Origin of the sequence: Psychrobacter sp. M9-54-1, assembly GCF_016613355.1 — a bacterium.
GTDB classification, from domain to species: Bacteria; Pseudomonadota; Gammaproteobacteria; order Pseudomonadales; family Moraxellaceae; genus Psychrobacter; species Psychrobacter faecalis.
Genome location: NZ_JADGFW010000004.1, coordinates 1 through 57,671, shown reverse-complemented (window position 1 = coordinate 57,671; position 57,671 = coordinate 1). Strand labels below are relative to the sequence as shown.

Sequence of the window (57,671 nt, the reverse complement as noted above, 5' to 3'; positions counted from 1 at the left end):
ATAGCTTGCGGCTGACTCGGACAAGCGCTTGAGCTTGGGTCTTGCGCCCACAATTGACTGTCATTATCTTGGATTAAGCTTAAATACTGCGAACCATCATTTCCCATCCCAGAGAAGATAATATTGATAAGCTCACTGCCATAAACATCACTGGTATTTTTCAAGATTTGACCGATAGCTGGCTTATAATCGCCTTCCCACGCCTGATCCATTAAGATGATACGACCAGTTGAATCGCAAACAATTTGTTTATCAATGGGTACAATGAGGCATTGCCCGCCGCGCAAACGCTGTGAGGAAGTTATCAGCTGACAGCGCCAGTCATTATGGCGATTGAGTATGCGTGGTAGCGTGCCTATCATCGCTTGGTTAAAATGATGGGCCAGTAAAATACTCACAGGCAAGGTGGGTGACAGATGATCTAAAAACTCTTTGACCGCACTAGGCCCGCCCATCGAAGCACCTAAAAATACCACGTAATGCCAATCGTTAGTCTCATTTTGATAAGCCGTATTCTTATAAGCAAGGCTATCTATTGCATCACTCAATAACGGCAACGCCAGCATTTGCGCAAGCTTACGCTTGAGTTTGCGCTGCCATTTGGCATATTGCTGGGCTTCATTAAGATACGGCGCCTGGCTAAATCCGACTAGAACGGTAGCAGGTTGAGCGGTAGTAGTCGCTACTGCCATATGCTCATCGTAATCACCATCTATGAGCCAAATATCAATCGGCGCTGTATAGCGGCTCAACCTATTTTGTAATTGCGTCCTTGATACGCAGTCAACCAGCTGCAAACCACAACTACGTACGGTGTCAGAAAAAGCCATGCGCTGATGGTGGTCTTCTGCCACCACCAGTACCCTGATATCGTTTTTATGCTTATCCCTTAGTATTAAGGCAGGTACATTATCCTTCATTGACTAAGCTAGCCTCTATACCCAATAAACCTTGGATTTTATTAAGAAGCTGGTTTTCTTGGAAAGGTTTGCCCATGTAGTCATTGACCCCAATCTCAAAAGCGCGCTCGCGATGCTTTTCACCGGTACGTGAGGTAATCATAATAATAGGCAGCTCTTGCAGGCGGCGATTATGACGTACTTGCGACGCGACTTCAAAGCCGTCCATACGCGGCATTTCAATATCAAGTAACATCAAGTCTGGCGTGGTTTCTTGTAAAATCTCAAGCGCATCGATACCATCTTTGGCAAGGACCACATTGAAACCTTGGCGCTCCAAGAAACGTGAGGTCACTTTTCGTACCGTGACTGAATCATCGACAACCAAAATGGTGGTTTTAGATTCTGTACTGCTACGAACACTGATAGCAGGTTTTGCGAATTCTCTGCCTAAAGCGGCATTTCGCATCAGTGCAATAAGATCAAGAATAAGCATGACCGAGCCATCACCCATGATGGTTGCTGCTGAGATACCCGATAGATTTGAGAACTGTTGGCCTAAAGGTTTTACCACGACCTCAATACGAGATCCTGCGATTTGATCAACCTGTAGGGCCATGTTTTGTCCACTGCGGTTTTTGATAATAATTAGTGGCACGCTGGTGTTGGTATTGACGACCAGTTCATTGAGTTTATTACCTGATAAAATCTCATTTAAATAACGCACGCGATAATCGTTATCTTCAAAGTTAAGCGTCGCTGCGCCCGATTGATAATAGTCATAAATTCTTTCTGGACTGATACGTACGACGCGCTCAATCTGCACCAGCGGTATCGCATAATAGCGGTCTGCGGCGCGAACCACCAACGCATCAGACACGGCAACCGTGAGCGGCACACGCATGGTAAAGCGCGAGCCTTTACCAAGCTCTGACACCACTGATACCGAGCCGCCTAACTGACGAATCTCACTAATCACCACGTCCATACCGACACCGCGACCTGATATTTGCGTCACCTGCTTACTGGTACTTAAGCCAGCATTAAAGATGTACTGCATGATATCAAGGTCGCTTAAACTGCTGTCTTCGGCGTCAATTAAACCTTGAGAAATGGCTTTATTGCGTACTGCTTCTACATCAATGCCGCGTCCATCATCAGTTAACTGGATAATGATTTCACTACCTTCACGCAGGACTTCTAAAGTAATTTGTCCATTACGCTCTTTACCAGCTTCTAAGCGCGTTGCAACCGTTTCAATTCCGTGATCGACCGCGTTACGTAACATATGCTCAAGCGGTGAGGTAATGCGCTCCAAAATGGTTCTATCCATTTCGTCATCAGCATTGATAATCTTTAAATCAACCGATTTGTTCAGCTCATTAGCCGTTTGGCGCACGATACGCTCAAGCCTTGGCGTTAGACGGGTAAAGGGTACCATCCGCGAATTCATCAAGCCGTCTTGTAGCTCAGTTTGTGTCCGCGATAATTGTAGCAATAGACTTTCGCTATCACGCATTTTTTCAAGTAAGGTATGATTAATATCAACCAAATCCGAGGCCGACTCGGTCAAGGATTTCGAAAGTTGGTTTAGCGAAGAATACTGGTCCATCTCTAGAGGGTCAAAGCCTTCATGATTGACCAACTCATCATCAATCTGCGATAAAATCTGCGCTTCAAGCTCAATCTCCATCCGGCGCAACTGATCCGCTAGACGTTGTACAGTCGTTCCCATCTCTTCAATACTAGTGGTCAAGCTACTCATGCCCATATCGATACGCGCACGGTTGATCGCTGATTCACCTGATAGATTAATCATATGCTCAATCAGACCACCTGAGATACGAATCATCTCGCTGCTACTGGCGTTCTGTTCTTGCTCAGTCGTATCAGCCACCATCGGCGGCATCTCACTGATATCTTTTTGAATATAGGTAGATTCTTGCTTTTCTTTCGCCAGCAAAATAGCATCGCGCTGCGGTTGCAACGACTCTTTTGGTATGTGTTTTAAGCTATCGGGGTTTTTACTAAATTGCTGCAGCGCCTCAATTAATAAGTCTGGCGTTGGTGGGTTCACCTGTTGCGAGAGAATAAATACCGCATCTGCCAGCCAATCATGACAGGCTACCAATAGCTCCAAGACTTTTTTGGTAGCAGGTCGGCGACGATCAATAAAATCGGTATAAACGGACTCCATTTCATGGGCAAGGTCAGCGATACCACTTGCGGTCACCATACGCGCGCCACCTTTTAGGGTGTGTAAGTCGCGCTGTAGGGCTTGCAATGCAACCGTATCACTAGCATCACTTAAGAACGCTTGGAGATATTCATTGCGGTTGGTCAGCGCCTCTGCTTCTTCTAAAAACACCTCCAAAATATCTGGGTCAGGTAAGCCGTTCGCCCAAGATTGTTTTATAATTCTATCTAAACTTAAGGAGTCTGCAGTTTTATCAATACGATGCGTGTATTCATCGGCGCTGATTTGCGGTTCAGCAGCAGCCTGATGTTGCGGCATTGGTACAATAAGCTCAACGTCTTTTGGTAACGCTGCTGCTTTTTCAAACTGCTGCAGCTGCTCAATCAGTTCAGGCGTAAAAAATGATTGCTGATAGCGGACAATATGCGCCACTTGCAATGACAAAGTATCTTGCACGACTTGCATAATTTCAAGCCACTGCGCCGTTGGCGTACGTCTTGCTTCAACGAACGCCTCATAAATACTCTCCGCCTCATGGGTCAAATCGCCAATACTGCGTATGCCTGCCATACGCGCACCACCTTTAATGGTATGCAAGTGGCGCTGTAAAACTTTTAAGGTATTGATATTGCTGATGTCAGCACGCCATTTACTAAAGCTATCATTAAGCGCATTATCAAGCTCCTGCGCCTCTTCTAAGAAGATTTCTAATAGCTCAATATCGGTATCGATGGTTTCAAGCGCAAGCTCAGGCGCAGCAACACTTTGCACTGTGCCTTTAGCCTCTTCCTCAGCCTCTTTATCAACATCAGTATGCCCTGCAGTACCTTCTTCTACATTGATATTGCTATCGTCACTTTGAGCAATATCTTTTAGCTGCTCAACTACCTGCCCATCAATTTTCAACGAGGTGCTACCCGCTAAAGCATCAAATAAACCGACTAGCTGACAATGACCTGCAAGTAAAGCGACTTGAATATCAGTATCGCGAGATTTTTCAGGGTGATGACTTAAATAAGTATAAGCATTTTCCAATTCGCTAAGAATTAAAGCAAACTTTGGTACCGCTTGTGCTTTGCTAGCTAGATGCTTTATTTGTGAGATTTGCTTTGCTATATAACTTTGAATCTGTTCTTGCTCTGCATTATTAAAGACCACTTCTAGCTGCCATTCTGCATCTAGTAACTCATTAATATCATCATCTAATAATTGGCTTATCGTTGGTCTATCATCGGCTGAGTCTTCATCATCGTTAATAGTGTATTGCTCACCAAGCATGGCTTGTAAAGAAGCAATATCTTGCCGACTTTGCGTTTCTTCTAACGAAATTTCTTGCTCCTGCACATCGCGTTTATAATTAGCTAGGTAGCCTTCAATCAGCGTCACAGACTGGGCAAGCGCTTTTACATGCTGAGCATTCATTGGCGTGTCTTGCTGCTGCAAAAGCTCCAAACTTTGCTCTATCGTCGTGCCAACCTCACTGATTGCCGTCAAAGCACTAGCGCCAGACGCTGCTCTTAAGGTATGAAAAGCGCGAACAATTTCATCACTTACAGCGGCATAAGGCTCGTCTTGGTGATCAAAAACAAAGTCTTTAACGCTTTCTAACAGCTCTTCAGCCTCTTCAACAAAGATATCGAAAAAGATTTGCTCTTCTTCGCTTTGAGGCGTCAACACGATAGGCGCTTCGGCCATTTTTTCATTTACCGAATGAATGGTTTGCAGCGTACTATCAATACTACTGTTACTTTCGGCAATGTCATAAGCAGTGTCATCAGCAAGTTCTTGATCTGTATTTTTAACATCAGAATATTGCGCTGTGCTTATGTCCTGCTGCTGCTCAGAACCATAAAATAGTTGTTTATGTAGCGCGCAATAGCTGAATTCATCACCTAATTGCTTACTAAAAGCCTGAGCACAAGCCACCCATAACGGTACAAGTGCAGGATAATCTTGACTGTCATTTTCAAAGGTAATTAATAGCGTTGGATAAGCAGCTAACACATCACCGATAAGCTGCTGTATGTCTGCAGACGCTACAATTGTATTATCCAAAATACGGTTGAGCATATTTTCTATCGACCAGGCTAGCTCAGCGCTATAATTAGCACCAACCATACGACCCGAGCCTTTTAAAGTATGGAAACCGCGACGAATATCAGTTAACTGGCTTAAGTTATCAGGAGTAAGCTGCCAATGCTCATATAAGGGCACAATTTCTTCTAGAACTTCATTGGCTTCTTCTATAAATATCTCTTTGATATCAGGATCAGCATCGTTAGCATCTGTCGGTAACGACTGCGCCGCTGTCATAAATGGGCTTAATACCTCTGGTATCTCTAAATCCGTTAATGAGGCTAAAAAGTCTGTTTCTACTTCAAAGACTTCGTCAAAGTTGCTAACAGAGCCCTTTATGTCTAGAGTATCAACTTGTTCGGTATTTAAGAGTCTCTCATCTGTCGACTGTAGGCTCTCGTCTAGTACCGCATTATTTTTTTCAACCTCACTTGTAGAGAAATTACCATCAAATGCCTCTAAACCTGTATTGATAGGCTGCTGACTCATTAAGTTATTGCTTTGCAAAATGGTAATGGCTGGATCAAAACTTGGTGGGTTCTGTGCTGCAAAATCCGCCAACATCGCTGGTAGATGCTTAGTGGTTTCTGTGACGAGTACCACGACCTCATCGGTCGCTGGTAGGGTTTTGTCCAACAGACGGTTGAGTAAGCTTTCAATAGACCACGCCATCTCACTGATACTAAAAGCACCAACCATACGTCCTGACCCTTTCAAGGTATGAAAGCCTCTGCGTACTTCAGTTAATGGCGTTAAGTCTTGCACATCTTGCTGCCAAATGGGTAAGAAATCCTCTAAATCAGCAACAACCTCTTCAACCTCTTCGATAAATATCTCGCGAATATCTTCATCCACATCAAAGTTATCAGGCTTAAGCTCACTGCGAACATTTAATAAAGCGGCGCTTTCTTTTTTATCGCTATGGTTTGTGTTATCGGTTAAATCAATGTCTTCATTAGCAACCGTAACAGGCGCAATCTCGCCACTATCATCGTAGCGCAGTACATCATTTGTCACTTGCTTTTGCGTTAAAAAGGTATCATTAACGGTTTCAGGCGCAGCTATATAGCCATTAAGTAGTGTCGCCGCCTTGTCGATATATTCATGAGCTTTGGTCAATAAAAGCTGATCGAAGACCTGCTGCGCAAGATAGTCGAGCAGCAATTCGATAGAGGTTAAACCTTCGGCTAAGGCCTCGGTGACATCCCAGCTCAGTACGGCAACATCATGAGTGGTTAACTGATCAAATATATTTGCTATTTTATCGGTCGCTTGGCGGATAGATGACAGGCTCATACTGTCAAAAGCTTCGCCAATGTTAGAAAAGTCTACAGCGTCTGGTAATAGTGCTAGGTCTTGGCGCTGAATATAATCACTAAAGCCTTGCTTAACGTCTTCAACCGCAATACGCAGCTCGCGCAGCTCTTTATCGTCCGTCTTAATTTGGTGGCTACTTTCTACTTGCACGCTATCCATGTCATCATGAGTAATGACGTCAGCCGCAGGTATAAAAGAAGCCGCGCTTCCTATTTTACTTAAGATAATTTGTTCGGTATTGTAGATAGCATTGTATAATTCTTGGAGGCGCTGCTCAATTTGCCACTGCTGTTGTGATTGCTCTTCTACCACTCCAGTTTGGGCAATTAAGTCACGTTCTATATCTGCTAGGATAGATGTTGCTTGCGAGGCAAACAATGTCCAACCACGACTTTCTAGCTGATTGCTGATTTGTTGTAGTGGTTTAATTAGGGTTTGCGGCTTATCAAGGCTAAAAACAAGCGTATCAATATCACTTAAGATACGCGGTAAAAAGCGTGTTTCGACCTCTTGCGGCGCTACCCTTTGCAGCATAGCTTGCGTGATATCGCCCTGTTTGGCAAGGCTGTTGATTTCGATATAAACATTCGCTATTAGCTCGCTGATAACACTCGGCGATAGCGCTTTTTGATGGGTGTTCGACTCTATTAACGCATCTAATTGACTCAATAGCGCGGCGTAATACTTAGGTCGCGGCGTTTCGTTATGGGCAAGGTCATGTAGCCAAGCTTCAGTCAAATACCAAAGACGCTGCAAATCGGCATCTGCTGCGGTTTGCCATAAGTATTGAGCAACTTTTTCTAAAGACGCCAGTATAGAAGCGTCATTGGTATTAGCGGCAAGTAACGCTTGCGCTTGTTGACGCCAAACCAATAGCAACTGCTGATACTGCGCCTGGTCTAAACTGACCATTGCCGTACTGACGGGTATCGTCATATCAATAATATCGTTAGTGGCAATGCTAGCAAGACTGTCCTCTTTAGAGTCTAAAGAAGCGTCTACAAGGTGATCAGTCGCTATATCATAACGTGCCAAGAATTGGGTAAGCTCAGCTGATGTTTTATTTATTAAAGCGCTATGAAAATTGCTCGTACGTGCGTAGTAAACCAGCTCACGTGTAAGCAGTCGATGCCCTACTTGACCAATACGGCTGGCATCAGCACCGAAATTGTCTATTTCTGCCCCTGCAAGTAAGCTGAGCTTAGTAGCCAAATTTGCCAATATCGGCAAATTAATCATGGTCAAAGCGCCACCAATCTGATGATAGCTTTGTGCCATCTGCTCATAATCAGCGTTTTTTTCACCCAATTGCCAGCCATCAGCTATCTGTGATAATTGCTGATCAAACAGTGGCAGTAACCACTCAAGTGTCACCATGTCGTTGGGCTGGTTTTTCATAGATGTATCCTAACTCGTCTAGGCGCTAATTTAGGCACTGGTTTTTTGCCAGGCGTTAATCTGTGGGTGCGCAATACGGCGCATGTTTGAAGGACGCCAAAATAACGCCTCACCTGGAGCCAATATAATATAACCGCCTACTGCGCACTGCTCTGATAACCGCGCTAATATATCGCGCTGATCAAACTTACGAAAATAAAGCAGCATGTTTTGGCAGACAATGACTTGTTGTAAATGCGGCGTTGGCGGTTTTTTGTCGATAATGTTGTGTAAAGCAAAGCGTACATGCTGTTTTAGCGTTGGCATCACCTGCCAGTGGGTACGAGCGTTTTTCTCTGTATTTTTTTGCATAGACACAGGCATAAAACGTAATTCTTCAACGATACTTGCTGGCCGCAATGGTTGAATAAATTGCTGGCAATCTTGCGGAATCAAAGCCAGTTGCTTATTATCATACTGACCTAAACGTGCTTTTTTTAAAGCTTGCTGACTGACGTCAGTCCCTAATATACGGTAATTGGTCAGCTGCTTTGCGGCCAAACTCATGGCCAGCGACCAAGTTTCTTGCCCACTGGCACAGCCGACGCTCCAGATACGGAGTAAATCATCAGGGTTGCTGGCATCAATACTAGCGCTGCTATCATTAGCATTGCAGCTAGTACTAGCAGCTATTAGCTGCTCTCGTTGCCACCGCAAGGCGTAATCAGTGATAAACTCTATAGAGGGCAAATGGCGAAAAAAGCGACTTTCATGAATGAGCACTTTATCTAACAATTGCTGGCGCAGCTCATGATTAATCGGCAACTGATGCCATAATTGTATGATGCTCAAACCATAGCCCAGTGCCGTTTGGCTGACGGCGTTGACCAACCATTTACGTTGAACATTTGGCAATATAAAACCAATCTCTTGTTCTATATAGCGTTGCCATTGCTCAGTATCAAAAGCAACATCATCCCACAAAGCCTCGGCTACCAAAGCGTCAGCTTTATTTATCATCAGACTGTCTTTTTGAGTATGATTATTCACGTGACCTGCTATTAATAGTGTTGCTCAACAGAAAAAACGAGTAGAGCAACTGCTTGGTTAATATTTCAATATCACAGTCATAAGCTGATAACTAGAAACTACATGCTCGCCGAAACACTTTCATCAACCTCTGAATACTCATCTTCGCTAAGCTCTTGCTCCAACTGCTCGTCATCATTAGAGATCTTAAAGCCTGTGACCGACTCTTGCAGTGCCGCCGCCATTTCGCTCAGCTCACCAATAGAGCGCGCTGTCGCCATCGAACCAGACGAGGTTTGTGAGGTAATGTCTTGAATAATATTCATGGTATGCGAGATATGACCTGCAGACTCGGCCTGTTGTAGCGCGGCGTTAGAGATGTTTTGAATCAGGTCCGCCAAGGTATTAGAAACCGTTTGTACCTCTTCTAGTGCTTCACCCGCATCTTTTGCCAAACGGGCACCACGTACTACTTCAGAAGTTGTTGATTCCATCGACATAACCGCTTCACTGGTATCGGCCTGAATGGTTTTTACCAGCGTTTCAATCTGTTTGGTTGCATTGGCTGAACGCTCAGCGAGACGCTGAACCTCATCAGCAACAACCGCAAAGCCTCGACCTGCTTCCCCTGCCATTGATGCCTGAATCGCGGCGTTCAATGCCAGAACGTTGGTTTGGTCAGCAATATCGTTAATCAGACCAACGATATCACCAATCTCTTGCGAAGACTCGCCCAAGCGTTTGATACGTTTTGAGGTTTCTTGAATCTGATCGCGAATCACGTTCATACCTTCTATCGAGCGCTGTACAACTTCCGCGCCGTTATAAGCAATGGCAACCGAACGCTGTGCAACCGTCGCCGATTCTGAAGCGTTATTTGAAACTTGGTCAATCGAGACCGTCATCTCATTAATAGCCGCTGATACTCCAGCAATTTCTTGTGCTTGGTGCTCTGAGGCTTCAGCAAGCTCAACTGCATTCATCTGCGTTTGCTCTGAGGACTGCGAGACACGCTCAGCAGTACTGTTAATAACCAGTACCAATTGGCGTAATTGGTCAATGGCAAAGTTAACAGAGTCAGCAATTGCACCGGTAAAATCTTCCGATACCGTTGCGTTTACTGTCAAGTCACCATCTGCCAAATCGCCCAACTCATCCAGTAGACGCAAAATTGCAATCTGGTTACGCTCGTTCTCTTCTTGAATTTGGCGCGCGCGCTCCGACTCTGCTTCTGCTTCTTGACGACGGCGTAAGGTTTCTTTTTCAATCAATAAACGTTCGGAGCCGCCACGTTGTTTGAGTAATTGGTATAAAGCAAATAAAATGCCCAGCACACCTATCACAAAAACAATCACTGGTAAGATGACCGATTGATTAAAATTGGTTAAATATTGACTGACCGACGACAATGAATTGACCAGCCAAAACAGACAAGCCACGCTCACTAAAGCACAAAGCCCTAGTAACAGCTTCCATTTACTATTAGCATCTGTCGTTGTTTTATTCGTACCAGCTACAGGGTTGTTTATAACATCACTCATCGTGCCTATTCCTTTCAAACAATCGTCAAAGTCGTATCGTGACTGACTCTGAAATCATATTGTCATCAAAACAACAGTGATTCACAAAGCCTGTATAAATGCTGACATCTCATCAAACCATGTCAGCCTTTGTTCTTTTCTTGCATTAACAAACACCCCGTTTGATAACCGACTTGTTTGTTAAAGTTTAGGTATTTACTAAAAATAGATATTTAGTAAACATCGTTAATCATTAAAAATGTCTAGATGGCAGCATCGGTATATTGCAAATCCTGTGCCAGTAAGCTTGGCATAAACACATACCAATCTTGCTCATCTTTGACAAACTTACCATGATTATAAGGCGCAAACGGCGAGCTAGAGTCAAGCGCTTCTGCCCGATATTGATCTTGCGTAAACTGCTCAATACCCAGCACCTGATCGACCAGTAGCCCTGAAAATACATTATCGTGATCTATCACAATGACCTTACGCTGGCTCATTTGCGTCAATCGGCTAGGTACTTGTAAAAACCGTGACAAATCGGTTAACGGCAACAAGCGCCCGCGGATGTTAGCGATGCCCAGCATCCAAGGCTTTACTAAAGGCAAGCTGGTATATTCTGGCATGGACAATACTTCTGATACTTGACCCATTGGTGCCACCAAACGCTGACCGCCAATTTCAAATACCACGCCTTGCCAATCAAACTCCTTGCCGCCGCGGCGACCACTTTTGCGCGCGCGTGCTAAGTCTGCTATACGCAGCAGCTCAATAAATCCTCTGGATGCCACAAGCTACCCCATTACTTTACGAATTATCTGGACCAAACCACTTTCATCAATCGGTTTGGTGATATATTCTTTAGCGCCTTGACGCTTGCCCCATACTCGATCTGTTTCTTGATTTTTAGTACTGATCATAATAATAGGGATATGAGCAGTCGTTTTACCGCGCGTAATTTTGCGGGTTGCCTGAAAACCATTCATCTCAGGCATCACCACGTCCATCAAAATGACGTCTGGTAGGTGGTCGGCGGCCATCTGACAGCCTTGCTCTCCGTTGCTCGCTTCTAATACTTGAAAGTTATTTTTAGAAAGCATGTCGCGAAATTTCGCCATCTCAGATGGCGAGTCGTCAATGACTAAAACAGTAGTCATAGGTGTTTCCTTTATTTTTGATGATATCCATTAGGATATATTGTTAAAACAAACCGATTAAAAAATAAATCGCATTGATTGAATGCCAATATGATTTACATCAAGATAAAAATTAAGCAGCAAGCACTCACTGTTAACCTAAATAACCGAGCTTATAATCTATTTTTTATAGCAGGTTTTTGACGCGCTACTATTCACGTTACTGATTATTTAACGATACTGGTTAATCGCCTCAAAAAGCTCATCTTTACTAAATGGTTTGGTCAGATACTCATCAGAACCAACAATGCGGCCGCGAGCTTTATCAAACAAACCATCTTTCGATGACAGCATAATCACCGGTTTGCTCGCATAATCTGGATTATTTTTTATCAAGGCACAAGTCTGATAACCATCTAAACGTGGCATCATGATATCTACAAAAATGATATCTGGATTATTATCAACAATCTTCGCTAAAGCATCAAAACCGTCAATGGCGGTGACGACTTCACAACCCGCTTTTTGCAATAAAGTTTCTGCGGTACGGCGAATGGTTTTTGAGTCATCGATTACCATTACTTTTAAACCATCAAAGTTATTTTCCATTATCTCTGTCCTATAAACGACTATTTATTCGGGGTACTATTTATCAATATGAACGATCACACTAAGATACTAAGTCAAGCTGGGTGACGAATACAAGGAAATAAGCCGTCATCTTAATTAGACCATTGGTATATTTCGTATAAAAATAAATAGCTAAGTTTTTACGCTAAGTATCTGCTTGTTCACTAAGCATGGTTAATAGCGCACTATCATCCGTCACTATACGCACTTTGCGGCGAATTATCTTAGCAATTTGCACGGCATTTTAAGTTTTTTGATACTTTATGATAGTAATACTAGCTTGCGCAAACGTACCATCCAGTCATAACTGCAAATGCTTATTTTCCAATTCTTCCGCTTCCCAATTGCCCTTATAATCGTTGTTAAAATGGCGTTAAAAGCAACGTAGAATAATTAAGCAGGAAATAATTCCTTTAAAACAGCACTTTCAATATAAACTCTTTTAAAATAAGCCCTTTTGAGTGGGAACCTGCACAATCGTTAATACGGTTATATTTTGGACATTATATAGAATTAGGGCACACCTTACCGAATAATTTTCTTTTGTCATAAAAATGTATCAATATATTTTATTATGTTCGTTTTAGCACAGTTATGAGCGCTTTTCCAGTCATTTAATAAATTTATGTTCAAATAAATAACTGTAAATTCATCACTCTAGCCAAATTCTCCTCATTAACCATGCTTATCATCAACTATTTATTTTTACGTGTAATCTATCGGGTGATACCTAGTACGCTGAAATTCGTCATTCAAAATCAGTAAATAAGAGTAATCATTTCACCGCCTCATAATTCCCTATATAATAAAAATTCGTTGACAAGGGTAATCGCTATGACAGGTTTTATAGATTTAAGGAGTTTGAAGGCTAAATTTTCAAGCACCATACTTTTAGCTTTTAGCCCATTAAAAAAGAGTGCGTATCTTTTGGGCGCGGCGCTGCTTATCGCCTGCCAGCCCTCCCCGCCTACGTCAGAACCTGTCACAGCTGAAAATAGCGAGGCCTTTGACACGCCCCTGCTCATACGTGCTGATAGCATTACGATGACCCCTGATCATATCCTAAGCGTCAAACCAACCCGTTATCAGCCGAGCCTTGGCTTAGAAGGTGAGATTGAGCCTATCAAACAGGTAAACCTAATTGCTGCCCAAGCACTGACGGTAGAGCAGGTGTTGGTGAAAAAAAATCAACGGGTCGAAAAAGGCGCACCATTATTCACCGTTCGACGGCAAGCAGCGCCTATTGAATCAACAGAGTCATCTGAACAAGCCGATGATGAAGTAGCAACTTCCTTAGAAGTAGAAGATGAAGTAGTAGATAATAAAGGTGCGGCCACTGAACCAAAACCGTCTGCCGTCAACAGTACTCAAGCGGCGCCAAAAGATTCCACTGCTAAGAATTCAGATAACATAAAACCCAGTACAGAAAAAAATGGTGAGGATGTTAAAGGAAATTCTGCTAGTGCTAGCAATAACGACTTAGACAATAACCAAGCTTCTAAGCATACAGAAACGGCGAATAATTTGATAACGGTACGGGCAAGCTTCGCAGGTCATATCGAAAAGCTATACGTCAAAAGCGGCCAACAAGTAGCACCGCGTCAACCTCTTTTAAAGCTTAGCGACGGGACGGAGCTGCATTTTAGCGCAAGCTTACCGATTGAAGCCAAATCACAAATCTCCGTTGGACAAACGGTTAACTTCACGGCGGAAGGCTTGATAGATAAATTTACCGGTCAGGTCAGTAAGCTGACAGTCACTGAGTTACCAAAGCAGCTATTGGTTTATGTCAATGTGGTTGATAATGAAGTCAGTCGCAACCAAATACGACCTGATATGCAGGTGACTGGGCGCGTTGACTACGGACAAATAGAAGTTGGAACCATTGTTCCTAAGCGCGCGCTGCACAATGTTGACCTAACCGTGCTGCACAAACCGCCTTATAAGCCGCTGCGTCCTTTGCATGCTAACGTTTGGATTATCAAACAAGACCAGCGTTTGACGCGCCAGCCCGTCGAAGTTATCGAGTATGACCCCTTGACTAAGCAGTATTTAATTGCCGGTATTACCAATGACAGTTTGATTTGCTTGGCAAACTTACCGGTGGAATCTGAAGGAAAAAAGGCGGTAGTTTCATAAGCGCCAAAGCTCGTAGTTACATTGTGTAGAAACATTAACAAAGCCTATCTTGTTTAATAACATCCTGTTTAGGCAATATAGCGTAAACTAATAGGGATTACGCTTTGAGTGAGAATGAACTAAGAGTTAAGGGCTTTGAAAATTTAGGGCGTGCTTATTTACAAAAACAGTTTTATAAAGACAGCATTTGTAGATAGGCACTTTTAAAGCAGTATTTTTAAACAGCATTTTAAACAAACTATAACAACAACTAGAGGAAAAATTATGAGTAAGCAAATTTTATTAATTGAAGACGATCCAGATTTAGCCGAATTAATCAGCGATTATCTGACCATGAACTATTATGATGTACATCATGCAGGACTAGGTCAAGAAGGTTTGGACTTGTTAGACGCTAAAGAGCGTGACATCGATTTGGTGGTGCTAGATTTGATGCTGCCTGATATGGATGGCATGCAAGTTTGCCAAAAGATACGTGGCAACAAAAACAACATGACCAATAAAGTGCCGATTATTATGCTAACGGCGAAAGGCGATACCACAGACCGTGTATTAGGTTTAGAGATGGGCGCCGATGATTATATTGCCAAACCCTTTGAGCCGCGCGAACTACTCGCGCGTATTCGTGCCGTCATTCGTCGTCATGAGCAGCCAAATCAAGCTGACAGCCAGTCAGATAGTTTAACGTTTGGGCGCCTAAGCGTTTTTCCTGACAGTCATGAAGTCACTATCGATGATCAACCAGTCCGTTTGACGACGCATCAATTTCAGCTGCTGCATTACTTTGCTACCCACTCGGGCAAAGTGTTAAACCGTGAGCAATTATGGCAAGCGATGCCAAACGATGATAGCTCGGATAATATTGATCGCGCCATTGACGTGCATATTTCGCGCTTGCGTGCGTTAATCGAAGACAATCCGCGCCAGCCAAAACGTATCATTACCGTACGCGGTGTGGGTTATCAATTCGCTACCGATCAGGTATAGTTAGCACATGCAATCAAACGCTATTAAACTAAGCCCGTATTGCGATAAACTTATTAAAATAAAATAAATAAAATGGTTATAAGCGTTTGATAATAGAGATGATTTAATGCAACAACTGGGTTTTCGTTCCGTATTTGCCAAACTATTTGCCAGTGTCATGCTGGCACTTATTTTATTTGCGGTAGCGATGGTGTTATTGACCCAGTTGGTACATGACAAAGACGCTGGTATTCGTTCAGAAATCTTAGCCACGCAAATTTTGGGTCAAGTCGACCCATTTTTGCATGAGCTAAATATTGCTGTCAGTAAAGACAACCGTTTACAAGCGCGCTTTATGCTAGCGGTGGTCAAGAAAAGCTTTGATATTTTTGATGAATCACTGCAAGCAAAAATGGGCCTATATGACAATGAAGGTCATTTGCTCATGCAAAGCGACAACAGCGATTTGCCATTAGAATTGCCTGCGCCGCCCTCACTATTGGCGCGCGTCTTTCCCTCATTTGCCGAAACCTCCCCAACCAAGCAAGCCCAAGTTTATAGTAGCACCGGCTATACGCTATTATACGAATCACGCCTGCCGCCTAAAAAACCTGTCCTCTCTGCCGCCTTAAATTTATTTACTGGTACGCTATTGCTGCTGCTTATCATGGCAGGGGTGCTTTGGTGGATTGCGCGTACCATTACTTGGCGTATCAATCAGATGAGCCAACAAATGGCGCAATTGGGCGACGGCGACTTTACGGTGCGAGTCAATGCCCGCGGTAATGATGAGATTGCATCGCTTGCGCGCGGCTTTAACCAAGCAGCACAAAAAATTGAACACCTAATCAATGCCAATAACCTGCTATTGGCGCACGCCTCGCACGAGCTGCGTACGCCCATCACCCGTATTCGCTTACAGATTGAGATGATGGATATGCTGGCGGGTGCATTGCCGAGTGATACCAAAGAAAAATTTGATAAGCGTGCCCAAGCTATCAATCGCGATTTGTCTGGATTAAACGATTTGGTCGAGAGTATTTTGCTGGTCAGTCGTTTAGATGCTGGACACGCGCTACAACAAGTTGAGCATTTGGACTTATATGATTTAGTAAACCAAGAACGCCAGCATTATCCTCAAGCAACCTTGATTGGCGAGCATATCGTCATCGATGGTCAATCATCGATGCTGACCCACTTAATTCGTAACCTATTGACCAATGCTATGCTGCACGGCAAACCACCCGTTACGGTATTACTTTACGGCGTACAAACGCTAGATGAAGCCGACGCTATTCCAGATTATCTTTTGCAAACCATACTGTGTAGCAGCTTTGTCGATTATAACAGCCCAGACTTTGATTATGATGAAGAAGCGCCTGATAGCGACCATGCGCTTGAAACTGATCAAAACGCCCAGCAAAATGCTGATGCCACAATTACTAACGATAATATTGTTCCTAGCGACAATAAAGCCACCTCAACGTCGACAGAAGAGGCATCGACCGCAGCGTTATTACCGGCGCCAGTGATTTATAAAAATGGTGAAAGCATCACGGCCGATACTGAGATTGATGGCAATACGAATAGTGATAACAGCACAGATACTGATAAATCATTGACGGCAAAAACTATTGACTCATCTAATGAGCGAAACAATGACCTAAGTAGCACCACTGAGACCGAAGCCGTTGTTGAACCGTCGTTATTACTTACCTATCAGCGCTTTACCACTGATCTGACAGAAAAAATTAAAAAAGTTATTTGGCGCGCGGTTCCTGCACAACAAGAAACATCCATCGACGACATCGATGACAAGGCTATTAATAAAAATATAGAAGGGGCTGATAAAAGCGTTAGTACTGAGAAGGATGACGCCAAAAGCGCCTCTAAAGACAATAATAAAGAAAACGGTAATAAAGAAAACGGCGACACGGCAAACGCTACCCGCAAAGAAGGCATATTTAGTAAGCATCTCAAAAAACCGAAAGCCGAGCCAACACGCCCGCTACCGAAATTTGCGGTGCTGGCGGTGATTGATGAAGGCGAAGGTATCCCTGAAAATAAACGCGAAGAAGTCTTTAGCCCCTTTGTACGCTTACAGCAAAAAAACAAAGGCTCAGGGCTTGGTTTATCGTTGGTTGCTCAAATAGTAACGGCGCACCAAGGCCGTATCATTACAGATACCATCAATGGTCATACGCGATTTTTAGTGGTATTACCCGTCAAACACGACCCTCATTATCAACATGACAGCCGTCATTAATCTCATCAGCTAACCTCGCTACCGCCAAGATTATCCGTTAATCATGGATGTCCATATCCAAAACGCTGCATAATATGCTATATTAGCGCCCCTTATTATAGGGTTATTGAAGGTTGATTTTAATTTGCGCACAAATACGCAAAAGAGCCTGCAACCGCTTCATAGCCATTAAAAATATTTATTAAATTTTGAGCATTCCATGAGTGACATGATTGTCTTAAACGATGTGACCAAAAGCTTTTTAAGCGACCGGTCTATAAAAGATAAAGACGGCAAGCCACATTGGTTTACTGCGGTTGAGCCGACGTCTTTAACGGTAAAGCAAGGCGAAATCTTTGGTTTAATGGGTTATTCGGGCGCGGGTAAGTCTACTTTATTGCGCCTGATTAATTTACTTGAGCGCCCAGATTCCGGTCAAGTCATCATAGATGGTACCGATTTGACCACCTTATCGGCCAGTGATTTACGTATCGCTCGCCACAATATCGGTATGATTTTTCAGCAGTTTAACCTGATGTCCAACCGTACTGTCTATGATAATGTCGCCTTTAACTTAACGGTGGCAGGTTATCCGCGCGCCGATATTTATAAGCGGGTGATGGACTGCTTAGAAATCGTCGATTTGACCGACCGTGCCGGACACTATCCTGCGCAGCTATCAGGCGGACAAAAACAGCGGGTCGGTATCGCCCGTGCGATCGCGCCTAGCCCAAAAGTATTATTGGCTGATGAGCCGACCAGTGCGCTTGATCCTTCAACCACGCGCAGCTTATTGACTTGTCTGCGTGATATTAATGAGCAGCTTGGCGTCACCATTGTCATCGTCACCCATGAGATGAGTGTCATTCGTAGGCTATGCGACCGCGCCGCATTGTTACATCAAGGGCAGTTGCTCGAGGTTGCCGATATCCGCGACGGTCTGATTCAGGCCACGACCCTGATTGGCAAAGGCTTGGTTCATGAAGATTAAGAGGCAGGAGAATAGACATGTTAACTGGTGCTGAATTATCCGCCTCATTGGACAAGCTGCTTGCGCTACGTAAAGAAATTTTGCAGGCGTTTGTAGATACCTTTATTATGCTAGGTATCTCAACGACGGTCGCCATCGTCATCGGCGGTCTGTTTGGGGTATTCTTGTTTTTATCCAGTGATCGGCAGTTTTTGCAAAATAAAACCTTGTATGGTGTCCTTGGTGCGATCACCAACTTTATGCGCGCCTTCCCGTTTGTGATTTTGATGATTGCCATGAGTCCTTTTACCAAAGCCATCGTTGGTACTGGTATTGGACCGATTGCTGCATCACTAGTACTGGCGATTGCCGGTTCCTTTTACTTTGCGCGTCTGGTCGAGCAAAATCTGCGCGAAGTACCACGCGGCATTATTGAAGCAACGGAATCGATGGGCGCCCGCCCCTTGACCATCATCAAAGTATTGCTCAATGAAGCACGCTCGGGTTTGGTGTTGTCTGTGACCATTTTATGTATCAGCTTACTGTCGTTTTCGGCGGCGGCAGGTATGATTGGTGGTGGGGGTTTGGGCGATTTGGCCATTCGTTATGGTTACTATCGTTATCAAACTGAGGTGATGGTCTTTATCGTCGTGATGCTATCGATTATGGTTATCGGTATTCAGGCGTCTGGTAATTGGATCGCCACCCGTTTGGATAAACGTTAAGACAAAAACTTAGACTTCACCCTCTCTATTATGGTGATTTCACCTTTTATTTTGAGAGGCAAAGACTGTTTAATATGAATAATACTCAAGGTTTAATGCTGATTCATCCTAAGCAAATGCTTGACTTTGTAACTGATTCCCTTTAATTTTGATACTATCTTAACAGCCTTTAACTTAGCAGCATTACTATTCATAATGTTGCTTTTTTAATGCGGATTTTTACTGTTGACATTTAATCCCTATTCCCTCCCCCTTATTAAGGAAGTTTCATGAAATTAACAGATATCAGCCGTCAACTCGCGACCGCATTGGCCACCGTTGGCGTATCAGGCCTTGTATTGGTCGGTTGTAATAACTCATCAGCGCCAGAAGCTAGCAAAGAGCCAGTCACTGAAGGTGCTACTGAATCAACGACGACAGAAACGGCAGCGGGCAACGATATCGATCCTGAACATAGCAAGATTGTGATCGGTACCACTGAAGGCGATTTTGCTGATATGGTTCGTAACCAAGTAAAGGGCTCATTGGAAGCGCAAGGCTATGAAGTCGAGCTGGTCACCTTTACTGATTATGTACGTCCAAACATTGCTTTGGCTGATGGCGATTTAGATATCAATATCTTCCAACATAAGCCTTATCTTGATACCTTTAAAAAAGAGAACAATCTTGATTTGGTGGAAGTCTTCCAAGTGCCAACTGCGCCACTTGGCATCTATACTGGTAAAAAGACCAAGCTTGACGAAGCCTACAAAGGCATGAGCGTTTCTGCGCCTAATGACCCAAGTAACTTCGCCCGCGCGTTGGTCATGATGGATGAGCTTGGCTGGATTACCCTAAAAGACAATATCGATCCTCTGACCGCATCAAAAGCCGATATCGCTGATAATAGCAAATACGACATCAAAATCGTTGAGCTAGAAGCAGCCCAGCTGCCACGTGCGCGTGATGAAGTAGACTTTGCTGTTATCAATGGCAACTACGCAACCGATGCTGGTATCAAGCTGACTGAAGCGCTATTCCAAGAGCCAAGCTTCGCTTATGTCAACTGGTCTGCCATCAAAACGGCAGATAAAGATAAGAAATGGGTTAAAGACGTGACCAACGCTTATAACTCAGACGCCTTTAAAAAGTATGCTCATGATAGCTTCCCAGGCTACAAATACCCGAAAATCTGGGGTGAGAACACTGCTACAGCCCCTGCAACCGCTGCTCCTACAACAGATACTGCACCAGTTACCGAAGCTGCTGCTCAATAGTTAATATTAACCATTGTAAAAACGATTAATTCGAATAAATAAAACGTTTTCACAGTTAAAATTGCCTTAATTTGAAAAAGCCCATTATTTTGAATAGTGGGCTTTTTTGCTCTTAAATTTTATTGAATGGGTACAATCAACGACTCGCAATGACGTTACAGCCTGTTTGTGGTTTGTAGGAAAGCGTCACTTACTCTTTCACTTAGCCTATTTTCTTTTTATAGTGGCTAAGCTTAATAGAGAATGTGCCTTAATATAAGCTTTGATTTAATAGAAATCGACGCTTAATAAAATCTAAGAAATTTATATGTCTGCTCAAATTCTCTATTAATAACGATAAGAACCATTAATAAATCACAAAAAAACAAGGATAATAATATGCGTGCTAAAACTTATAATATTCGCACCGCTGGACAAGCGAACATTCCGGTACTCGGACTGGGTACATGGCAATCAACGGGACAAGACTGTATCGATGTGGTCAGCCAAGGGCTACAAATGGGCTATGAGCATATTGATACTGCCCAAGCTTATGATAATGAAGTCGAGGTAGGAAAAGGCATTAAGCAATCAGGCGTCGCGCGTGATAAGTTCTTTTTAACGACGAAAATATTTCCTGATGACATGAAGTTTGAGCCAGAAAAACTTATCGCTGCAGCCAAGCGTTCGTTAGAAAACTTAGATACTGATTATGTTGATTTACTGCTGCTGCATTGGCCTGATGATCGCGTGCCTTTGTCTGAAACGATGCCAGCGCTTTGCGAGCTACAAAAACAAGGGCTGACTCGTAATATTGGGGTATCTAACTTTAATATCGCCAATATTATCGAGGCTAAAAAATATGCTGATGTGCCTATTTCCGTTAATCAGGTTGAGTTTCACCCCTTTATTAAGCAAAACACCCTGCAAACTTTTTTAAACAATCACCATATTTTATTAGAAGCTTACTCGCCGCTCGCGCGTGGTGATGTGTTTGATAATGAAGTGATTAAGGAAATTGCTGATAAGCACGGGATTACGCCAGCGCAAGTTTCACTAGCGTGGATTTTATCTGATAAGCAGCGTATTGCGATTCCAAAAACGTCCAATCCTGAACACTTACAAGGCAACTTGGATGCTGTCAAGGTGACGCTCAGTGCGGATGAACTCGAGAAAATTGGTAGCTTAGCGCGTAGCGATGGCCGTAAAATCAAGCATCCAGATTATTCACCAGAATGGGATGATTAGTAAGCCATAGTAAAGTAAAAATGAGAGTAAGCACAAAAAAGCCAGTGATAAAGGTCACTGGCTTTCTTATATTGAATACTTTTTATAATAACCATTACTGCTGCAAAGTATCGGTCTTATGGATTTTTTCTGCAGGATTATATTGCTCAGAAGAAGGCACTGCGCCATTGCGATTGTTTTCTTTCATCGATTTAGCAACTTCTGGCGGCATATAGTTTTCATCATGCTTAGCCAATACTTCGGCTGCAACAAAGGTGTCGCCTTGCATTTTACCCGTTGCTACCACGCCTGAGTTTTCAGCGAACAAATCTGGCAAAATACCTTGATAGGTCACGGGTACGGTTGATTCAAAGTCGGTGATCGCAAACTCCACGCTTAACGGGTCGTCTGGCGCACGTTGGACACTACCGGCAACGACCATGCCGCCAGCGCGGATTCGCTTGTCCTGCGGCGCTTCACCTTGCGCAATGGCGGTGGCGTCAAAGTAGTAATCGGTCTGTTGCCCAATGGCGTAAATCACCAATACCACGGCAATCGCCGCCCCTGCAAGCGTAAACATAACCCACATCAGTTTTTTGCGACGAACTGCGTTCATACCACTACCTCATTGATGAGTCGCTGTTTTACAAACTACGCATTTGCAAAACAAAAAATATTAAAGAAATGCTTATTGGACTGACTTAATAATACGCCCGTCCAACCGTACTTTTCTAATACCTATATGGTAGCATTTTTTGCCCAAATCAATAAGCCCCCTAGCAACCGATGCGGTCATATATTTACCAGTAAGGCATTATTATTTGATAGGCTAAAAATTTGATATTAAAAAGAATTTTTTAAGGAGAATTGTTTAGGATGGTTGTTTGGTTTTAGGATTAGGGGTCTTGGCAGCGCGCTGTGCTTGACGCGCTTGCTGAATGGATAGCTGCTTGATAAGCGCTTGGCGTTGACGGCGACTATAAATAATAAAAATCAGCATCACGCCGACCGTAATTGCCCAGCATGACCAGACAAACACACCATGCTCACCCATGGCAATAAACTCAGAGACGCTATAAAAGTAAGGCTGCATTTTATTTCCCTAGCCGTTATTTGCTTGGTTTATGGTTGTATTTTAGGATTATTTATTTTGGCTACGAACGTATTCTTTGACCCATGCTTTGCCTTGGTCGCGATATAAAATCAGGGTATTGGTCCGATAAATGGCCAATGAGGCGACCAGTAAATAACTACCAATAATCATCAGTAGTAAAGGCAGCCACATATCTGCCGACATTTTTGGTGCCGCCGTCAGGGTAAAGGTTGAACCTTGGTGCAAAGTATTCCACCACTGCACCGAGTACTTAATAATAGGCAAGTTTACCGCGCCAACGATAGACAAAATAGCGGCCGCTTTACCGCGATTGGCAGTATGTTCAAAGGCGGCAAACAACGCCATGACGCCAGCGTATAAAAATGCCAAAATGAGCATAGATGTCAAGCGTGCATCCCAAACCCAATACGTCCCCCACGTCGGTTTTGCCCAAATAGAACCGGTCAATAAACTAATCACACAAAGCAAAAACCCCATCGGAGCCAGTGCCTGAGCTACAAGGCTTGCGGTCTTAATTTTCCATACCAGATAAATAACACCCAGTACCGCTAAGGCAAAATAAATAGAGATAGCGAGACTAGCAGCGGGTACATGGATAAAAATAATGCGATAGCTATTACCTTGCAAATAATCCGGCGGCGCAAATGCCAAGCCCCAAACGCTACCGATGAGCAGACAGAGACCGGCTAATATCGCGAGCCACTTAACCCAAGGCGCAAAGATACGAAAAAACTGCTTGGTACCCACAGTGGTCAAAAAGACCTGCCAAATGCGTTGCCACAGGCTAGGAGATGAGACATTATTCAGGTTGGGCATGGGAATAAACCTATTGCGCAGCTGGTGATTATCGAGTAAAACGCATGATTCATACGCCTACCCGCTAACTTGCTGACGTTAAACGCTGGATAGAATCTACACGTGATTATTTGTTGAATAGCCTATTATAGCAAAGTTGCCAGTTTTCATCATGCTGTTAAGATAAAGGGCTTTCATCAGAAAAGGTATATAGTCGATACTAAATGAAATGGATAGGCAATACTATGCCGCGTGACTGGTGCAAATTTTTCTTGCTTGCTGTGCCTACGCCGACAGAGGCGACGAAAAATTTATCCCAGCCCCGCTGCCTCTTTTCAATATTGACCTGAATATAACATGCCAGCATTGATTGTTAATTTAACCATGCCATTTTTAAGGTCAGGGCAATCACCCATGGCATCACCAGTACCGAAATAATGCTACCTGCTAATAATAACGCTAAAATCGGCAAGCCGTTGAGACCTGTGGCAAATAAATCAACCGCACCCGTCGCAAAAATCAATACTGGTAACTGCATTGGTAAGGCAATCAAAGGCACCAGCACCGCGCCATTCTTCAATGATAGTGTCAGACTACTGGCGACCGCTGACAACATAAGCAGCATCGGACTGCCAGTAATAATGGACGCCATCAATATCCACGCCTCAAACCAGCTCAGCTGAAATAAAGGCACAGCAAGCAAACTTAATGCTGCCACAATACCACTACTAAAAATCCAATGGATAACCAAACGAATCAGCACCCATAACGGCAGCGACGCTTTGGCGACGACCAATTGTGCCAGCGTACCATTATCAAAGGCAGGCTTAAATAAACCATCGACACCCATTACCAATGACAATAGAGCGGCAATCCAAACTGCGGACACCCCAAGGCGCAGCAGTAAAGCAGGTTCGCTGCCAACCGCTAACGGAAACAAGGTGATAATCACTAAAAACAATACCAGAGGATATAACCACTGCACCGCGCCTTGCTGCTTCACCTGCCATTCGCGGCGCCAAAGCTGCATAAAACTGATACCGCGTGCAGCAGCTGTATTAGCATTTGAAGTGTTAGCATTCGAGCTTGTATTCACGGTTTTTACTGCACTGTCTGTGTCTATCATTTATTGGCTCTTCCACTCATGCTTGTCGCAGTTAGATTGATGTTTATGGCAGTTATATTGATAGCATTTACACCATATAATCGGACAAATCGAGCACTTGATTGGCAACGCCGACGGCTTGGTGACTAGTCATTAGTATCGCACCGCCAGCCGTAGCAAATTCGCACAACCTATCTTCCATGCGTGCTACCATATCGACGTCAAGCGCGGTAAATGGCTCATCGAGTAGCCATAAAGGCGTGACCTCAGGTGTTAATAAGTAAAGCCGTGCAAGGGTAATGCGCCGTGTTTGCCCCGCAGACAAATGGCTTGAGCTGATGGTCTCAAACCCTTGTAATCCTACCCACGTAAGGGCGTCATCGATATCAGCTGTACTTGGGCTAATGCCATATAAATTAAGCAAAAAAGTGAGGTTTTGGGCGACCGTCAAGTTTGGATGAATACCCAACTGGTGCGACACGTATAAAGGCTGCTCGGGCAAACTTATTGCTCCTTGATAAATAACTTCACCGCTCAGCACGGGCAATAATCCAGCCAATTGCATCAGTAGCGTCGTTTTGCCAGTACCATTAGCACCGACTAAATGACAAATGCTGCCCGTAGCAAGATTGAGCGTCACGCCTTCACATAAAGGGATCTCACCGCGCTGAACCGTTAGCTTATCAAGCGCAAGTAAAGCTGTATTCAGAGCCGTCATCCAAACCTCTCATTTATTTATTAAGCAGCAGGCAATATTCATCACAAACACCGCTGACGTTCGTGGCATAATACCTTATGCTTACTTTAACCCCACAGTATAACAAATTGTCGATTACTATGACCTCAAAACCTACGCAGACTTCAAAAGATAGCCAAAATTTAGACACTCAAAGTGCTACGAGCACCAACCTAACGCTCGACAGCTTAATCGAGGCGCAAGTTGCCTTTATGCAGCAATGGCTGCATGCGCAAGCCCAGCCGTTAACAACACAGGCTTGGCAGTGGTTTGGCGAGCAGCCATTAAGCAAATATATCAGCAGCGATGATTTACAACACCTTATTAATGGTTGGTTTCTTAAGCAGCCGCTAAGCGAGGTAGTACGACGCGATATTCGTGATATTTTGCATACTATTATTTATCATCCAGTTAATGATAATGTACCTTTATCAGAATTAGTCGATGACAGCCAAGTTGAGATTTTAGCCAGCTATGTCGGCAGTCATGAAGAGCAGCGTAATATCTTGGTACATACGTTGGTTGGCAATGAAACCTTTGCTGATTTATTGACGCAAACGCTGTATCACGCTATCAACGACTTTATGGAAACCACGCTAGATAAAGCGGGCCCTGCTGGTAAACTGATGAAACTTGGGCGCAGCTCGTTTGAAAAAGCCACCAATCGCAATCTTGATGAAAAATTGCAGTCCTACCTGCATCGCAATATTAAAGACTTAACACGCCGAGCAGAAGCCAACGCTCAAGCGCATTTATCCAACGAAGAGGTTGCGCGCTTATTGGTCACCGGTTGGGGGCGCATCAAAGAAAAACCAATCAGCGAAATCCAAACTTATCTACGCGATGAGCCTAACGATAGCAGTATCGCCCATATTGAAAACAGCATCCAACAAAGCTATAACCGGCTGCGCCTATCGCCTTACTTGCACAGCCTTGTGGCAGCAAGCGTCGATACTTGGTATACCAACCATCAGGATGATAGTATCGCCACTATTGCGGCAAGTTTACACGTCGATGAGCAGGCAATAACGCAATTGAGTACTGCCCTGCTCCCTGTCATCACGGACGCTCTTGAAAGCTTATGGTTTACGGCGCATATAACAGAGATGCTGCAAGCGTTTTACGCCCAGCCGAGTATCAAAGCAGGACTGGTATTTGGCAGCAATTAATCTGCTGTTTTAGCGTACGGTTTTCTCTAAAATTTTATTATTCACCCTTTATTAGTCAGCTATTATCTATGAGCCAATCTTCTAAACTCAGCTTATGGCAAAGAATTAAACAGCTGCTTAGTATGGCAGCTGAACAGGCTACTATTGACGACACGAAGATTGATAACGACTTGGACTTGGACTCGGACTTAAGTTCAGATTCAAGTCTGACAAAACAGGATAAAAACAACGCTTATCCTTTAGAAAATGAAGGTGATAGTAATAAAGATAATGGTATAGAAAGCTGTCTTAAAGACACTAAAGGTAATAAAAACGATGATACGGATATTAGCGGCTCTAGCACTGACTTAAACTATAATGTGAACCGTAGCGCAAACCACAGCGTTGATAACCACGTTGATAATCACTTCGATGAGGTTATTTATAGCAGCCTTAGTAGCAATCTTGATAGTCGCTTAGATAGCAGCACTGATACTGATACTGACGCTTATTTTGATTTTGATAATGGCATCGACAGCATGACACAGCAAAATGCGCTGAATGACACCCCTATTGTCAATTATCTTAAGCAGTATTTCGACGATCAACAATGGCATTATAACCATTACCGACCCAAAAGCAGTGGCAGCGACAATAACGACAGCCAGCAATCACACTATTTGTCTTTTAGAATGCGCAATAAAAATCTTGATTGCGGCTACCTGTTTCGCGTGCAAGAGCATAACAACCTATTGGCCGTCTATGGTATTTTGCCGTTTTTGATACCCGAAAGCCATCAAAGTGCTGCGATGTTACTGATCACCCAAATCAATTACGACATGCTGATTGGCAACCTCGAAATGGATATCAATGATGGCGAAATACGCTACAAAAACGCCATCGATGTCGAAGCGGTCGGTATGGATGAAAGTACCATTGATCACTTATTACAAAGCGTCATCGCGATGACCACGGTGACTTATGAGATATTTAGTGACTTGGTCAACAATCAAAATCCTGCTACAGAGTTGCAAGAGCTATTGATGGCGCTATATCGACAAGAGGATGCGCGCACCTTTTTCTTACCCACGCAATTTGTTCAGTAATCCACTGCGCAAGCTATATATTTGTCGCTCTTACAATTACTCACCAATCCCCTACTTTCAAAACGCTTAAACCTCTCTATCCTTTTACCTTCTATTCTTAAATTACTTTTTAAAAGACATACGTTAATACTATGCTAAAAATTGCTTACTCGGACATTTTTCGTTATTCCGTACCCGAAAAACACCGCTTCCCCATGCAAAAATATACCATGATTCCTGAGCGCTTACTGGCCGAAGGAACCATCACTAGCGATAATTTTTTTGCCCCAAAACGTCTGAGCGAAGAGGAGATTTTAACCACGCACACTGCGGATTATTGGCAGCAGCTTAAAACCCAAACCTTACCACGTAAAGAAGCGCGCGCCATTGGTTTTGAGATGACGCCAGAGTTGGTAGAGCGTGGTCGTTATATTGCCCATGCCACCTATGAATGTGCGTTATATGCGCAGCAATATGGCGTGGCAATGAATGTTGCGGGCGGCACCCATCATGCCTTTGCCGATCATGGCGAAGGATTTTGCGTTTTTAATGATGTTTGTATCGCCAGCAATTTATTATTAAATCGTGGACAGGCGCAACGAATTTTAATCGTGGATTTGGACGTGCATCAAGGTAATGGCAACGCCAGTATCATGGCGGATGAGCCGCGCGTTTTTGTTTTTAGCATGCATGGCGCAAAAAACTACCCTTTTCGCAAACAAGTATCAGACTTAGATATTGAGCTGGATAATGATACGGGTGATGTAGAATACTTACAGATATTAGAGGATACGCTGCCGCGCTTAATCAATGAATTTGCGCCGGATATGATCTTTTACCAATCTGCAGTCGATGTTTTAGCAACCGATAAATTGGGCAAACTTAGTCTGACGATAGAGGGTTGTAAAGCGCGTGATGAGTTTGTCCTACAACAAGCTAAAGCGGCCAATATTCCCGTGGCTATCGTCATGGGCGGCGGCTATTCAGAAGATATCGAAGATGTGGTCGAAGCGCACTGCAATACATTTCGTTTGGCACAACAGCTGTTTTTTGCAGAATTGATTGAGTAATGTGCAACTGAGAAACAGGCGCGACAAAATAACGTAAGAAAATTAGAGAGATTAGCGAGAGTTTAGATGGCAAAAATATTGATAGGTATAGGCATTTTGCTGGTTATTATCGGCGTTATTTGGCTGCTGTTTCCAAATGCGTTTTCATGGATAGGCAATATGCCAGGCGATATCAAACACACTTCAGGCAATACCAGAATATATTTTCCAGTCGTCACCATGATTATCATCAGTATCGTTGCCACCATACTGTTAAATTTGTTTAATCGCTAAACTTGTTCGATCGCTAGATTGATAGCAACGCCGTTATCCCCTGCCAACCCACGCGAATACCTAGCACGATGAGAATCAGTAAAATAAGCTGGCGAAAGCGTGCTTGTGGCAAGTAGCGGCGCAAGCGAATACCAACTAGCAGCGCGGCGATAGATAGAACACTAAGCAGAGTAATCAGCTGCCACTCACCGTGACTGAGCGCCATGATAGGCTCACGCAAGACAATAATCTGGGCCATTTTACCCAAGAAATAGCACATGTTGCCGACTTTAGCGATGGTATGCTTATCGTCACTTGCGGACAGTAAATACATCATTAATATGGTCGACATGGCATTGGTCGCACCGCCAATAATACCAGCGCTAAACCCGACGATAATCAACACAGGCTTGGTATTGGGCAGACAAATTTGCTTACCGAGCAAGCTACTGACGACATAAAAGCCAATAACCGCTGCCAATACCAATAAGATATAAGCGCTATCGACCCACAGCAACAATTTTGCACCAAGCATACTACCGAGCAGGCTGGTGAGTGCTAATAGCCAATAGCGCCTGCCGTAATAGATGAAATTTTGCCAAATAGTACGCCCGCCACCCGCTAGCCAAGTCATGGCATTAAGTAACAATGAGGGAAAAATCACTAGAACAATAGCATGGGGTAACGGATAGATACTGGCAAGCGCGGTGGTGGTTACTAACGTCACACCCAGTCCGCTAATACCGTGCAGCAATGACGCTAAGGCAAAAATTGCCAGTAGCAATAACGTCTGGGTACTATCGCTATCCATCATATTCGTCATATGAGTCATAGAAACTTATAACCTAATAACGATAGTGATGATAGATATCGGCGACTGACATTGACAACAACGCAATCAGCATAGCTAGACCGTTTCTTATGTTTAATTATGCTTGATGACGTTGCCAAATCGTCTCACCAATAATGGTCGCCAACTGCTCGGCAATCTCATCTTTGCTGGCTTTTTCAAGAATCACATTATCGTGTTCATAACGCTCGGAGAAAAACACTTGCATGGCATTATCGTCACTGGCAAAACCAATATCGGCGCGCGAAACGTCATTACAAGCGATCAAATCTAAGTCTTTAGATAGCAGCTTGCCACGCGCATAGCGCTCAACATCTTGCGTTTCTGCTGCAAAACCCACGACAAACAGCTCCGGATGGGCAAGAGAAATCGTCGCTAAAATATCAGGGTTTTTAACCAAGTTTAGCGTCATGGCATCTTGGGTTTTTTTGATTTTTTGCGGCGCGGCATCGAGGGTACGATAATCGGCGACGGCGGCAGTGGCGATAAAGATATCAGCAACCTTTATACCCGCACTCTCATTTTCAGCATGTTCATGTTGATGCTCTTCACCGCAACCACAGTCATGGCTATGTTCATGAGAATGATCGTGAGAATGGTCATGATATTCTTCAGGCAAATACTGCAGCGCACTATGCGTGCCATCAACACATTGCTGTGCGGCTATCAACATATCTTGCGCTGACAACACATCAATGCGCGTGACATTAAGCGGTGTTGGCAAGGCAACTTTGCCACCAGCAATCAAAATCACCTCTGCACCAGCGGCCACGCAAGCACGGGCTAAAGCAAAACCCATTTTGCCAGTGGAGTGATTGGATAAATAGCGCACCGGATCGATAGCTTCTACGGTCGGCCCTGCGGTAATTACCACGCGTTTACCGGCTAAAAGCTGCGGCGTGGTTTGCATGGCGGTAAATAATTGTACTTCCGCTAATAAATCTTCAGGCTCAGGCAAGCGCCCTGCTCCGACGTCACCGCATGCCTGCTCGCCGCTGGCAGGTGCAATAATTTGATAATTCATATCGCGCAGGGTTTGCACATTGAGATTCACCGCCGGATGCGCCCACATCTGCTGATTCATGGCTGGCGCAATGATAACCGGCGCAGTCGTTGCCAAGCAAACAGTGGTCAATAAATCATCTGCCATGCCCATCGCCAGCCGCGCTAAGGTATTGGCGGAAGCAGGCGCAATGACAATCAAGTCTGCCCATTTAGCAAGTTCAATATGACCCATCCCCGCTTCTGCTTGCTCATCAAGTAATGAGATATGTACCTCATTACCCGTCAAAGCCTGCAAGGTCAGCGGCGTGATAAAGGCTTGCGCGCCTGTGGTCATAATGACGCGCACATCAAAGCCCGCCTTGACTAAAAGACGGGCAAAAATAGCAGATTTATAAGCGGCGATACCGCCAGTGATAGCAAGCACAATATTTGACATAAGCATGGCATCAATAAAAAAATGAAAGATAAAAATTGCGCTTATAGTAACAATTATGCGATAAGTTAGGGGAAGTTTTGTAGATTTATCTCAGTTATCTGGCATCCATCCTTTGTTAAGGAGTAACAATGGCAATTAAAGACTGGCACGAAGATGACAGGCCACGTGAAAAGCTACTGAAATTTGGCGCCGCTCACTTATCTGATGCCGAGATATTAGCGATATTTTTGCGTACAGGTACCCCGTCGCAATCGGCCATTGAGCTTGCTCGGCATTTAATAGAGCAGTTTGGCAGCCTAGCTGAGCTGTTGGCCGCACCAAAAGAGACGGTACTTGCTTGTCACGGTATCGGTCCCGCTAAGTACGCGCAGATTCTAGCATCGCTTGAGATGGGTACGCGCTATTTGGACAGTCAGCTTAAAACTGGTCATGCGCTTGGACGCTCGCAAATGGTCAAAGACTATATCAGTACTCAGCTGCGCGGTGAATCTCGTGAAGTTTTTGCCGTGCTGTGTTTAGATAATGCGCTAAATTTAATCAATTTTGAGATACTATTTACTGGCGGTATCTCTTCTTGTTCGGTTTGCATCAAACATGTGTTACGCCATGCGTTGAGCCACGCTGCCAGTCAGCTTATCGTCGCTCATAATCATCCTCATACTGACGCTACCCCATCAACGGCCGATAATTTACTCACTTATGAGCTAAAAAAAGCCTGCGACTTAATAGATTTGTCTTTAATTGACCATATCATCGTCGGGCGCAATGAAACGCTCTCGTATGCTGAGAAAAGCCTAGCGCCTTTTGCCTGACACCTTTTTCCTGAGACCTTTTAGCTAGCACCTTTTAACTGTCGCCTGATACATATTATCGACATAGCGTAGCATTTTGGCTCTTGATAGTTATAAACAACTGTTTCATATTGGTAGCTTACTTTATTTTTGCTCCGTGAGCTTTTATATAGTAGATATCAACAAGCTTAAGTTTTAAATAAAGTCCAACACAGATATTCAATTTGTAGCATAAATGAGCTTGTTCTAAGCCCAGCTATAATGAAAAATTAAAATAATAATTCACATTATTGCATTTTTTTATTCACTTAAATTTTACGCTGGTGTATGCGGCGTTAGCAAGGAGACAGTCATGGCCATTGGCTTTTTTATTTTGGCAATCCTCATTCAGTTAGCCATGGTCTTGGCCATCTTTTTATTATCCTTATCGCGTGTCACCGGTAGTATCGTCGCCCTTGTTACCGTCCTCGTCACCGCCTTTATCAGTCCATGGTCGCTCATCTTAGGCATACCGATTGCATTACTGTGCTTGGTGCTGCTGCTCACTCCGCTGCGTCAATCATTGATTACCAAGCCCGTTTATAAAGCTTTGGGCGGCGCCATGCCAAGCATGAGTGATACCGAACGTGAAGCGCTCGATGCTGGTACCAGTTGGTGGGAAAAAGAGCTGTTTATGGGCGCGCCAAATTGGGATACCTTTGCTAAATACCCGTACCCTGAATTGTCAGAAGAAGAACAAAGCTTTATTGATAATGAAGTCGAAGTGCTGTGCGCGATGCTTGATGAGTGGAAAATTCACCATGAAGATAAAGAGTTGTCTCCAGAAGCGTGGCGCTTTATCAAAGACAATGGCTTTTTGGGCTTAATCATTCCAAAAGAATACGGCGGACTGGAATTTAGCTCGTATGCCCAAAGCCGCGTGATGAGTAAGATTGCCTCGCGCTCACCAACCGCTGCCGTTACTTGCATGGTGCCAAACTCACTTGGCCCTGGTGAGCTTTTGATGCATTATGGTACCGATGCGCAAAAGCAACGCTGGCTACCGGGCCTTGCCAAAGGCGATGAAATCCCCTGTTTTGGTTTGACCGGCCCTGAGGCGGGTTCTGACGCTGGCGCAATTCCTGATACGGGCGTGGTTTGCTATGGCATGCATGAAGGCGAGCAAGTACTCGGTCTGCGTATGAATTTTTCTAAGCGTTGGATTACCTTGGCGCCTATCGCTACCGTCGTTGGCTTAGCCTTTAAAATGTACGATCCAGAAGGTCTGCTTGGCGACCCTAAAAAGACCGATTACGGTATTACCTGCGCACTGGTGCCTGCCAGTCACGAAGGCGTCATTACAGGACCACGGCATAATCCAGTTGGCTCGCCATTTATGAATGGTACGGTCGATGGTACTGACGTCTTTATTCCGCTCGATTATATTATCGGTGGCGTCGAAAACGCTGGTCGCGGCTGGCGGATGCTAATGGAATGCTTAGGCGTAGGCCGCGGCATTTCCTTGCCAGCGCTATCAACGTCTGCCAGTGAAGTCAGCTATTTAACCGTTGGTGCCTTCGCAAAAGTACGGGAACAATTCAAAATTTCGGTCGGCAAGTTTGAAGGCATTCAAGACGTGACCAGCAGCATGGCAAGTAACACTTACATGCTTGAAGCGTTTCGTCATTTAGTCACCTGTGGTCTAAACCAAGGTGGCACGCCATCAGTCATGACGGCAATGGCAAAATACTACGCAACCGAAACCATGCGCGGTATTATCAACGACGGTATGGATGTTGTCGGTGGTCGCGCCGTCCAAATGGGTCCGCGTAACTTTTTAGCGATTCCTTATCAAGCCATCCCTGTTTCTATTACCGTTGAAGGGGCGAATATCTTGACGCGCTCGTTAATGATTTTTGGTCAAGGAGCCATGCGTTGTCACCCTTATCTGTTCGATGAGCTACAACTGCTACAAAGTGAAGATAAAGAAGGCGCGCTTAAAGAGTTCGATAATTTATTCTTTAAACATTTGGGCTATACCTTTAATCGCGGTGCCAAAGCCTTTGTCGCAGGTTATGTCGGTGGTAGCAGTCACGCGCCAAGTTTTGCCGATGGCTTTACCCGTCCCTATTATAAAGACATCAACCGTTTGAGCGCAGGATTTGCCCTGACCGCTGATATGGCGTTAGGCTTACTCGCTGGTGATTTAAAACGTAAAGAGATGCTCTCTGGACGTTTAGCAGATATTCACGCCCATCTATTTATCTGTACAGCAATTTTGCAATTTTATGAATACGGTTCTAAATCAGAAGCCGAGCGCTTACACGCAGAAGTGGCATTAAAAAATAGTCTTTATACCATTCAAGAAGCCTTTTTATCTTTGTTTGCCAACTTTCCCAATCGTATGGCGGCAGGTGTGGTTAGCTTTGTCACCTTCCCAAGTGGCCGTATCTTTGTGCCAGTGAGTGATGAGCTCAAACGTCAATTAGGCGATACCTTTATGGATGACTTTGAAGCCAATCCATTCCGTGACTACCTTAAAACTATGGTGTATTACAATACCGAACCTGATGATGTCATGGGGCGTATGGAAAACGCCTATCAAACCTTACTTGAAGTAGAACCTTTATGGCAGAAATTTAAAAAGGCGGAGCATAAAGACCATTTCGAAGGTCTGACCTTTGAGGATCATGTGGTTTATGCCAGCCAAAATGGCGATATTACCGAAGCAGAGGCGGAGCAGTTGATTCGCTATAATGCCATACGTTTTGATTCCTTATTAACCGATGTCTTTGATAAGCATTTAGCTAAAGCACAACCTCGCGATAATCCGCACAGTTTGGATAATGCCGTCAATAAACTGACCGATTATGCGCAGTTAAAAAACCAAGCGCAAGCAAGAAACGGTGTTGCTACCGACAATTCTGCGCAGACGGCTGATGCGGTCACTGCCGATAAGCAAGAATCAACGGGCGATGACAATCCTGATCACGGCTATGAAAGCGATGGCGATGTCAAAATGGTCAGCGAGCAAGACACGGTCGAAGAAGTGCGTGAACAAGCCGACTTTAAGGATGCAAATCCTGATGCAGAAGCGCTTGACCCGCGTCGCCGTGATGCAGAAACCCATCTAAGCGAGCGTATGGGCTATAATCATCGTCTGCATAAAACGGACTCGCATGCTGACACAACACAGAATCAGATAGAAAACGGCGTAGAAAAACCTGAAAATCATACTGAATGGCAAGATGGTCTACGTCGTGACGAAAATGACAAGATATAAAAAAGGTTTGAAGTTATTGCGGTTTTAAACAGTCACGGTATAAAACCGCCAAATCAGCCTTTACTCATACTTGGTTCGTTCTTAAGCGAGATTATTCAATCTGAATGGTCTCGCTTTTTGCTTAGACCCTAACTATTACCAGTAAATTTAATCAAAAATTGCTTATATTATTCAATTTAATCTAAAAATTTTTGCCGCCAAATAAACTTAAAATACCGTGCGTTTATTCTCTTGCATTTTTTTAGTCATAAATATTTCTTGCAGTCACCCCAACAATTCTTTTATATTGTCCCCAAAATCTGACTTCAAAGACAGATAACCAACTTTTAGACGTAACAACAGTAAGCATAAAAACGACACCCATACGGCAGTATCGTTTTTATGGCTGCGCGTTACGGCAATCAAGGACAGTAGTTATGTGGAAGAATATGGGATTAACGGGCAAGATTATTGTTGCCATGGTGCTGGGTATCATACTGGGTTTAATTATAAACTATTCAGGACTGAATACTGAAGGCAGCTTTGTTAGTGACTATGTGACCAATGGTTTATTTGCCATTATCGGTAAGCTGTTTGTTAACTCGCTAAAAATGCTGGTTGTACCCTTGGTACTGATTTCGCTTATTTGCGGAGTTTGCGGCATCGGTGATATACGCTTGCTGGGTCGTATCGGTACCAAAACCTTTTTTATCTATATGATGACAACGGCACTGGCCATTGCCACTGCGATTGGCCTTGGTGTGCTGTTTGGTATCGGTAAAGGTATGGATATCGAAACAGAAGCGGCATTTTAGGCGCAATCAGCACCGCCTCTGCTTGATGTATTTTCCAATATTATCCCATCTAACCCCATCAGCGCGATGGCGAATGGCGATATGTTATCGATTATTTTCTTTGCTATTTTAATCGGTATCAGTATCCTGATGGTTGGTAAACCTGCTAAAGGTTTGGTGCAAAGCTTGGAGCTTATTAACGAAGTCATCTTAAAGATGGTGACCATCATTATGAACCTCGCCCCTTATGGTGTGTTTGCGCTATTAGCAAAAGCCATGTCAGAGCTTGGCTTAGACCTTATCTGGTCGCTGCTTGGTTATGTCGCGGTATTAATTGGCTCGCTTGCCTTCCATTTCTTTGTGACCATGATGATTGTTCTGAAGCTGGCTTCAGGCCTATCGGTGCGAACCTTTTTAACAAAAATGCGTGAAGTACAGATTTTTGCGTTTAGCACCTCAAGCTCGAACGCGACGATTCCAATTACCTTACGTACTGTGACCAAACGTATGGGCGTCAACAACTCTGTCGCTTCGTTTACCGTGCCCTTTGGTGCGACCATCAATATGGATGGGACGGCTATCATGCAAGGAACGGCGACCATTTTTATTGCCAATATCTATGGTATTGATTTGGGTATCACCGAATATTTGACCGTTATTTTGATGTCGGTGCTTGCCTCTGTTGGTACAGCAGGTGTTCCTGGGGTTGGTTTAATTATGCTCTCGATGGTTTTTGCACAAGTAGGCTTACCAATCGAAGGTATTGGGCTTATCTTAGGGGTGGACCGTATCCTTGATATGTTGCGTACTGCCGTCAACGTCAGTGGTGATGCAGCGGTAACCGCTATCGTCGCGAAGTCAGAAGGCAAGATGGATTTGGCTATTTATAACGACCCTGATGCGGGTACAAAAGACGTCTTCGATGGCCATATCGATGAAAACAGCGAGCGCGAATTCTCTGAAGTCTTTAGCGATGGCATTATGGGCAGTGAATACGACGATATTAAACGTGGCTAGGTCAAGCATGGCTGGCGGGTAATATCAATTAGTCACTTATAAAAATGCATAATAAAAACCTCAGCCAAATGTGGACTGAGGTTTTTTCTGTCTTGAGTAAGGGTTTGGAAATTGATATATAGACGAAACAACTTAAGACCGTGACGATACTGCTGGAATAAAGCTTTTTTAACTTATAAAGACTATCTTAACCTCAAAATAACTATCGTTAACCAAGCACATATTTGGTTAGCATTGCCAAACAAACCAACACAATCATCGGACGAATAAGCTTACTGCCGCCTTTAACGACCATATGCGAGCCAAAATAAGCGCCAATCGTCTGCCCAACCATCATTGCCAGTCCCACTTTCCACAGCACATTACCGCCCAAGATAAAGAAAATAAGCGAGCCAATATTGGTAGATAAGTTCAGCACTTTTGCTGCGCCCGTTGCTTCAATAATTTGACGACCACGCAGCGCCACATTGCCTAAAGCAAAAAACATTCCCGTACCTGGTCCGATATAACCATCATAAAATCCAATCAAAGGCGCCACTACCTTTTGCCACGTGCTTTCTGAGATGCGCGGTGCGGCTTCCACTTCACCCAACCTTGGGGCAAATAAAGTATAAATACCAATCGCCGCAATCAAAAACGGAATCAGCTTTTCTAGCAAATCAGGCGGCGATAACTGCACGGCAATCGTACCAAGCACAGAACCAATAAAAGCCGCGATAATCGCAAATTTGATACTTTGAGGTTTGATAACACCTTTTTTAATCATGGTAATAGACGCCGCGAGCGCCCCTGACGCCGCTTGCAGCTTATTGGTGCCCAAGGTTAGCACAGGCGGGATATTGGCAAGCAGCATGGCAGGAATGGTCAATAAACCGCCGCCGCCCGCGATGGCATCAATAAAACCTGCCAGCGCCGCAACCGCCGTCAGCATTAAAATAATCTCGATAGAGAGCGATACGTCCATGACACTGACCTTGAAAATTTATAATAAAAAGAAGCAAGCTTAACGTTAAAATTTGTGTAAAGGCGCTCATTATAAAGATAAAACCGTAAAAAAAACCAAAAACCTAGCAAAGTCTGCTAGATTTGTTATATTCGCGGCTTTATCAGTACGCCTTTTGGTAGGCTTCGCCTGTTTAAAAAAACCGCATAAAACCGTTAACGTATTTAATTGTTTATATGAATAAAATTATGAGAAACTAGAGCCATCGGTTTGCTACGTCATTTTTAACGATAATTACGGCATGAATGATGAGGGTTTATGGTTTGGTTAAATGGATTTGAGCAAGCCAAAGTAAGAAAGCAAGCCAGAACAATTTAGAAATTTGAAGTTTTTGAATGATTTAGCACGTTTTATTGAGTCAATGAGGATAATATGGCAATACAAAGAATCAGAGCATTTTTCAACCTCGAAGCGTCAGGCGGCATTGTCTTAGCGCTGGCAGCTATCGCGGCAATGATTATTGCCAACACCCCTCTTAGTACTTGGTATGAGTCTTTTATTCACGCGCCCGTTGCCATCCAAATCGGTGGCTTTGCGATTGCAAAAGACGCCCATCATTGGATCAACGATGGTTTGATGGCGGTGTTCTTTTTTTTAGTTGGTCTTGAGCTCAAGCGCGAAGTGCTCATCGGCGAGCTCTCTAACGTCAAACAAATTATCTTACCCGCTGGCGCGGCATTGGGCGGCATGATTATGCCTGCTATCGTCTACCTGATTTTTAACTATAATGAGCCTGAGTTTTGGAAAGGTTGGGCGATTCCGGCGGCGACCGATATTGCCTTTGCTCTTGGTATTTTAAGCTTACTTGGCAATCGCGTGCCAAACTCGCTCAAAGTCTTTTTGGTATCCATTGCCATTTTCGATGATATTGGCGCTATCTTAATCATCGCCTTATTTTATACCAGTGACTTATCGCTCGGCGCGCTCGCTGTCGCTGCTTTGTGTTTACCGTTCTTATATCTACTCAATCGCCGCAATGTTACTAGCATCACGCCATACATACTAATCGGTGTCATTATGTGGATTGCCGTGCTCAAATCGGGCGTTCACGCGACCTTGGCTGGGGTAGTACTGGCATTATTCATTCCATTATTTGACCGTACGGATCCTGAACACTCGCCGCTAGAAGAACTTGAGCACGATTTGCAAAATACGGTGTCTTACGGCATTCTGCCTTTGTTTGCTTTTGCCAATGCCGGTATCTCGCTTAAGGGCGCAGGCTTTGCGGAATTATTTCACTCCGTGCCACTCGGTATTGCTGCCGGATTGTTTATCGGTAAACAAATGGGCGTAATGCTGATGTGTTGGTTGATTTTCAAACTGGGTATTTCTACCATGCCAAAGGGCATGACCTTTAAGCAAATTTACGGCGCAGCGTTACTTTGCGGCGTTGGCTTTACCATGAGTTTATTTATCGGTGGTCTGGCCTTTGGCGGCGCGACACCATTATTTGACGAGCGCTTAGGTATCATTATGGGTTCAATCGTGTCTGGTATCGCAGGTTACTTGATGCTAAAAGCCACCTTAAAAGAAGAGGTCAGCAATACCTCGGTGGACTTAACCCATCATTCTTAAGCACTCATTAAGCGTGAGCGACTTATGGCTATCATGCTAAATAAGTCGCTTAATGCGCTTAAAATGGGTGGATAAAAGCAGACGATATAGAGTAGCTAATCATATGGATCCCATCGATATCGCTAAAGAAAATGCCAAAGCAAATAGCGCCAGCGCTCGGCAAAAATCTGACCCTAACCCGGCAATTCACCCTTACCAGCGCCATGGACGCACGACGGCGATTGACGACCATAGCGACCTGCAAGTCTTAAAGCGCATTAAGCGTTATTTATTGCCAAAAGATTTTGTCATCTCGCAAGAGTTATTGGAGGAAATGATTGCCGGCTACGATATCGGTGATCCACTAGCCGATGCATTAGCAGCTGACGGTATTCGTTTTGCTAAACCCTTGCAGCAATTTATCTTAAGCGACAGTAGTAGTGGCGATAGTAATAGTGGCAATGACAGCAACTTCGATACTACCCTTTTAAACAACCCTGCATTTAATACCTTAACCGAGCAATTTAGCAGCCATCCTACTTGGTTTGACCCCAAGCTTGCACAAATCGGTGCGGTTGCTTACCGACGTTATCCACTGATGCTGATTTGGCTGTTGCGCAATGTCGCGCTAATGGCCGGCTATAGTATTCCTGCCCTCTCCCTGCCGCTTATTCAAACGGGCGCCTTAATGCACGACGCCCTACCGCGTTTGATGCGTACTTATGCCTATATTCTAGCCGTCTCTGAGCACCCACAACTACACTCTAGCTCTTATAATAACCGTCAACCGATTGAGCAGGTATTGGCAATTGGCTCAGAAGGCTGGCGGCAGTCTATCAAGGTGCGGCAAATTCACACGACGGTGCGGCAAAACTTGCTCAAAGGTAAAGGTAATGCCGCTAAAGGTGTCATACCCGATGCCGACCAACACCACAATGTAGATGGCAGCTGGAACACCGACTATTGGGGTATTCCTATCAATCAAACCGATATGATTGCTACCCATTTGCAGTTTTCATTATTGATTATGCGTGGGCTACGGCTGCTTGGCGCCCGTATCAGCGGCGAGGAAGCAGAAGGTATCTTACATCTATGGAATCTTGCCAGCTATTGGATGGGCGTTGATTTACAGCGCTTACCGAAGGATGAAGCCGCTTGTTGGGAATGGCTTTATACCTATTTATCAATTCAGCAGCTTGATTTTAAAATGGGGCAACCATTAGCAAAAGCGTTGCACGATTTACCGCGGCAGCTGATGGGCGAGGACAATCGCCGTGGGCGTTTCGTTGAGATGGTCAATGCTAGCGTGACCCGTACTTTGGTCGGCGATGATATCGGCGATGGGCTGGATTTGCCAAAATCGAAAATCCGTTTTGGCGTCTTATCGTCGGTGCCGATTCTTTTTGCGCTCGATACCGCACGCCAACACAATCAAACGGTGGCGGGAAAATTAGAAGCCTTCCGTGCTAAACGCCAAGATAATATGAATTGGTGGTTAAAGAAAAACGACGATTATTATAAATAACTTGTGCTAATTACAGATACTTTAAGAAGAATAATCACTCAGTATTAGATAAAACCATTAACGAATAATATTATGCAAATCTATAACCATAACCAGAGGGCATAAGTCGAATATTATTAGTAGTAAATAGAATATATCAAGCCATTATCAACCGCCTCTACAATAACTATAATAAATCCGCAAAAGACGCGCTTGGTTTGATTAGAAAATGGTTTTACTGTAGACAATTCAATAAATCACCGCAAGCGACTGACGTATTAATTACGCGTATCTTGAATGCGGTAATACCACTCAAGCCGCCGATCAAAGCCCGTCTCTAGCAAGCTGGCGATGACGCGTCCTGTCAGACCCCATATTGTTTCGCCATCTACTTGCCAGCTTGGCGTGAGGATGGTCGCGGTCTGATCTTGCATCGTATACTCTATCGCATACTCAACGGTAGGCTGCGTCAGCAAGGTTTCAAAATCTGCCCAAAAAATACGCGAGATTTCATCAAGCTCGGGCACTAACAGTAAATCTGGCGCAATTAGCGCCACAATAGGACGCACACTCATGCCACTTTTAGAGGTTTGAATCGGTAATTGACCAAGTAGCTGCACTTTATTGGGTGGTAGCGCGGTCTCTTCGCAGGCTTCACGCAAGGCGGTGATGACATTATTACCGTCACCGGCGTCATGTTTACCGCCTACGCAAGAGACTTCGCCAGCATGACTGTTCATATGCGCAGCGCGGCGCGTCAGTAGCAGCTTTGGATGGCGCTCATGAGTGATGGCAACCAATACCGAGGCATCAGCAATCGGTGTCTGATACAGACTCTCTAAAATACGCTCGCTAAGAGAAGTATGAGAGCTATGGTATAACGCAGGATTGGTGACCGCATTTAAGGTCTCATGCTGCACGCGTTCCGCAAGTTTTCTAATAGTGGGATAGCGAATAAAGTCTGGCACAGCGACGGAAAATTCATCGAAATGGACAGACTGCGGGGGGAGTAACATTATTATTGCCCTATGTTTTTATCAGTATCAAGCATCAATGCCGTTCAACATAAATAACCATTAAATAAGATGCTGATTACGCAAGTAAGCACTTTAAGATTACATGTTTTTAGGAAATATTTGTGGATAAGATTTTTTCATTAAATAAAATGCAGGGCAAGACCGATGATTGCCCGCAAAGATTGCCATTAATTATCATTGCCCTTGCTTGGGTTGGCGGTACTTTCGCCACCGCCATACTGGCGCTACTGGGCAGCTGGCAAAACGTCGCTATGATTTTGGGCTCATTTGGTGCCAGCTGTTTGCTTATTTTTGCCTATCCAGAGAGTCCATTTGCCCAGCCTAGAAACATCGTTGGCGGGCATCTTATCACCACTTTTACGGGGCTATCGTTTTTGACCTTGTTTGGTATCGAGTGGTGGAGCTTGTCGCTGGCGGTCGGTACAGCGATTGCGCTGATGCTATTGCTGCGCGTACCGCATCCACCCGCCGGCTCTAATCCACTAATCGTCATGCTCGGCGGCGTCAACTGGCATTTTTTAGTCACCCCTACGCTAATCGGTGCGCTTGCCTTGGTTGCAGTGGCGCTGATTTATAACAATATCGGTCGCGGTCGCCATTATCCGCGTTATTGGTAAATCCACCCTTCAGTATACAGCCATCATTTATTATTTAACATCAGTCTAGTCTAGACTAACGCAATCTAAAAGCGGCTGCATATACTTTATGTGACTGGACTGATGCGTAATCGCAGCGCTGACAATGACGCTTCAAAAGCCTTATTTCATAAACGTAAGCCTAGCTACCATCAGTTTAGCAAAAATGTGTGCTTTTTATTATCACGGCCAGTGCGATGGAAATTTGTGTTATCTTAGGCTTCATAGCTATGATGCCAGCTGACAAGCGAACGTCATAACATAAGAATTATAATTCTTACAACACCGATAACCTTTTTTCCATCTTTCGTTTATCTTATATAAGGCAGTTGATATGCGCTATTGTCTACAATGCGGCCATGAAGCAGAACGCAAAATACCAGCCACCGATAATATGCCGCGTTTGGTATGTCCAAACTGCAATTATATTCACTACGAAAATCCAAAAGTGATTTGTGGCTCACTGGTCGTGCACAAAAACAGAGTGCTGCTATGCCGCCGTGCAATTGAGCCGCAATATGGCTTATGGACGCTGCCTGCAGGCTTTATGGAAAACGGCGAAACCATGGCAGAAGGCGCGGCGCGTGAAAGCTTTGAAGAGGCGGAAGCAGTGGTTATCAACCCGCATTTATATTGCTTATATGATATCCCCGATATCGGGCAAATCTATAGCATTTATATCACCGAGTTAAAAGACGGCGCTTACGGTATTGGCTCTGAAAGTCTGGACTGCGCGTTATTTGCTGAAGAAGACATCCCGTGGGATAAGCTTGCCTTTGAAGCCGTGCGCCGTACCTTAAAAAGCTACTTTGCCGACCGCAAGGAGTTTGACGACCATAACGACTTCCCTATTCATCAAGATTTGATTGGCAAAGACCAAGCGATTAAGCGTTATTAATACAACTTTTTAAAATACTTACTGGCAATAAAAACCGCCGCTTTCAATACAAACACTGAGAGCGGCGGTTTTTTTATACAGTCAATGATTTGCGATGACTGATTTTGCGCTAAATTAACAACTAGCTTTTAATTTTACAAACGTTAAAGCCTAACTCTTTTACGGCTTCTTCTTTATCATACGGCGCTAGTACCGCTCGCACATGGTCTTGACCTTGCAGATATTGCTTAGCGACGCGCTGCAAGTCAGCAACCGTCACAGATAATATGGCCGCGCGCATTTTACGCTGCCAGTCGATGCCGCGATGATGCAGATTGGCAAAGCAGGCTTTTACCGCCTCGCCTGCTGGAGAGCCTGGTTTATCCATGCCTGAGATAATACCCAAAATCGCTTCTTCTAATTGCTCATCGGTTTGCGGCTCGTTTAATAGCCATTCGATACTGGCATCAAAATGGGCAAAGGTTTCGGCACACTGCGGATCGCGATAGCTAAAGAACTTAAAGGCACAAGCATTGGCATCGTAACCTGCGCCGCCGCCATAAGCACCGCCGCGCTCACGAATGGCACTATGTAAGTAACCATTGCGCAGATACGGCGCCAACACCATTAAGGCTGCCGTATCAGGATGGTCGGCGGCTGGTACAGTATAAGCGCTGGCATTATGATAAACGTTGGTTGGCACTAGCCACGCCAAATCGTCAGCAGTAACCTCTTCTAATTGAGCGCCATCATTCTTACCATTGAGCGCCGAGTCTAACTGTAAATCTGCAAACTCACTTGGAATGCTCGCTTCAATAGCCGTTTCAGTATTGCTTAATTTTTCCGCAATTTGTGACGCTTTACTGTTTTTCCAGCTCTCAACAATTAAATTACTTAAACGTTCAGTTTGCTCGGCTTCACAGATAATGACGGCGTGTTTCGGCAAACTTATTATACGCTGATGTAAATCCATCAAACTGCTTGCCAATTTATCCCACTGCCTATCGTCACTACTGGCGTGGGTTAAGAAGTCTTTGAGCGCGTTCAATGCTGGCAGCCCGCTACGCACATATTCTAACTGCGCTTGACGGCTCATGCCGCGACTGGCGGTTTGCATAGCATACGAATGCCCAGAACCGGCAAGGTTTGATTGCCAACCAGCTGCGCGCTGCTGCAAAATCTCTTTAATACGGTTATGCTCGCTAAAGACGCTGTGCTCCATGACTTCTTTAAGCAAATCAATGGCTTCAGGCTTACGATTTAGCGCGCGTGTAGCGACGACGAAGTAGCTGCTAATCGCTTGGCTATCATCGATATTGGTACGCTGGCTGATACGCGCCGTCACTCCTGATGAATGCGCCGCTTGCTTGGCCTGCATTTGATGAGCGCTTAGCGAGTCCGTGCCCAGTTCTGACAATAAGCTTAAATAGATCGGCAATAGCGGATGATTGATGACTTCATTAACCGGTAGCTCGCTGGTGTCTTGATTACCAATCGCATCGGTCAATGGCACTATCACTTGGTAATAATACAAGCCATTGGTACCGGCTTCATATTCAAATAAGGTGCTGTCTTGCCCGCTTAAATTTACTTGTTTTTGCGTGCCTTGTTTAAAGCTGATATCGGTTGGCACGTCTTCTAGACCAACTTTTGGCAATAAGCTTAAATCATCAGGCGCAGCTTGGCGCGCTGCCAAATCAAGCGCTTGCTGTTTTAAGATAGCTTTATCATCAGCGGTCAAATCCATCGCAATGGTATCAAGACGGGTTTGCTCAGCGGCTGCCAAACGGGCAGTTTTTTCGCTATCAGGCGTCAACGTGACACGGACACGATGCTGATTATCGAGCAAATGGGTCTTAATTAAATTCGGTAACCACTGTTCGTCTTTGACTTGCTCACGCAGCCATTGCAAGTGCTCATCAACTTCCCACACATCGATAGGGTTGCCATCATGAATCGCCGTGCTAAAGCCCTCTAACATAAGGTTTAAACCATACGGCATGCTATCACCGCCGATATGGCGCTGATCAATCTCGATTTGGTGCAAAATGGTTTCGATGGTTTCATCATCAATCGGATTGCTCGCCACCTCTTTAAGTAAATCAAGAATGCCCTGCTCTACCGCTTCGGCATGCTCAGGGTTTGAACCGCGTAGACCGGTATAGAATACCATTTCATAATGACTGTCATCGAGACCCAATAGCGGACTCGGCGCTTTACCGAGTGGATGGCTGTCCAAATACGCGCGCAGTGGCGAGCCTGCATGCTCAACCAACACGCCTTCTAATAGACGCAGTGCCAAACGCTGCTTGGGATCGGTAATCGATGGCAATAACCACGCCACCACATGATGCGTTTGGTCTGGACCAGCTTCATCAGCAGTATAAGTATCAACCGCGCTAATCGGTGCAGACAGACGTTTTTCTGGACGCGAAACGTGTTTTTTACCCGCTTCAAACTGAATCAAGGCATCGTCATGAATTTTTGCTTGCGTTTGGGCAACCGGAATATTACCAAAGCTCATGATCACGCTGTTTGACGGATGATAATGGCTCTGATGAAATTCAACCAGCTCATGATGGGTCAAATCAGGAATATCAGCAGGATCGCCGCCCGAATTATAATGATAGGTCGTCGTTGGGAACAAATGATGGGCGACCGTATGATACAACTGATCAATCTCGCCGCTCATTGCGCCTTTCATCTCATTGAACACAATGCCTTTAAACTGCGGCTTATCGTTTTCGTCTAACTCAACGCGGATGCCTTCTTGGGCAAAATCCAGCGGATGAATATTGGGGAAAAACGACGCATCAAGATAAACGGCCAGCAAATTAAAGTAGTCGTTTTTATTTTGGGTCGCGTACGGATACGCCGTCCAATCGGCGGCGGTCATGGCATTCATAAAGGTGTTTAATGAACGTTTAATCATCGAAAAGAAGGGGTCGCGGACAGGGAACTTTTCAGAGCCACACAAAGCCACGTGCTCTAAAATATGCGCCTCACCTTTTGAGTCCATCGGCTGAGTACGAAAGCCGACCAAAAAGGCATTTTCATCGCTTGGATGCGCCAAATGGTAATGCATGGCGCCTGTCTTGACGTGCTGGCTTATCAATACGTCCATCGACAGTGCATCGATATGACGGTGCTCAAGCAGCTCAAACGCTGGATGTAGGGTTAAATCAGCGGTAAATGGCGTGTCAGTCATAGTTGTCCTTATAGAGTAACCTGATAGCTTCTTCGTCAAGCGCTCATGTGGCCGTTAACTGATAAAGCAGCTCAGGATAAACAATCAAAAATGGAAAGGTTTATATTTATAAAATTGATTGGTCTAAAATTAATAGCGTTGTAGAAGTTATAAAAATAGTAGTGTTACGCCAATCTCAACTTATCGTAGGCTTTTGATTTTTATAGAATTTAAAATTCTAATTGTTTTAACTGAAATTTTAAAAACTAAGTAAACCAATACCTTAGAAAAATAAGTTGAGAGTGGGGTAGTGTTATAAAAATATAGGTAATCTTTAAATAGAATGGCAGTTATCAGCTAAAAAGGATTTGCCTAACGAAACTAGATGGGGCTTAGGGCTTGATAAGTCAAGATAGCGCTAGGAGAAAAATAATAACGCTTCAACAATAAATCATAAAGATAGTGTGGATTTAACAAAGCCTACTTAACAGCAGTCAGTAGTAGTGCTATAGTTGAAATCATCTGTCAAAAGGAGCAGCTCATGAGTTACGAACATATTTTATTGGTCACCGACTTGATGTCCGACGCTGATGTGGTCGCCCAAAAGGCCAAACGTATCGTCGAGAATCGTCCGAACGCCAAATTATCGGTATTACATATCGTCAAAGATACCATGGTCGGCTTTGGCTATGAGCTGGTGCCTGCCTCAAGCTTATACGATGAAATCGATGATGAACGCTGCCAAGAAGCACGCGCCAAACTGGCTCAGTTTTTGGAGCGTAATGACTTGCACGCGGTCAACTCTGAAGTAACAACCGCCATCTCTAACAGTGAGGGTATCGTCAATTATTGCCATAAGCATGACGTTGATTTATTGGTCATCGGTCGGCATGAGCGCCACGGTATCTCGGCTTGGCTTAGTGGCGCGACGGCAGATAATATCTTGCCAAACGTCCCATGCGACAGCTTAGTGGTGCGACTGGATAAACCCGTTAATAAATAAGCCTAAGAACAGGAACAGACTTAACATAATTCCCAAGTTATTAAAAAAGCTCATTGAGAAAAGCGCACTGTGTGACAGTGCGCTGTTTTATTATCCATCAAAATAGTAGAGACTCTATCCAATACCTCTATGTTTACTACTAAAATCAATCTTCTGTCAAAATATCAATAAAACTCTGCCAAATGGGGCTTTGATGACGCGCTTTATGCCACACCAGCCACCACGTGCGCGCTAAATCAATACCTGCTACTTTCACCTGCACCAGCTCTGCTTTATCCAATTCTGCTTGAATGACATACTGCGATAAGCAGCCAAGCCCAATATCGGCGCTGACCATATGCTTAATGGCTTCTGACTGCTGAATTGCCATGACAATCTCGGCATGCGGTAGATGCTGCAATAACTGCTCATCGATAATCTGCCGCGTCCCCGAACCCGCCTCTCGTACCAGTAATGGCAGCCTTGCCAATCGTTCAACGCTGAGCTCATAGCATTTTTCTTTATGGTTATAGTCCATGTTTGCCAGCCATTTACTATGAGATTTAGCAAATACCATCAAGGTATCGGTCCGCCAAGCGCGCTGCTCAATCACTTTCATATCTGTCGGGCGCGGCATACCTTCTACAAGCGCAATATCGATATTTAATTGCTCAACCTCGCCGACCACTTCTTGGGTATTGGCAATATACATATCGATATGGGCATCGGGTAGCGCTTCGTACAATTTGGCAAGCAGCGGTGGCAATACATAATTACCAATCGTGGTACTAGCACCAATATGAATCTGCCCTGCTTGATGCTTATGATAATGCTCAAGCGTTAAAGCTTGTCCCAAAATCGCTTGCGCCTGTATATAGATAGGATGGGCGTTTGGATGCTGATTAAGCCTGCGACCGACGCGCTCAAATAGCGGCATTTGTAACCGCGCCTCCAGCTCAGTGAGTGCACTGCTGACCGCTGACTGCGATAAATGCAGCTCTTCACTGGCACGGCTGGTACTGCCAGTTTGATAAATACTGACAAACACCGATAGCTGCTTCAGGGTAATCTTCGGCTGCGTCTGAACGGTCTTTTTCATAATGTCTCTGACATCCTATACAAACTATAAAATTCTAAAAAATCACTTAATATCAGAAACTACTTACTAACCTAAAAAATCGATAGTTTATATCTTATTAATCTGTTTTTATTATAAATCGGTTTATCTTATACTGTCTATTCATAAGCTTATGCTTATTTCGATTATAGATGATAAAAAATAGGATGCGTACGATATGAACGCAGTAGCACAAACCATGAATAATTACTTCCCGCATAATCGTCATGCGATGGGACTTATTGTCGTGCTGATTGGGAGCTTGTTTTGTTTGTGGTTAAATGTCAGCCTAGACACATGGTCAAATGGACGCATTGTTGGTCTGTCATCGTTGACGTTAGCAATTTTACTTGGCATGGTACTTGGCAATACAATTTATCCAAATTTTTCTGATCAATTAAGTGCGGGTGTTGGTTTTGCTAAAGGTCAAATACTGCGCCTAGCCATTATATTTTATGGTTTTAAACTGACTTTAACCCAAGTCGCAAGCGTTGGTATGCCCGCCGTAATGACTGATGCATTGGTATTAACCTCAACGTTTTTACTTACCTATTGGCTCGGTACAAAGTGGCTTAAAGTCGATAAGCAAACGACCTTATTGATCGGCTCAGGGGCAAGTATTTGTGGCGCTGCAGCGGTAATTGCCGCAGAACCCGTGGTCAAAGCCGAAGCGCATAAAGTCACCATTGCCGTTGCCACCGTGGTGGTCTTTGGCACGATTGCCATGCTGCTCTATCCATTTTTATATCAACTTGGCTGGCTACAACCTTGGCTAAACGCTCAGCAATACGGCATTTATACTGGTTCAACCATTCATGAAGTGGCGCAAGTGGTGGTCGCAGGTAACGCCGTTAGCACCGAGGTTGGCAATACAGCGGTCGTGACCAAGATGATTCGCGTTATGATGCTCGCCCCTTTCTTATTAATATTGTCTTTTGCCTTAACCAAAACCAGTAGCGATAATGGCGAAAAACCATCATTTATCAATCGCGTGCAACAAGTGAAAGTTCCTTGGTTTGCCTTTATCTTTATTTTGGTGGTGGTATTGCATACGTGGATACCGATGACGGCAAGCTTTGAACACAGTATGGTCATGCTTGATGATGTGTTATTGACGATGGCAATGTTTGCCCTTGGTTTGACCACGCATATGAGTGCCATTAAACAAGCTGGCGTCAAACCATTGATACTCGGTGCCATTATGTTTACTTGGTTAATTATCGGTGGCGGCTTGATCAATATTGGCATCGCTTCACTATAAAAAAGCTATTAACGCACCAATAAAACTAAAAATGCCGACGATTATTCCTATAATCGTCGGCATTGTTGTCCTAAGACTTTATTCAACACTTTACTATTTATTTATCAAAAGCAATAAACATAAATAATAGGCGAAAAAAAACGAACCCTAAGGCTCGTTTTTTTATTCATCTTGCTCTAGTTGTCTATAAAGACGAATTAGATAGCAACGATGTTATGTGCTTGTGGGCCTTTTTGGCCTTGAGTTACAGTGAACTCAACTTCTTGGCCTTCAGCCAAAGTTTTAAAACCTGAACCAGTGATTTCGCTGTAATGAGCAAAAACGTCTGCGCCATTTTCTGGAGCGATGAAACCAAAGCCTTTAGCTTCGTTGAACCACTTAACTGTACCTTTTTGAACGTCTGACATAGTCATAACCCTGATATTTAATTTATTTTTGGCCTAATTGGCCGATAACGCTTGCAAATAGCTACTGAACGATAAATATTAAAACGAAGGATTATAACTAATACTACGAGGTAATGATTTGGTGCAGAACTGCTCTTAAGCTTGGAAGTATTATAGGTGGCCTAGCGCAGTATCGCAAGCCTTATCTTATCTTTAGTGTAACAAAGCGCAATTATTGGCTATTTTTTGCACTTATTTGCTTTATTTTTAGATACTTAACAAAAATTTTAAGCATTTATTCTATATGTTTAAGCATTTGGCAAACGAAATAAATATATAGCGACGCTACTACATACCGCTGCAACTAGCCACGCTACCCATAGCGTATCGGCTGGCAAGCGATAAAATAACATCGCCGTCGATATAGACATCATAATCGTGGCTAACCACTTGGCATATAGCGGAACAGCGCGGCGCTCTTCCCAATCGCGAACAAACTTACCAAAATACTTGTGATTAATCAGCCAAAAATGAAAGCGTCGTGAGCTTCGTGCCCAGCAACCTGCTGCTAATAAGATAAAAGGCGCGGTCGGCATCACGGGTAATAATGCGCCAATAATTCCCAAGACAAAAAATATCCAACCAAATATCAAAAATGCCCAACGCACCGCGGGGCTATTGTGCTGATTGGTCTTTGGTCGATAATAAAAGGCTTTTTTTGGTTGGGTCATGGGAGTTTATCGGTCAGTGTTAAATATTAAGTTATTAGATTTGCTCTACTTATATAAGCTATCAAAGATAAAGAAATTAATAACTGAGTACAAGACTGATTTTGCACGGTTTTGCTACCTATACGTAGCTTATTTAGCGATTAGGTAAATATAAATCGTTCTTCTCTACGATTTGGCAGGATAGCTTTCCCAGTACTCAGCAATGGCCTGTGGAAAACAGTATTCTTTCGCTTTCACACTAATAGCAAACGGTACTAATATTGATTTGGTCACGCCGCCGATACTTTCACAAGTGGCATCAGTCTGCACGTCATAATAAATCACCCGTAAGGTATTCTGCGGACAGAGGTCTGAGCACTGGAATGACTTGACCACTTCGATACCGTTATGCACACCAATCACCCATTGCTGTGCACCTTCGGTTGGCGTATTCTCTTTTTGCTGGGCCGCTCGAATAAGATCGGCGTCTGTTAAGGTGTCTTCATTGGTGAGTAAAGAGACGCAAGCGGTTAAATTTGCTATTAAGATACTCAAAGTAAGCAATTTAGTGGTTTGCATGGCGTCTCTCCTTTGACTATGAGTCTTCTCTTTTGTATTTCATAGTATAACAGGCAAGCCAAAAACTTCATTTTAGGTGCTAAGGGTGAAAAGATCTTATTTCATACCTATCAAATCACGCTTACGCACCCACCCTGACTTTGAGCCACCTTTATAGCTTACTTTAACCCAGTCCTGATTTTGTCCGTAAAAAATATTGGGTTGTTGGATGATATCGCTTTTTATAAAATAGCTTGCTGGTTTATTGGGCATAAAACCCTTATTTAAAATTTCTGCTTTATCACTGACTACCTTATAGCGGGTAGGCGGTATGGGACAATTTTGTAATTTGTAGTCATCGTCGATTTCTTTATCTAAATCAAATCGAGCAAAATCCGTCGTGGCATTATATTGCGTTCTACTTTGACAATAATATGCTGCGCCCGTATCTACTGTGCTTTTTAAAACGCCATAGGTCACCCACCATTCAGTACCAACCTGTTCAAATAGGTACTCTTTGATGTAGTCTTTTTCACTATTTGCGCTGTATGTACTTACGATAAATCCCTTATTATTATTTGTAGGAGTGATCGAAGAAAAAAGGGTGGAAGGCGCATCAGCAAAGGTAATTGAAGACAAATCTAACTCATAATATTTATCTTTTGCTAAATACACATACAACTCATCACCTTGATAACTATTGTCTGTAGATTTATCTTTAGCTACTAGTAAATCACGCTTGCCATCATTATTGACATCGAAATGAAAACTGGCAAACAAAGGACTGGGAAAAAATTGCTTATAGTTTGCTTGGGTGATCCTAGCCTTTGGTGGGGTTGGTTTAGGACGTTCATCAACAGGAACAATCTTTCCTGTGACCGTGATTTGAAAATACTTATCAACTACTGATATTTCTCGGTAATCCTCTTCAATAGTAAATGTGCTACCTAAATTGGTAATGGCAATATTGTCGTCTTTGACAGTAATAAGATAATATTCGGGATCTATAAACATGCCTTCAGGATTATCGTCAGTAATATAGTCCGCGCCACTATCCTCGAATAACCCGTATGCTAAAAACACTTCAATATCACCAATGCTGGGCAGTTTAAAAAACCCTCGGTCAGAGGAGCCACCCAACACAGGCCTAAGCTTATTGGTCACTTGCTTGGCAAGTACTTGATTGTCCATTATAAATTCGCTAGTGACCAGATTGGTATCGAGTTGAACGGCGTCATCTACATCATAACTACTAAAGGGTAGTGTAGTGACATTAGTGATACTTCGGTCTGCTCGCACTGAACCATCATCAGTTAACTGATAATGAATGGGTTGGCGGTTAAAATCATAATGAGTGTTAATGATCTGTTGATAGTCTTTTGCTATTACAAAATCGTTTTCAGCTAGCTCAAATATATGAACCATATCATTAGCATTTGGCGTATGCGTTTTTTTAATAGTCACAAGATAGCTGTGTTGGTCTTCAAGTTGGTCAATGGTTAAGCCAGAGGTATCTTCAAGCTCAAGGGACTCACTTTCATAAGCGTGAAATATGACAAAGACTTGCATGTCACCTTTATCAGGGAGCTGATAAAACCCTGCCCTCTTCATATAATCATGCGATAGCAGCTCTTGGAGCTGTTTATTATTCGTCTCCACTGGAAACGCTGATAATGGCCTTTGCTGACCGTTTTGTGACGTCTTTTTAGTAAAGGGAAGCGCTGTAATTTGCTTTAAAGCAGAGTTAGGCTGGTGACTATTCGTATTATTGGTATCTGCTTGCATGCTCGATAATGCGCTTCGATCTACCCCGTCTGTATCTACCGAGTCACTGTTATGATCAACAGATGATTCCAAAGAGCAGCCACTGATAGCTAATGCCAGTAAAATACTCAATGATGAATAAGCCAAAACAGTTGCACGACTGCCTATAGAGTGGGTTGTCAAATCAGTCATAAATCGCTATCCAGCAGTAGGATTTTAAGAAGCATAAAATTATGATTAGCAGCGGGACTTTCGTTAGCATCGCTTCGTCATCGTATTGGTTTAACTATAGCTAGCTTACATTATGGGAATAAACAGTATTTGTCCAACTATGTTGAGTAATTAATATACCCATTTGCGCTAAACAATGCTAGATTAAACTCAAATGACATCAGCAAATTAAAACTATGAGCAAATTACTCCGAAAGCACTTTGAAGACCGTGACATAAAAAAAGGCTCAGGACAAGTGTCCGCCTTTGTTGCGGTGTCTTTGGGCATACTGACCACGCTTGCTGCTCTGTGTTTTTTATTCCCCAATCTGCTCACCACGCCAGACTTTAGACCTTTGTATAATGCCAATATTTTACGAGGCCTATTGTTTGCCAGTGTGGTCATTGGCTTTATGTCAGGTGTAATTAGCCTACTACGCAATCCGTCTAAGCGCTGGGGAATGGCGGGTATGTTGCTCAATGCCTTTGCCGCCCTGCTCGCATCAGGACAGATCGAGCCCAATTACTATGAGCGTAGTCTATATGCAGGCTTGGACTATTTTATTTTAACGCTGGTGATTTCCGCGCTAGTGTTTATTCCTATGGAGCGCTTTTATGCCAAGTATAAAGCACAAAAACTGCTCCGATCTGGCTGGGTAACCGACATTAAATACTTTATGTTTAGCCATTTGGGTATTCAATTACTGAGTTTTTTTACCATCATTCCTGCGCAGATTTTATTTAATCAATGGCTTAACCCCTCATGGCATCAGCTGGTCAGTGGTCAGCCTTTAGTGCTGCAATTTATAGAGATTTTGATCGTGGTGGATTTTTTTAGTTACTGGATTCATCGCGCTATGCACAAAGTCCCGTCGCTGTGGCGCATACATGCGGTGCACCATTCTTCGCATCACATGGACTGGCTGGCAGCAAGTCGAGTACATGTGTTTGAGCTGATTGCGAATCGTTTTTTCGGTTATATTCCCTTATTGTTTATGGGCTTCTCTCCAGCGGCAATTTATGCGTATTTGGTATTTATCTCTTTTCATGCCATCTTTATTCATGCCAACGTCCGTTTCCGTTTTCCGTATTTTCGCTGGGTATTGGCAACGCCAGAGTTTCATCATTGGCATCATTCCTCAGAAAAGGAAGCGTGGGACAAAAACTTTGCCGCCTTTTTACCCATTTATGATGTGATATTTAAAACCGCGCACCTACCGGACCACTTACCCAAAAAATATGGTACGACAGCGAATACAAAAGTACCCGAAGGGTTTGTATCGCAGTTGGTATATCCGTTGCAACACAAACAACGGGGAAAAAATTGATGCTGCCAATGTCTATTTACTTCGCTATCAGCCCTATCTCGCGTGCCTCTTTTAGCCAGCTTGGAAACTCTTCTAGCATATTTTCATACAAGGCTTCTTCGCTGATATCATCCAAGTCATCTAATTCAAAAAAGTCGCAATTATCGATCACGCGCCCTGTCATGTCGTCTAATTTTTTTAGGATGCCATAACCACGACCACCTAAGCCCACGAACTGCCAAAATATCGGTAATTTCGCAGCTTCCGTCATGACTTTAGTGATACCGCGATTATCATTCACCCCGCCATCACTGATAAATAGCACGTATACAGGCACATCCAAGCCGTCTTTTTGATAAAACTCCGTCACGGCTTTCATGACTTCTGCTTCGTTATTCACACGCGGGCCAAGTGCCCATTTGCGCCAGCCGCCGTGAGCGTTGTCAATAAAGCCTTCATAGTTACTCAGCCCAATCTCACCCAAATACTGCGGATCTCGGGCAAACGCCCAACAGTCGAGCGCTTGGTCATCATCGAAGCTCACTGCCAATGGCAATAGACGATTGACCACTTCTTGCACGCGGCCTTGTTTATACTGTCTGTTCATTGAGCCTGAGGCATCTAACACCAATGCTACCTTTGCGGTTAATTGCTGCAATTGGCGTTTCTCAAGCGATATCGTGGCTTTTTTGGCCAGATTGACCAGTTTGGGTGCTTTGTCTAGCATGACCTTCTCTAACGACGGTTTTGCTTGAACTGGCGTTGCGGTTACATCTACTGCTTGCGGGCTACTCTCTTCTACATCACCACCAAAATGCTGCACGATAGCGGCAAGTCCACCATTAAAGCCTTGCGCGACGTTAGATACTCGCCACACGCCACTCTTACGATAAAGCTGCATCAGCATACTGGCTTGCTGCTGGGCAAAGTCTGATGCTTGATATTCTGCTTGCGCCTTTTGCGATTGTTGCCAAATGCCAATCTCTAACGATTGAATTTGATTCAGCGGCGTGTCGGCTGATAACACAAAAAACAAGCTGTCTATATTCGCAGCCAGTTTGGATAAATTGACCTCAAACTCGGCTTGGATGCCTTTATTTGCCGTTGGCTGCGACTCGTAATGGGTGAGCTTGATTTGTCCGCATGGTGAGGTCGGCTGATTATAAAACACCATGTAATCATCATTGATCAGTTTGCCCGCTGCGTCTAAGGCAAAGCAACTGATGTCCATCTCTATTGGGCTTTGGCGAGTGAACTTGAGCGTGATTGGTGCGGTATCGTCAATAGCAAGATTGCTTAAAGGCGAGCGTTGTCCAACGGTGAGATGGTTCATGGTGTTCCTTACGTTAGAGTTTTATTCTTTTAAAGATAATAGACTAATTACTGACATTAAAAAACCGCTAACAGCGAGAGCCGGAGCGGTTTTTTATTTTAGCTAAGCTGAAAACTTAATGTTATCTATTAAGAATGGATTACCAGCTAATCAAAGATACTTTACAGATACTATGCGAATTTGCACAATACTTTATTCCCACATTAAATAACTAATTAGCCCGACTGTTTCTTTTTCATCCAATAATAACCTATTCCAAACCTAACTTCATGAGCATGACAGATATAAACAGTCTGGCATAGCGTACATCGACATTCATAGTTGGTTTCAGGATAAGAAACATGCTGGACTTTCTGTAATATCTCTATCAGTCCCAGACTTTCTTGCCCTTCTGGTGTAGGTTTAACATATCGATATTTTGAACATCGACAAACACCTTCAGCAATATCATTTAGAAAAGTATTAAGCTTATCCATTGAACCTAAAATGTATTGCCTTGAACTGTCTTTTGGCCACGTTTCAGTCTTTTGGAGAATCTCAAATTTGTTAATATGTTTTGCTATCTCTTTTAGAACAATCATATCTGAGATATTTATTATCTCATGAGCATTTATCTCACTAGGAATAAGTACTTTATCATCAAATGTTTTATTTTTTATGGATTGTATAATGTCATCAGTTTTCATAATTAGCTCTACTGCTTACACAGCTACCTAGTTAATATCAATGCTCATTCATTTTTCGTCAACTAATTATATTGTAAGGTCGGATGATTATAAAACACCATATAATCATCATTGATCAGTTTGCCTGCTGCGTCTAAAGCAAAGCAGCTAATATCCATCTCTATTGGGCTTTGACGAGTAAACTTAAGCGTGATTGGTGCGGTATCGTCAATAGCAAGGTTGCTTAAAGGCGCGCGTTGTCCGACGGTAAGGTTCATGAAGCTATCCCAATCTTATTTAATGTTGTGTGTTTCGTTTAACAGCAACGATAATTTGCCATGTGAGTATGCCGAACCATATAAAAAACAGTAAGCTAATAAACTGAATACCACTCTTACTTTCAAGAGCTTTGCTGAATAAGGGTTGCAAACAGTTAAATAAAACATATACA

General features: G+C 43.8%; 44 protein-coding genes and 2 pseudogenes (1 of these 46 running past the window's edge). 21 read left to right on the top strand and 25 right to left on the bottom strand.

Translation table 11 applies throughout. The features are described 5' to 3' along the window. From IQ457_RS01385 to pilG, 7 genes and pseudogenes are all read right to left on the bottom strand, one after another. Positions 1-920 carry the 5' portion of a chemotaxis protein CheB gene (locus tag IQ457_RS01385; RefSeq protein WP_200661786.1) on the bottom strand. 100 nt of this gene lie to the left of the window's left edge, so only the first 920 of its 1,020 coding nucleotides appear in the window; it begins with the start codon at positions 918-920; its stop codon lies beyond the left edge, outside the window. After that, the gene (locus IQ457_RS01380) at positions 910-7,887 is read right to left on the bottom strand and encodes an Hpt domain-containing protein (RefSeq protein ID WP_200661785.1); all 6,978 of its coding nucleotides are present in this window, start codon (positions 7,885-7,887) and stop codon (positions 910-912) included. Before IQ457_RS01380 ends, IQ457_RS01385 begins: the two co-directional genes overlap by 11 nt. A 30-nt stretch (positions 7,888-7,917) precedes the next feature. Next, a complete protein-coding gene (locus IQ457_RS01375) occupies positions 7,918-8,916 on the bottom strand; it encodes a CheR family methyltransferase (protein WP_200661784.1) in 999 nt (332 codons plus the stop codon). A 182-nt stretch (positions 8,917-9,098) separates the two neighbouring features. Then, positions 9,099-10,103, bottom strand: a pseudogene (locus IQ457_RS01370) (methyl-accepting chemotaxis protein); the annotation flags it as partial. A gap of 575 nt (positions 10,104-10,678) precedes the next feature. Continuing rightward, a complete protein-coding gene (locus tag IQ457_RS01365) occupies positions 10,679-11,209 on the bottom strand; it encodes a chemotaxis protein CheW (RefSeq protein ID WP_200661782.1) in 531 nt (176 codons plus the stop codon). Positions 11,210-11,212: 3 nt separating this feature from the next. After that, the gene (locus tag IQ457_RS01360; RefSeq protein ID WP_200661781.1) at positions 11,213-11,575 is read right to left on the bottom strand and encodes a response regulator; all 363 of its coding nucleotides are present in this window, start codon (positions 11,573-11,575) and stop codon (positions 11,213-11,215) included. A 210-nt stretch (positions 11,576-11,785) separates the two neighbouring features. Beyond that, positions 11,786-12,163: a twitching motility response regulator PilG gene (pilG, locus tag IQ457_RS01355; RefSeq protein WP_045453505.1), complete on the bottom strand. Its 378-nt coding sequence runs from the start codon at positions 12,161-12,163 to the stop codon at positions 11,786-11,788. A gap of 855 nt (positions 12,164-13,018) precedes the next feature. Between pilG and IQ457_RS01350 the strand changes: the two genes are divergently transcribed. From IQ457_RS01350 to IQ457_RS01320, 7 genes are all read left to right on the top strand, one after another. After that, entirely contained in the window at positions 13,019-14,323 is a 1,305-nt protein-coding gene (locus IQ457_RS01350; protein WP_200661780.1) for an efflux RND transporter periplasmic adaptor subunit, read from the top strand. A gap of 264 nt (positions 14,324-14,587) precedes the next feature. Beyond that, positions 14,588-15,310: a response regulator transcription factor gene (locus IQ457_RS01345; protein WP_068403530.1), complete on the top strand. Its 723-nt coding sequence runs from the start codon at positions 14,588-14,590 to the stop codon at positions 15,308-15,310. Between the two features lie 106 nt (positions 15,311-15,416). Further along, a complete protein-coding gene (locus tag IQ457_RS01340; protein ID WP_200661779.1) occupies positions 15,417-17,555 on the top strand; it encodes a sensor histidine kinase in 2,139 nt (712 codons plus the stop codon). Between the two features lie 199 nt (positions 17,556-17,754). Then, positions 17,755-18,525 carry a methionine ABC transporter ATP-binding protein gene (locus IQ457_RS01335; protein WP_200661778.1) on the top strand — a complete coding sequence of 257 codons (771 nt, stop codon included), beginning with the start codon at positions 17,755-17,757 and terminating at the stop codon, positions 18,523-18,525. Between the two features lie 17 nt (positions 18,526-18,542). Next, the gene (locus tag IQ457_RS01330; protein WP_068403538.1) at positions 18,543-19,229 is read left to right on the top strand and encodes a methionine ABC transporter permease; all 687 of its coding nucleotides are present in this window, start codon (positions 18,543-18,545) and stop codon (positions 19,227-19,229) included. 269 nt (positions 19,230-19,498) lie between these two features. After that, positions 19,499-20,485, top strand: a complete 987-nt coding sequence (locus tag IQ457_RS01325) for a MetQ/NlpA family ABC transporter substrate-binding protein (protein WP_200661777.1) — start codon at positions 19,499-19,501, stop codon at positions 20,483-20,485. A gap of 378 nt (positions 20,486-20,863) precedes the next feature. After that, a complete protein-coding gene (locus IQ457_RS01320) occupies positions 20,864-21,712 on the top strand; it encodes an aldo/keto reductase (RefSeq protein ID WP_200661776.1) in 849 nt (282 codons plus the stop codon). A gap of 94 nt (positions 21,713-21,806) precedes the next feature. On the opposite strand, the gene ccmE is transcribed toward IQ457_RS01320, so the two are convergent. From ccmE to ccmA, 5 genes are all read right to left on the bottom strand, one after another. Beyond that, positions 21,807-22,307 (bottom strand): cytochrome c maturation protein CcmE, encoded by a 501-nt coding sequence (ccmE, locus tag IQ457_RS01315; protein WP_144297831.1) that lies wholly within the window; start codon positions 22,305-22,307, stop codon positions 21,807-21,809. A 255-nt stretch (positions 22,308-22,562) separates the two neighbouring features. Continuing rightward, a complete protein-coding gene (ccmD, locus tag IQ457_RS01310) occupies positions 22,563-22,784 on the bottom strand; it encodes a heme exporter protein CcmD (protein ID WP_200661775.1) in 222 nt (73 codons plus the stop codon). Positions 22,785-22,832: 48 nt separating this feature from the next. Then, the gene (ccmC, locus tag IQ457_RS01305; RefSeq protein WP_144297829.1) at positions 22,833-23,621 is read right to left on the bottom strand and encodes a heme ABC transporter permease CcmC; all 789 of its coding nucleotides are present in this window, start codon (positions 23,619-23,621) and stop codon (positions 22,833-22,835) included. 352 nt (positions 23,622-23,973) lie between these two features. Beyond that, positions 23,974-24,630, bottom strand: a complete 657-nt coding sequence (locus IQ457_RS01300) for a heme exporter protein CcmB (protein WP_190295544.1) — start codon at positions 24,628-24,630, stop codon at positions 23,974-23,976. Positions 24,631-24,793: 163 nt separating this feature from the next. Beyond that, a complete protein-coding gene (ccmA, locus tag IQ457_RS01295) occupies positions 24,794-25,423 on the bottom strand; it encodes a heme ABC exporter ATP-binding protein CcmA (RefSeq protein WP_200661774.1) in 630 nt (209 codons plus the stop codon). 77 nt (positions 25,424-25,500) lie between these two features. On the opposite strand from ccmA, the gene IQ457_RS01290 reads away from it, so the two are divergent. The 4 genes from IQ457_RS01290 (at position 25,501) to IQ457_RS01275 (ending at position 29,017) form a co-directional block, all read left to right on the top strand. Continuing rightward, positions 25,501-26,610 carry a hypothetical protein gene (locus IQ457_RS01290; RefSeq protein ID WP_242465312.1) on the top strand — a complete coding sequence of 370 codons (1,110 nt, stop codon included), beginning with the start codon at positions 25,501-25,503 and terminating at the stop codon, positions 26,608-26,610. 68 nt (positions 26,611-26,678) lie between these two features. Then, on the top strand, positions 26,679-27,695 hold the full coding sequence (locus IQ457_RS01285; RefSeq protein ID WP_200661773.1) for a YbjN domain-containing protein: 1,017 nt from the start codon (positions 26,679-26,681) through the stop codon (positions 27,693-27,695). Between the two features lie 131 nt (positions 27,696-27,826). Further along, the gene (locus IQ457_RS01280; RefSeq protein WP_200661772.1) at positions 27,827-28,744 is read left to right on the top strand and encodes a histone deacetylase family protein; all 918 of its coding nucleotides are present in this window, start codon (positions 27,827-27,829) and stop codon (positions 28,742-28,744) included. A gap of 66 nt (positions 28,745-28,810) precedes the next feature. Further along, entirely contained in the window at positions 28,811-29,017 is a 207-nt protein-coding gene (locus tag IQ457_RS01275; protein WP_200661771.1) for a DUF2905 domain-containing protein, read from the top strand. 13 nt (positions 29,018-29,030) lie between these two features. Here the strand turns inward: IQ457_RS01275 and IQ457_RS01270 are convergent, their stop codons facing one another. Then, on the bottom strand, positions 29,031-29,819 hold the full coding sequence (locus tag IQ457_RS01270) for a sulfite exporter TauE/SafE family protein (protein WP_200661886.1): 789 nt from the start codon (positions 29,817-29,819) through the stop codon (positions 29,031-29,033). A 106-nt stretch (positions 29,820-29,925) separates the two neighbouring features. Continuing rightward, positions 29,926-31,287, bottom strand: a complete 1,362-nt coding sequence (coaBC, locus tag IQ457_RS01265; protein WP_200661770.1) for a bifunctional phosphopantothenoylcysteine decarboxylase/phosphopantothenate--cysteine ligase CoaBC — start codon at positions 31,285-31,287, stop codon at positions 29,926-29,928. Positions 31,288-31,415: 128 nt separating this feature from the next. On the opposite strand from coaBC, the gene radC reads away from it, so the two are divergent. From radC to IQ457_RS01250, 3 genes and pseudogenes are all read left to right on the top strand, one after another. Then, the gene (radC, locus tag IQ457_RS01260; protein ID WP_200661769.1) at positions 31,416-32,099 is read left to right on the top strand and encodes a RadC family protein; all 684 of its coding nucleotides are present in this window, start codon (positions 31,416-31,418) and stop codon (positions 32,097-32,099) included. 331 nt (positions 32,100-32,430) lie between these two features. Beyond that, positions 32,431-35,340, top strand: coding sequence for an acyl-CoA dehydrogenase (locus IQ457_RS01255; protein WP_200661768.1), 2,910 nt, complete (start codon positions 32,431-32,433; stop codon positions 35,338-35,340). 416 nt (positions 35,341-35,756) lie between these two features. Beyond that, positions 35,757-37,130, top strand: a pseudogene (locus IQ457_RS01250) (dicarboxylate/amino acid:cation symporter). A gap of 208 nt (positions 37,131-37,338) precedes the next feature. Here the strand turns inward: IQ457_RS01250 and IQ457_RS01245 are convergent. Next, the gene (locus IQ457_RS01245) at positions 37,339-38,094 is read right to left on the bottom strand and encodes a TSUP family transporter (RefSeq protein WP_200661767.1); all 756 of its coding nucleotides are present in this window, start codon (positions 38,092-38,094) and stop codon (positions 37,339-37,341) included. Positions 38,095-38,505: 411 nt separating this feature from the next. Here IQ457_RS01245 and nhaA point away from each other — a divergent pair, with 411 nt between their 5' ends. Next, positions 38,506-39,708: a Na+/H+ antiporter NhaA gene (nhaA, locus tag IQ457_RS01240; protein WP_200661766.1), complete on the top strand. Its 1,203-nt coding sequence runs from the start codon at positions 38,506-38,508 to the stop codon at positions 39,706-39,708. A 103-nt stretch (positions 39,709-39,811) separates the two neighbouring features. After that, on the top strand, positions 39,812-41,212 hold the full coding sequence (locus IQ457_RS01235; protein ID WP_200661765.1) for an oxygenase MpaB family protein: 1,401 nt from the start codon (positions 39,812-39,814) through the stop codon (positions 41,210-41,212). A gap of 257 nt (positions 41,213-41,469) precedes the next feature. Here the strand turns inward: IQ457_RS01235 and IQ457_RS01230 are convergent, their stop codons facing one another. After that, positions 41,470-42,207, bottom strand: coding sequence for an NUDIX hydrolase (locus IQ457_RS01230; protein WP_068403576.1), 738 nt, complete (start codon positions 42,205-42,207; stop codon positions 41,470-41,472). Positions 42,208-42,329: 122 nt separating this feature from the next. Here IQ457_RS01230 and IQ457_RS01225 point away from each other — a divergent pair, with 122 nt between their 5' ends. After that, entirely contained in the window at positions 42,330-42,845 is a 516-nt protein-coding gene (locus IQ457_RS01225; protein WP_227514902.1) for an HPP family protein, read from the top strand. Positions 42,846-43,197: 352 nt separating this feature from the next. Further along, positions 43,198-43,761, top strand: coding sequence for an NUDIX hydrolase (locus IQ457_RS01220; protein ID WP_144297815.1), 564 nt, complete (start codon positions 43,198-43,200; stop codon positions 43,759-43,761). A 121-nt stretch (positions 43,762-43,882) separates the two neighbouring features. Here the strand turns inward: IQ457_RS01220 and IQ457_RS01215 are convergent, their stop codons facing one another. Next, the gene (locus IQ457_RS01215) at positions 43,883-46,948 is read right to left on the bottom strand and encodes an insulinase family protein (RefSeq protein WP_200661764.1); all 3,066 of its coding nucleotides are present in this window, start codon (positions 46,946-46,948) and stop codon (positions 43,883-43,885) included. 520 nt (positions 46,949-47,468) lie between these two features. On the opposite strand from IQ457_RS01215, the gene IQ457_RS01210 reads away from it, so the two are divergent. Next, complete coding sequence (locus IQ457_RS01210; RefSeq protein WP_068403584.1) at positions 47,469-47,930, top strand: universal stress protein; 462 nt, start codon at positions 47,469-47,471, stop codon at positions 47,928-47,930. Between the two features lie 145 nt (positions 47,931-48,075). Here the strand turns inward: IQ457_RS01210 and IQ457_RS01205 are convergent, their stop codons facing one another. Beyond that, positions 48,076-49,008: a LysR substrate-binding domain-containing protein gene (locus IQ457_RS01205; protein WP_200661763.1), complete on the bottom strand. Its 933-nt coding sequence runs from the start codon at positions 49,006-49,008 to the stop codon at positions 48,076-48,078. 196 nt (positions 49,009-49,204) lie between these two features. Here IQ457_RS01205 and IQ457_RS01200 point away from each other — a divergent pair, with 196 nt between their 5' ends. Next, a complete protein-coding gene (locus tag IQ457_RS01200; protein WP_200661762.1) occupies positions 49,205-50,287 on the top strand; it encodes a YeiH family protein in 1,083 nt (360 codons plus the stop codon). A 197-nt stretch (positions 50,288-50,484) separates the two neighbouring features. Here IQ457_RS01200 and cspE read toward each other — a convergent pair whose 3' ends face one another. From cspE to IQ457_RS01180, 4 genes are all read right to left on the bottom strand, one after another. After that, positions 50,485-50,694, bottom strand: coding sequence for a transcription antiterminator/RNA stability regulator CspE (cspE, locus tag IQ457_RS01195; RefSeq protein ID WP_068403593.1), 210 nt, complete (start codon positions 50,692-50,694; stop codon positions 50,485-50,487). A 287-nt stretch (positions 50,695-50,981) separates the two neighbouring features. Continuing rightward, positions 50,982-51,404, bottom strand: coding sequence for a YbaN family protein (locus tag IQ457_RS01190; protein ID WP_200661761.1), 423 nt, complete (start codon positions 51,402-51,404; stop codon positions 50,982-50,984). A gap of 165 nt (positions 51,405-51,569) precedes the next feature. After that, positions 51,570-51,962 (bottom strand): hypothetical protein, encoded by a 393-nt coding sequence (locus IQ457_RS01185; protein WP_200661760.1) that lies wholly within the window; start codon positions 51,960-51,962, stop codon positions 51,570-51,572. Positions 51,963-52,058: 96 nt separating this feature from the next. Continuing rightward, a complete protein-coding gene (locus IQ457_RS01180) occupies positions 52,059-53,897 on the bottom strand; it encodes a hypothetical protein (protein ID WP_200661759.1) in 1,839 nt (612 codons plus the stop codon). A gap of 215 nt (positions 53,898-54,112) precedes the next feature. On the opposite strand from IQ457_RS01180, the gene IQ457_RS01175 reads away from it, so the two are divergent. Then, the gene (locus tag IQ457_RS01175; protein WP_200661758.1) at positions 54,113-55,243 is read left to right on the top strand and encodes a sterol desaturase family protein; all 1,131 of its coding nucleotides are present in this window, start codon (positions 54,113-54,115) and stop codon (positions 55,241-55,243) included. A 16-nt stretch (positions 55,244-55,259) separates the two neighbouring features. Here IQ457_RS01175 and IQ457_RS01170 read toward each other — a convergent pair whose 3' ends face one another. From IQ457_RS01170 to IQ457_RS01160, 3 genes are all read right to left on the bottom strand, one after another. Beyond that, entirely contained in the window at positions 55,260-56,555 is a 1,296-nt protein-coding gene (locus IQ457_RS01170) for a VWA domain-containing protein (RefSeq protein ID WP_200661757.1), read from the bottom strand. A 215-nt stretch (positions 56,556-56,770) separates the two neighbouring features. Then, positions 56,771-57,241: a hypothetical protein gene (locus tag IQ457_RS01165; RefSeq protein WP_200661756.1), complete on the bottom strand. Its 471-nt coding sequence runs from the start codon at positions 57,239-57,241 to the stop codon at positions 56,771-56,773. A 62-nt stretch (positions 57,242-57,303) separates the two neighbouring features. After that, on the bottom strand, positions 57,304-57,498 hold the full coding sequence (locus tag IQ457_RS01160) for a TerD family protein (RefSeq protein WP_242465311.1): 195 nt from the start codon (positions 57,496-57,498) through the stop codon (positions 57,304-57,306). Positions 57,499-57,671 lie beyond the last annotated feature (173 nt).

Excerpts from the sequence above, each read along its gene's own strand:
- IQ457_RS01380 (WP_200661785.1), bottom strand. The coding sequence starts at position 7,887 with ATGAAAAACCAGCCCAACGACATGGTGACACTTGAGTGGTTACTGCCA.
- IQ457_RS01360 (WP_200661781.1), bottom strand. The coding sequence starts at position 11,575 with ATGACTACTGTTTTAGTCATTGACGACTCGCCATCTGAGATGGCGAAA.
- pilG (WP_045453505.1), bottom strand. The coding sequence starts at position 12,163 with ATGGAAAATAACTTTGATGGTTTAAAAGTAATGGTAATCGATGACTCA.
- IQ457_RS01350 (WP_200661780.1), top strand. The coding sequence starts at position 13,019 with ATGACAGGTTTTATAGATTTAAGGAGTTTGAAGGCTAAATTTTCAAGC.
- IQ457_RS01345 (WP_068403530.1), top strand. The coding sequence starts at position 14,588 with ATGAGTAAGCAAATTTTATTAATTGAAGACGATCCAGATTTAGCCGAA.
- IQ457_RS01340 (WP_200661779.1), top strand. The coding sequence starts at position 15,417 with ATGCAACAACTGGGTTTTCGTTCCGTATTTGCCAAACTATTTGCCAGT.
- IQ457_RS01335 (WP_200661778.1), top strand. The coding sequence starts at position 17,755 with ATGAGTGACATGATTGTCTTAAACGATGTGACCAAAAGCTTTTTAAGC.
- IQ457_RS01330 (WP_068403538.1), top strand. The coding sequence starts at position 18,543 with ATGTTAACTGGTGCTGAATTATCCGCCTCATTGGACAAGCTGCTTGCG.
- IQ457_RS01325 (WP_200661777.1), top strand. The coding sequence starts at position 19,499 with ATGAAATTAACAGATATCAGCCGTCAACTCGCGACCGCATTGGCCACC.
- IQ457_RS01320 (WP_200661776.1), top strand. The coding sequence starts at position 20,864 with ATGCGTGCTAAAACTTATAATATTCGCACCGCTGGACAAGCGAACATT.
- ccmE (WP_144297831.1), bottom strand. The coding sequence starts at position 22,307 with ATGAACGCAGTTCGTCGCAAAAAACTGATGTGGGTTATGTTTACGCTT.
- ccmD (WP_200661775.1), bottom strand. The coding sequence starts at position 22,784 with ATGCAGCCTTACTTTTATAGCGTCTCTGAGTTTATTGCCATGGGTGAG.
- ccmC (WP_144297829.1), bottom strand. The coding sequence starts at position 23,621 with ATGCCCAACCTGAATAATGTCTCATCTCCTAGCCTGTGGCAACGCATT.
- IQ457_RS01300 (WP_190295544.1), bottom strand. The coding sequence starts at position 24,630 with ATGCAGCTTTGGCGCCGCGAATGGCAGGTGAAGCAGCAAGGCGCGGTG.
- ccmA (WP_200661774.1), bottom strand. The coding sequence starts at position 25,423 with ATGACGGCTCTGAATACAGCTTTACTTGCGCTTGATAAGCTAACGGTT.
- IQ457_RS01290 (WP_242465312.1), top strand. The coding sequence starts at position 25,501 with ATGCTTACTTTAACCCCACAGTATAACAAATTGTCGATTACTATGACC.
- IQ457_RS01285 (WP_200661773.1), top strand. The coding sequence starts at position 26,679 with ATGAGCCAATCTTCTAAACTCAGCTTATGGCAAAGAATTAAACAGCTG.
- IQ457_RS01280 (WP_200661772.1), top strand. The coding sequence starts at position 27,827 with ATGCTAAAAATTGCTTACTCGGACATTTTTCGTTATTCCGTACCCGAA.
- IQ457_RS01275 (WP_200661771.1), top strand. The coding sequence starts at position 28,811 with ATGGCAAAAATATTGATAGGTATAGGCATTTTGCTGGTTATTATCGGC.
- IQ457_RS01270 (WP_200661886.1), bottom strand. The coding sequence starts at position 29,819 with ATGACGAATATGATGGATAGCGATAGTACCCAGACGTTATTGCTACTG.
- coaBC (WP_200661770.1), bottom strand. The coding sequence starts at position 31,287 with ATGTCAAATATTGTGCTTGCTATCACTGGCGGTATCGCCGCTTATAAA.
- radC (WP_200661769.1), top strand. The coding sequence starts at position 31,416 with ATGGCAATTAAAGACTGGCACGAAGATGACAGGCCACGTGAAAAGCTA.
- IQ457_RS01255 (WP_200661768.1), top strand. The coding sequence starts at position 32,431 with ATGGCCATTGGCTTTTTTATTTTGGCAATCCTCATTCAGTTAGCCATG.
- IQ457_RS01245 (WP_200661767.1), bottom strand. The coding sequence starts at position 38,094 with ATGGACGTATCGCTCTCTATCGAGATTATTTTAATGCTGACGGCGGTT.
- nhaA (WP_200661766.1), top strand. The coding sequence starts at position 38,506 with ATGGCAATACAAAGAATCAGAGCATTTTTCAACCTCGAAGCGTCAGGC.
- IQ457_RS01235 (WP_200661765.1), top strand. The coding sequence starts at position 39,812 with ATGGATCCCATCGATATCGCTAAAGAAAATGCCAAAGCAAATAGCGCC.
- IQ457_RS01230 (WP_068403576.1), bottom strand. The coding sequence starts at position 42,207 with ATGTTACTCCCCCCGCAGTCTGTCCATTTCGATGAATTTTCCGTCGCT.
- IQ457_RS01220 (WP_144297815.1), top strand. The coding sequence starts at position 43,198 with ATGCGCTATTGTCTACAATGCGGCCATGAAGCAGAACGCAAAATACCA.
- IQ457_RS01215 (WP_200661764.1), bottom strand. The coding sequence starts at position 46,948 with ATGACTGACACGCCATTTACCGCTGATTTAACCCTACATCCAGCGTTT.
- IQ457_RS01210 (WP_068403584.1), top strand. The coding sequence starts at position 47,469 with ATGAGTTACGAACATATTTTATTGGTCACCGACTTGATGTCCGACGCT.
- IQ457_RS01205 (WP_200661763.1), bottom strand. The coding sequence starts at position 49,008 with ATGAAAAAGACCGTTCAGACGCAGCCGAAGATTACCCTGAAGCAGCTA.
- IQ457_RS01200 (WP_200661762.1), top strand. The coding sequence starts at position 49,205 with ATGAACGCAGTAGCACAAACCATGAATAATTACTTCCCGCATAATCGT.
- cspE (WP_068403593.1), bottom strand. The coding sequence starts at position 50,694 with ATGTCAGACGTTCAAAAAGGTACAGTTAAGTGGTTCAACGAAGCTAAA.
- IQ457_RS01190 (WP_200661761.1), bottom strand. The coding sequence starts at position 51,404 with ATGACCCAACCAAAAAAAGCCTTTTATTATCGACCAAAGACCAATCAG.
- IQ457_RS01185 (WP_200661760.1), bottom strand. The coding sequence starts at position 51,962 with ATGCAAACCACTAAATTGCTTACTTTGAGTATCTTAATAGCAAATTTA.
- IQ457_RS01180 (WP_200661759.1), bottom strand. The coding sequence starts at position 53,897 with ATGACTGATTTGACAACCCACTCTATAGGCAGTCGTGCAACTGTTTTG.
- IQ457_RS01175 (WP_200661758.1), top strand. The coding sequence starts at position 54,113 with ATGAGCAAATTACTCCGAAAGCACTTTGAAGACCGTGACATAAAAAAA.
- IQ457_RS01170 (WP_200661757.1), bottom strand. The coding sequence starts at position 56,555 with ATGAACCATCTCACCGTTGGACAACGCTCGCCTTTAAGCAATCTTGCT.
- IQ457_RS01165 (WP_200661756.1), bottom strand. The coding sequence starts at position 57,241 with ATGAAAACTGATGACATTATACAATCCATAAAAAATAAAACATTTGAT.
- IQ457_RS01160 (WP_242465311.1), bottom strand. The coding sequence starts at position 57,498 with ATGAACCTTACCGTCGGACAACGCGCGCCTTTAAGCAACCTTGCTATT.